38 protein-coding genes and 1 pseudogene (1 of these 39 only partly in view) are annotated in these 47,003 nt (G+C 58.8%); 14 read left to right on the forward strand and 25 right to left on the reverse strand.

Features of this window, described 5'->3' with window-relative positions; translation table 11 throughout:
• The 3 genes in view from rsmG to QP908_RS07685 are tightly spaced (at most 10 nt apart) and all read left to right on the forward strand, a layout consistent with a single transcriptional unit that may run on beyond the window.
• On the forward strand, positions 1-294 hold the 3' portion of the coding sequence (gene rsmG, locus QP908_RS07675; protein ID WP_239269625.1) for a 16S rRNA (guanine(527)-N(7))-methyltransferase RsmG. Its footprint begins 306 nt before the window's first position; 294 of the gene's 600 nt are visible here — the last part of the coding sequence; its start codon lies beyond the left edge, outside the window; its stop codon occupies positions 292-294.
• A 10-nt stretch (positions 295-304) separates the two neighbouring features.
• Positions 305-1,153 carry a ParA family protein gene (locus tag QP908_RS07680; protein ID WP_239269566.1) on the forward strand — a complete coding sequence of 283 codons (849 nt, stop codon included), beginning with the start codon at positions 305-307 and terminating at the stop codon, positions 1,151-1,153.
• Between the two features lie 6 nt (positions 1,154-1,159).
• Positions 1,160-2,200 carry a ParB/RepB/Spo0J family partition protein gene (locus QP908_RS07685; RefSeq protein ID WP_239269567.1) on the forward strand — a complete coding sequence of 347 codons (1,041 nt, stop codon included), beginning with the start codon at positions 1,160-1,162 and terminating at the stop codon, positions 2,198-2,200.
• A gap of 75 nt (positions 2,201-2,275) precedes the next feature.
• On the opposite strand, the gene QP908_RS07690 is transcribed toward QP908_RS07685, so the two are convergent.
• From QP908_RS07690 to QP908_RS07740, 11 genes and pseudogenes are all read right to left on the reverse strand, one after another.
• The gene (locus tag QP908_RS07690; RefSeq protein WP_284772018.1) at positions 2,276-3,637 is read right to left on the reverse strand and encodes an MFS transporter; all 1,362 of its coding nucleotides are present in this window, start codon (positions 3,635-3,637) and stop codon (positions 2,276-2,278) included.
• 101 nt (positions 3,638-3,738) lie between these two features.
• A complete protein-coding gene (locus tag QP908_RS07695; protein ID WP_034653713.1) occupies positions 3,739-4,920 on the reverse strand; it encodes an N-acetylmuramoyl-L-alanine amidase in 1,182 nt (393 codons plus the stop codon).
• An 83-nt stretch (positions 4,921-5,003) separates the two neighbouring features.
• A complete protein-coding gene (gene trxA / locus QP908_RS07700) occupies positions 5,004-5,327 on the reverse strand; it encodes a thioredoxin (RefSeq protein ID WP_023029766.1) in 324 nt (107 codons plus the stop codon).
• A 7-nt stretch (positions 5,328-5,334) separates the two neighbouring features.
• On the reverse strand, positions 5,335-6,261 hold the full coding sequence (trxB, locus tag QP908_RS07705; RefSeq protein ID WP_005275966.1) for a thioredoxin-disulfide reductase: 927 nt from the start codon (positions 6,259-6,261) through the stop codon (positions 5,335-5,337).
• A gap of 129 nt (positions 6,262-6,390) precedes the next feature.
• A complete protein-coding gene (locus QP908_RS07710; protein ID WP_005275963.1) occupies positions 6,391-6,939 on the reverse strand; it encodes an RNA polymerase sigma factor in 549 nt (182 codons plus the stop codon).
• 94 nt (positions 6,940-7,033) lie between these two features.
• On the reverse strand, positions 7,034-9,553 hold the full coding sequence (pepN, locus tag QP908_RS07715) for an aminopeptidase N (RefSeq protein WP_284772019.1): 2,520 nt from the start codon (positions 9,551-9,553) through the stop codon (positions 7,034-7,036).
• 69 nt (positions 9,554-9,622) lie between these two features.
• Positions 9,623-11,338: an RNA/DNA-binding domain-containing protein gene (locus QP908_RS07720; RefSeq protein ID WP_239269570.1), complete on the reverse strand. Its 1,716-nt coding sequence runs from the start codon at positions 11,336-11,338 to the stop codon at positions 9,623-9,625.
• A 533-nt stretch (positions 11,339-11,871) separates the two neighbouring features.
• Positions 11,872-12,405 carry a YceI family protein gene (locus tag QP908_RS07725; RefSeq protein ID WP_239269571.1) on the reverse strand — a complete coding sequence of 178 codons (534 nt, stop codon included), beginning with the start codon at positions 12,403-12,405 and terminating at the stop codon, positions 11,872-11,874.
• A gap of 111 nt (positions 12,406-12,516) precedes the next feature.
• Positions 12,517-15,954: a murein biosynthesis integral membrane protein MurJ gene (gene murJ, locus QP908_RS07730; RefSeq protein WP_284772020.1), complete on the reverse strand. Its 3,438-nt coding sequence runs from the start codon at positions 15,952-15,954 to the stop codon at positions 12,517-12,519.
• Between the two features lie 20 nt (positions 15,955-15,974).
• Complete coding sequence (locus QP908_RS07735) at positions 15,975-18,206, reverse strand: DUF6049 family protein (protein WP_239269573.1); 2,232 nt, start codon at positions 18,204-18,206, stop codon at positions 15,975-15,977.
• Positions 18,206-18,706 (reverse strand): annotated as a pseudogene (locus tag QP908_RS07740) (NUDIX hydrolase); the annotation flags it as partial. The pseudogene QP908_RS07740 and the gene QP908_RS07735, both read right to left, overlap by 1 nt.
• A gap of 193 nt (positions 18,707-18,899) precedes the next feature.
• Here QP908_RS07740 and QP908_RS07745 point away from each other — a divergent pair.
• The 4 genes from QP908_RS07745 to QP908_RS07760 are packed head-to-tail and all read left to right on the forward strand — an operon-like array spanning position 18,900 to position 22,036.
• A complete protein-coding gene (locus tag QP908_RS07745) occupies positions 18,900-20,336 on the forward strand; it encodes a CCA tRNA nucleotidyltransferase (RefSeq protein WP_023029759.1) in 1,437 nt (478 codons plus the stop codon).
• Positions 20,336-20,932 carry a YqgE/AlgH family protein gene (locus tag QP908_RS07750; RefSeq protein WP_005275922.1) on the forward strand — a complete coding sequence of 199 codons (597 nt, stop codon included), beginning with the start codon at positions 20,336-20,338 and terminating at the stop codon, positions 20,930-20,932. The genes QP908_RS07745 and QP908_RS07750 overlap by 1 nt, the downstream gene beginning before the upstream one ends.
• Before the next feature lie 39 nt (positions 20,933-20,971).
• Positions 20,972-21,703, forward strand: coding sequence for an AzlC family ABC transporter permease (locus QP908_RS07755; RefSeq protein ID WP_284772021.1), 732 nt, complete (start codon positions 20,972-20,974; stop codon positions 21,701-21,703).
• A complete protein-coding gene (locus QP908_RS07760; RefSeq protein ID WP_239269576.1) occupies positions 21,704-22,036 on the forward strand; it encodes a branched-chain amino acid transporter permease in 333 nt (110 codons plus the stop codon).
• A gap of 7 nt (positions 22,037-22,043) precedes the next feature.
• On the opposite strand, the gene QP908_RS07765 is transcribed toward QP908_RS07760, so the two are convergent.
• The 5 genes from QP908_RS07765 to QP908_RS07785 all read right to left on the reverse strand — a co-directional run bounded on the left by QP908_RS07765 (position 22,044) and on the right by QP908_RS07785 (position 24,954).
• A complete protein-coding gene (locus tag QP908_RS07765) occupies positions 22,044-22,355 on the reverse strand; it encodes a hypothetical protein (protein ID WP_239269577.1) in 312 nt (103 codons plus the stop codon).
• A gap of 6 nt (positions 22,356-22,361) precedes the next feature.
• A complete protein-coding gene (locus QP908_RS07770; protein WP_239269578.1) occupies positions 22,362-23,336 on the reverse strand; it encodes a bile acid:sodium symporter family protein in 975 nt (324 codons plus the stop codon).
• Between the two features lie 131 nt (positions 23,337-23,467).
• Entirely contained in the window at positions 23,468-23,833 is a 366-nt protein-coding gene (locus QP908_RS07775; protein WP_239269579.1) for a Rieske (2Fe-2S) protein, read from the reverse strand.
• A 117-nt stretch (positions 23,834-23,950) separates the two neighbouring features.
• Positions 23,951-24,166, reverse strand: a complete 216-nt coding sequence (locus QP908_RS07780; protein ID WP_239269580.1) for a catechol 1,2-dioxygenase — start codon at positions 24,164-24,166, stop codon at positions 23,951-23,953.
• Positions 24,167-24,474: 308 nt separating this feature from the next.
• A complete protein-coding gene (locus QP908_RS07785) occupies positions 24,475-24,954 on the reverse strand; it encodes an SdpI family protein (RefSeq protein ID WP_370658460.1) in 480 nt (159 codons plus the stop codon).
• Between the two features lie 200 nt (positions 24,955-25,154).
• Between QP908_RS07785 and QP908_RS07790 the strand changes: the two genes are divergently transcribed.
• Positions 25,155-26,366, forward strand: a complete 1,212-nt coding sequence (locus QP908_RS07790) for a dicarboxylate/amino acid:cation symporter (protein WP_239269581.1) — start codon at positions 25,155-25,157, stop codon at positions 26,364-26,366.
• A 92-nt stretch (positions 26,367-26,458) separates the two neighbouring features.
• On the opposite strand, the gene trpA is transcribed toward QP908_RS07790, so the two are convergent.
• Genes trpA through QP908_RS07820 form a run of 6 tightly spaced genes read right to left on the reverse strand, consistent with a single transcriptional unit; the run spans position 26,459 to position 33,149 of the window.
• Entirely contained in the window at positions 26,459-27,301 is an 843-nt protein-coding gene (gene trpA, locus QP908_RS07795; protein WP_239269582.1) for a tryptophan synthase subunit alpha, read from the reverse strand.
• Between the two features lie 2 nt (positions 27,302-27,303).
• Positions 27,304-28,506: a tryptophan synthase subunit beta gene (gene trpB / locus QP908_RS07800; RefSeq protein ID WP_239269583.1), complete on the reverse strand. Its 1,203-nt coding sequence runs from the start codon at positions 28,504-28,506 to the stop codon at positions 27,304-27,306.
• 2 nt (positions 28,507-28,508) lie between these two features.
• Entirely contained in the window at positions 28,509-29,936 is a 1,428-nt protein-coding gene (gene trpCF, locus QP908_RS07805; RefSeq protein ID WP_239269584.1) for a bifunctional indole-3-glycerol-phosphate synthase TrpC/phosphoribosylanthranilate isomerase TrpF, read from the reverse strand.
• Between the two features lie 23 nt (positions 29,937-29,959).
• Positions 29,960-30,979 (reverse strand): anthranilate phosphoribosyltransferase, encoded by a 1,020-nt coding sequence (trpD, locus tag QP908_RS07810; protein WP_239269585.1) that lies wholly within the window; start codon positions 30,977-30,979, stop codon positions 29,960-29,962.
• A complete protein-coding gene (locus QP908_RS07815) occupies positions 30,979-31,626 on the reverse strand; it encodes an anthranilate synthase component II (RefSeq protein ID WP_239269586.1) in 648 nt (215 codons plus the stop codon). Before QP908_RS07815 ends, trpD begins: the two co-directional genes overlap by 1 nt.
• Entirely contained in the window at positions 31,623-33,149 is a 1,527-nt protein-coding gene (locus QP908_RS07820) for an anthranilate synthase component 1 (protein ID WP_239269587.1), read from the reverse strand. The genes QP908_RS07815 and QP908_RS07820 overlap by 4 nt, the downstream gene beginning before the upstream one ends.
• Positions 33,150-33,459: 310 nt before the next feature.
• On the opposite strand from QP908_RS07820, the gene QP908_RS07825 reads away from it, so the two are divergent.
• Both QP908_RS07825 and QP908_RS07830 read left to right on the forward strand, forming a co-directional pair.
• Positions 33,460-34,935, forward strand: coding sequence for an NAD-dependent succinate-semialdehyde dehydrogenase (locus QP908_RS07825; RefSeq protein ID WP_239269588.1), 1,476 nt, complete (start codon positions 33,460-33,462; stop codon positions 34,933-34,935).
• A gap of 220 nt (positions 34,936-35,155) precedes the next feature.
• Positions 35,156-36,340 carry an MFS transporter gene (locus tag QP908_RS07830; RefSeq protein WP_370657797.1) on the forward strand — a complete coding sequence of 395 codons (1,185 nt, stop codon included), beginning with the start codon at positions 35,156-35,158 and terminating at the stop codon, positions 36,338-36,340.
• 26 nt (positions 36,341-36,366) lie between these two features.
• Here QP908_RS07830 and QP908_RS07835 read toward each other — a convergent pair whose 3' ends face one another.
• The 3 genes from QP908_RS07835 to QP908_RS07845 form a co-directional block, all read right to left on the reverse strand.
• Complete coding sequence (locus tag QP908_RS07835; protein ID WP_239269628.1) at positions 36,367-36,999, reverse strand: MOSC domain-containing protein; 633 nt, start codon at positions 36,997-36,999, stop codon at positions 36,367-36,369.
• Position 37,000: 1 nt separating this feature from the next.
• Positions 37,001-39,586: a hypothetical protein gene (locus tag QP908_RS07840; RefSeq protein ID WP_239269590.1), complete on the reverse strand. Its 2,586-nt coding sequence runs from the start codon at positions 39,584-39,586 to the stop codon at positions 37,001-37,003.
• 111 nt (positions 39,587-39,697) lie between these two features.
• The gene (locus QP908_RS07845; protein ID WP_239269591.1) at positions 39,698-41,281 is read right to left on the reverse strand and encodes an alkaline phosphatase; all 1,584 of its coding nucleotides are present in this window, start codon (positions 41,279-41,281) and stop codon (positions 39,698-39,700) included.
• 297 nt (positions 41,282-41,578) lie between these two features.
• Between QP908_RS07845 and leuS the strand changes: the two genes are divergently transcribed.
• The 4 genes from leuS to nrdF all read left to right on the forward strand — a co-directional run bounded on the left by leuS (position 41,579) and on the right by nrdF (position 46,826).
• Positions 41,579-44,425 carry a leucine--tRNA ligase gene (leuS, locus tag QP908_RS07850; RefSeq protein ID WP_284772022.1) on the forward strand — a complete coding sequence of 949 codons (2,847 nt, stop codon included), beginning with the start codon at positions 41,579-41,581 and terminating at the stop codon, positions 44,423-44,425.
• A gap of 3 nt (positions 44,426-44,428) precedes the next feature.
• Positions 44,429-45,163, forward strand: a complete 735-nt coding sequence (locus QP908_RS07855) for a metal-dependent transcriptional regulator (protein ID WP_284772023.1) — start codon at positions 44,429-44,431, stop codon at positions 45,161-45,163.
• Between the two features lie 136 nt (positions 45,164-45,299).
• Positions 45,300-45,773, forward strand: a complete 474-nt coding sequence (nrdI, locus tag QP908_RS07860; RefSeq protein ID WP_023016373.1) for a class Ib ribonucleoside-diphosphate reductase assembly flavoprotein NrdI — start codon at positions 45,300-45,302, stop codon at positions 45,771-45,773.
• A gap of 39 nt (positions 45,774-45,812) precedes the next feature.
• Complete coding sequence (gene nrdF, locus QP908_RS07865; RefSeq protein ID WP_284772024.1) at positions 45,813-46,826, forward strand: class 1b ribonucleoside-diphosphate reductase subunit beta; 1,014 nt, start codon at positions 45,813-45,815, stop codon at positions 46,824-46,826.
• Positions 46,827-47,003: the final 177 nt, after the last annotated feature.

The raw sequence follows: 47,003 nt of genomic DNA on the forward strand, positions 1-47,003 counted from the left end.
CTGGGGCTAGATAATGTCACCGTGTTGCGAGGGCGCGCGGAAGAAGGCCCCATTAAAAAGGCAGTGGTCGGCGCGGATGTGGTGACCTCCCGCGCAGTAGCACCCCTGGGAAGGCTGGCAAAGTGGTCTCTTCCCTTGGTGCGTAAGGGCGGGGAAATGATCGCGCTGAAGGGTTCTTCTGTACACGAAGAACTAGAGCGCGATGCCGCGGATATTCAGAAAGCCGGCGGCGGAAAAGCCGAGGTCACGACCGTTCACGGAACCACGATTATCCGTGTCCCGCGCGTGAACTAAAGTAGACGGCATGACTAATCCGCGCCTTATCACCATTGCCAACCAGAAGGGCGGCGTAGGTAAAACCACCTCCGCCGCTAACTTGGCCGCAGCCCTTGCTACTGAAGGCAAGAAGGTATTGGTCATTGACCTTGACCCCCAGGGAAACGCATCGACCGCCATGGGCGCGGAACATAGCTCAGGGACTGATTCCAGCTATGAATTGCTCTTGGGTGATTGCACTGCGGAAAAGGCCATGCAGGCTTCCCCGCACAATTCCAACCTTTATTGCATCCCCGCGACTATCGATCTCGCCGGCGCGGAAATTGAGATGGTCTCTCTCGTGCGCCGCGAGTTTCGGCTTTACGATGCCCTGCATAAAGGGTTCCTAGAAGATCACGGCTTTGAATACGTCTTTATCGATTGCCCGCCATCTTTGGGCTTGCTGACGATCAATGCCATGACGTGTGCGGAAGAAGTCATCATTCCTATCCAGTGCGAGTACTACGCACTGGAGGGCGTGGGCCAGTTACTGGGCAATATCACGATGATTCGCGAGCACCTCAATGAAGATCTCCATATCTCTGCGGTGCTCCTTACCATGTATGATGCACGTACGCGTTTGGCTGAGGATGTGGCCGATAACGTTCGTGAGCAATTTGGCGCCGTTGTCATGGGCAATGTCATCCCGCGTTCCGTGCGCGTCTCAGAGGCACCTGGTTACGGGACCACGGTGATTGATTACGCCCCTTCATCCACGGGTGCACGGGCGTATCTCGCCGCGGCTCGCGAGCTCAACAGGCGCGGTGATTATCGCCCGCATCCCACTACGGGGGCGATTGGCGTGAGCCCCGAAATTTATGCGGAATTGGAAGGATAGGATTTCATGGCAGAACAAAAGCAAGGTGGCCTAGGCAAAGGCTTGGCCGCTCTCATCCCGTCCGGCCCCGACGCGCCCACCCGCAAGCCACGGCTGGGTGATTCCGCCGCAGATATTATCTTGGGAAATTCCACGGGCAATAGCGAGCGTAAGGCACGCGGTGAGAAGCGCGTGAAGGGCGCTCCCACCATCCAACAAGGCTCTGGGTCCAAGTCCTCCAAGAAGCGGCAAGCTACGCCGGCAGCAATCGGGGCGACCTACCGCGAGATTTCCGTGGGGGAAATCGTCCCGAACCCCAAGCAGCCGCGTACCGTTTTTGATGAGGATGAGCTCAGCGAACTGGTTCATTCCATCCGCGAATTCGGCCTCCTGCAGCCGGTCGTCGTCCGCCCCTCCGAGGAGGGCGGATTTGAGCTCATCATGGGTGAGCGTCGTTGGCGCGCCTCCTCCAAGGCTGGTTTGGCCACCATCCCTGCCATCGTGCGCGATACCAAAGATGACAACCTGCTGCGCGATGCCCTGCTGGAAAACATTCACCGCGTCCAGCTCAACCCTTTGGAAGAGGCACACGCCTATCAGCAGCTTTTGGAAGAGTTCGGCGTTACCCAGAACGAACTAGCGGACCGCATTGGCCGCTCCCGCCCGCAGGTGACCAACATGCTCCGCCTGTTGCGGTTGCCTGTGGAAGTGCAAAAGCGAGTCGCCGCAGGCACCCTCTCGGCTGGTCACGCCCGCGCTATCTTGGGCCTCGATGACAAGGAAGCGATGGACTACATCGCGGACCGGGTTATTTCGGAAGGCCTGTCCGTGCGCGCCACCGAGGAAGCCGTGACGCTGTATAAGCGCGACGGGAAGCCTGCGGAGAATAAGAAGAAGTCTCAGGTACCGCAGCCGCAATTTTTCACCGACTCGGCTGAGCGCCTCTCAGATCGCTTCGATACTAAGGTCACCGTGACCATGGGTAAGCGCAAGGGCAAGATGGTCGTAGAATTTGGCGACCAAGAAGACTTCGAGCGCATCATGGCGCTGATGGAGCGGGATAAATAACTGGCTCCTGCGGCAGGTTCCCCAGGTACCTGCCGAGTTCCCATCGTTAGTGCCCTCCTCTTCAGAGCGAGGGCACTATTTTTTAGAAAAGATGAAGTGGCCCTTGGCTTGTTCTTCCTCGTGTTCGGCGCCAAGCGGGATGCCCTTGCGCTCGCGCAGGAGTAGGGCTGCAATAAATCCGACGATGCTTGCGGAGACAAGATAGACGGATACCGCAAAGGTCGTGCCCGTTGCTTCTACCAACGCTGCGGCGATCATCGGGGCGAAGGCGCCGCCGAGGACGGAACCAATGGCATAAGTAATCGATACGCCCGAGGCACGGATGGATGCGGGGAAAAGCTCGGTATACATGGCAGATTGCGCACCGTAGGTTAACCCGAGTCCTACCGTCAGGAAGATGAGGGCGGCATAAAGCAATCCCAGGGACGCCGTATTTACCAGCGGGAAAAGGGCCGCTGCGCCGATTGCTTGAATGACAAATCCGATGAGATATGTCGCGCGGCGCCCGATGTAGTCCGATAACCAGCCGGCGAAAAGGGTAAAGATGAGCCACGTGAAGGCGGATAGGGTGACGGCATTGAGGACATCGCCACGCGCGAGCGAGACCGGGCCCTCGGGGTTGGTGGCGTAATTTTGGATATAGCCACCGGTGGTCATATAGCCCACGGTGCCATTGCCGGCAAAGACTAGGGCCGCGACGAGGACAAGCGGGAAATACCGCTTGAAAAGGATCCCAATGGGGTTTGCCGCCTCGCGTTTCTTATTATCCGAGATCTCTTGAAAGACCGGTGATTCATCTACGCCGACGCGGACGGCGTAACCGATGATCACGAGGACAAAGGAAAGCAAGAACGGCACGCGCCAACCCCACTCAAGGAAGGCATCCCCTGGCGCGATGATGTTCATGATGGACAGCACGCCAGAGGACATCAGCAGGCCGATGGGGACTCCGATCTGTGGCCCAGCGCCGAAGAGGCCGCGCTTATCGTTGGGAGCGTGCTCAACTGCAAGCAGTACCGCTGACCCCCACTCTCCCCCGGCAGAGATGCCTTGGATGATGCGGAGGAAAATCAACAGGACGGGAGCCCATACTCGCGCCGTATCGTAGGTAGGCAGGAGGCCAATCAGTGTGGTGGCCCCGCCCATGGCAAAAAGGGTGACCATGAGAACGAGGCGGCGGCCAAGGCGGTCACCAAAATGGCCCGCTAGGAACGCGCCAAGCGGGCGAAACAGGAAGGACAGGCCCACGGAGGCGAAGGAGACGATGCTGGCTACCCCGCCTTCTAGGGGGCCGAACATCACCTGGTTGAATACCAGGCCGGCAACTGCGGCATAGAGAAAGTAGTCATACCATTCAATCGCTGTTCCGATTGTGGTGGCAGCTACCACGCGGCGAGTTTCTTTTCTGGAAATTGGGGCGGAGGTTGTGCTGCCCATAATGAGAATCCATTCACTGTGTAGTAGTCAATAACTGGACTGATATTACACGGTGGCTACGCCACAAAAGAATGCCTGCGCCCCAAACCTAGCGTGGAGGGCTAAGCCTGCTCCGCCTGAAGAAGCTCGGAGAATTTGTAGGTGCCGGTAATGGCGGTGTCTTGCTCCATGAGGTACATGCGCTTGACGGCGATGACGATTGCTTCTGCAATATCGTCACGGCGCTTTGGGTTGGTCAGGATTTTGACGTCCTCAGGGTTGGTGAGATAACCTAAAAAGATCTGTACCACCGGCATTTGCGTCAGGCGCAAGAGATCCCAAGTGCGGCCATGGTTGGAACAGTCCTGGAGATCGGTGCGTGCCACTATTTCACGCTGGATGAAGCCGGAAAGGGTTTCACCAATGAGTGAGGAGTTTCCGGATTCGGACCCAAAGTAGAACGTGGCGACGCCATGGGCCTTTTCGTTGGGATAAGAATCGCACGCCAAAGAGATGACCATATCGGCATCAAAGGCATTGGCCAGCTCGGCACGTGATTGCACGTCCGCATCATCGGTGCGGGGGCGCGAAATAATGGTTTCCATGCCGGCGGCGATCATGCGGCCTTCGATGCGTTGGGTGAGATCCCAGAGGATTTCTTGCTCAGAAATATCACCAAAACGGCCCTTGACGGTGAAGCCGGAGTCCCGGCCGCTCAGTGCAGGGTCAATGACCACGCGCTTGCCAGCCAGTTTCGGCCCGGCATTGCGCACGCGCTCGCGTTCTACAATATTGTGCGCTGAACCGCCGGTGATGCGGCGGCCGAGCAAGCTGAGCGCGCGAATGGTCGCGGGCCCACACACGCCGTCTTCCTGTAGCCCGCAGTTGTGCTGGTATTCGGTGAGTGCAGCGTGGGTAGTGCGGCCAAAATGGCCATCGACGCGATCTTGATAAAACCCAAGCTCTTGTAGCTGTTGCTGCAATTGAGAGATGTCATCGCCCACCAACGCATTGGTGGGTTCGTAGCTCAATACGCGGCTGCCCAGGGTATAAGAGGCTTGGCGCAATTCGCGCAGGGTGAGATCGTCGATCTCTCCCGTTGGGAGGATGCCGCGAGACTGCTGGAATGCCTTGAGCACTTCAGCGAGATCGGCATCAAAGGTCTTATCAGTCTCGGAGTACTTCTGCTTTTTCCAGGCAGACAGTTCCCCCGTGAAATCTGATAAGAGGCCAAGGCGAGCCAAGGTGGCGCGAGCTTCAGCTACGCGCACACTTGAATCACCAACCCGAAGAACGCGATTCACGCCTTTCACCCCTTCCACGGCCCTAGGACTTTGGGCCGCATGGCAGATTTCCTACTCGTTAACTTTAGTAACAAGATTAACAGCTATAGCTGTTTTTTCACTTGCGCCACGATGTCATCTTTAGAACGCAGGCCGACGAACTCATCGACCTTCTCGCCATTGTTGAAAATCAATACATTTGGGATGGACATGATTTGGAACATGGCACCGAGGTTTCGTTCTTCATCGACGTTGACCTGGGCGATGGTGACCTCACCGTCGAGCTCATCTGCGACCTCTTCCAAGATCGGAGACAGCTTCTTGCATGGCCCGCACCATTCCGCCCAGAAGTCCACGACGACGGGTTTATCCGACTCGATAACATCAGAACGGAATGTTTCAGTGGTTACCTTTTTGACGTTACTCATACTGGATCTAACGGTTTGCAGCCAAGAATTGTTCCGCATCCATGGCAGCGCGGCAGCCAGATCCCGCGGCCGTGATGGCCTGCTGATAGTGATCATCTACCAAGTCACCGCAAGCGAAAACGCCAGGCAGCGAGGTCTTAGTGGAGGGCTGATCAACCTCAACGTAGCCGTTGTCGTTCAGCTTTACCTGGCCGTTGAGGAAGGACGAGCGCGGATCGTGGCCAATGGCAACGAACATGGCGGTCACATCCAAGGTGGAGGTTTCCCCAGTCTCAACGTCCTTGAGCTCTAGGCCGCCGACCTTGCCGTCATCTTCAAGCACGCGCTCGACAACCTTGTTGGTTTCCCACTTAATCTGCTCGTTCTCCTGGGCGCGGTCCAACATGATCTTGGAGGCGCGGAAGTTTTCGGAGCGGTTCACAATGGTGACAGACTCCGCGAACTTGGTCAGGAAGGTAGCTTCCTCCATGGCGGAATCGCCGCCGCCGATGACGGCGATATTGTGTCCCTTGAAGAAGAAACCATCGCACGTAGCGCAGGTGGAAACACCGCGGCCGGAGAGCTCTTCCTCGCCGGGAATGCCAAGGTGGCGCGGTGCGGCGCCGGTGGCGAGGATTACCGTGCGGGCTTCAAATACCTCATCGCCTACGTGGAGCTTTTTAATATCGCCCTCCAACTCGACGGAGTCGACGACTTCCATGCGCAGATCCGCGCCAAAGCGGATTGACTGTGCGCGCATTTCTTCCATGAGCTCTGGGCCCATGATGCCCTTTTGGAAGCCCGGGTAGTTCTCTACCTCGGTGGTGTTCATTAATTCGCCACCGTATTCAAATCCCTCAAATACAATGGGGCTGAGTTCAGCACGAGCGGCATAAAGCGCGGCGGTATAACCGGCAGGTCCGGAACCTACGATGGCAACATCGTGGACGGTCATTGCTAACTCCCTAAAATCACAGTGTCATTTTGCGTAACGTCAAGAGTCTACCCGCCAGATTGCGAATCGTTCATATTGCAAAGGCTCGCCGCAGCGAAATTGATGCAAGAATGATGCGATATCGAGATGTTAACCGATGGCTTCGCGCAAGACCTCCCGCGCGCGTGCCCGGCGAGATTTAACGGTGCCTGGCTTTACGCCCTGGGCGGTGGCAACTTCGTTGACGCGGAAGCCGGCGACATCGGTAAGCATGAGGGCTTCGCGCTGATCTTGCCTTAATAGCTCCATGGCCTCGCGGACGACGAGCTGCTCGGCAAGATTTTCAGATGGGTTATGCGCCAGCAGTGGATTGCGATCATCGGCAAAATCATCGCTATCGAGCGAGGCGTTTTCCCTATTAGCCCGGTGATTTAAATAGTCGTAGCCGGTGTTTTTCACCAGGCGGTGCAGCCACGTGCTTAAGGCCGATTCCCGCCGGTAATTATGGAGATTGCAGCTAGCGCGCAGAAAGGCTTCTTGCACGACATCCTGCGCGTCATATTCATTCCTTGTATAACGCCGCGCCACGGTGGTCAGCCGCTTGCGGTGGCGTTCCACGATGGCGGAAAAGGCTTTATTATCCCCCTCGATGAAAGCATCAACTAATTCTTCGTCGCTGTGGTCAGGACTTAATGGCATCTGTAGATTCCCCCCGGATCAACAAGTGTTAAAGCAATTGTGACCCGAGGGGAACTCCGGCGCGAGCCGGCGGCGGTACAGTCTATTGACCCGCCTACTGCTGAGCGCGCACGCGCAGGGTGCGGCGCAGGTGATCGCGGCACTCTAGGAGTACGCGGCGCAGCGCACCCGGTAGATCCTTGTGCAGGAGATCCGTGGTGGCGGACTCCGCCATGGAAGATTCCGGGTAGAGGCCGCGGATCAGCCGGTTGGCTATCTCAATGGGGTGGTTATCCCAGATTTCTTCGACGCGGCGGAAGAACTCTTCGGCGAATTCTTCCTGCAGCTCCGCCGAGCGCGGGGCATTAAAGCCGGCCAGCAGGGCATCGACCTCCGCATTGGAGTACTCCCCTGGCGTTAGCGCGCTATTGAAGGCGGCCCGCTTGGTCTGCGGCGTGGGGAAGGCGTGGCTAGCGCCCAAGAATTCGGCGGCGCCGGTCAGCGTATTATCGCGCTGCTTTTCTGCCTCCAACTCATCCAGTTTGACGGCGTCGCGGGCGGCTAGGGCGCGCAGGATGGACCAGCGGATCTGCGGATCGAGGCGCAGGCCCGCCACCGCGCCGGCGAGCAGGTCACGCAGGCGATCGGTGCCGGAGTCCTTAGGCGTTGCGGCCAGTGCGGCAATGGAGGTGCGGGCCAGAATGAGCTGCGCATCGGAGCCCGGATCCGCGGCGTCGAGCTGTTCCCACAGTGCATCGGCGAATTCGGCGCGCACCTGCTCGCGGCGGTCTTCGGCCACATAGTGCTGGATGGCAAAGTGCGCATTGCCGTAAGCGGTGGTCAGCAGCGTGGCATTGGTCTCTGCGGGCGCGTGCTTGGCGACGACCCCCACGTACTCCTCCGCATTCCATTCCCCGTCCCTAGTGAGGTTCCACAACGAGGTCCAGATGACCGCGCGGCTAAGCCCATCCTGGACCTCGGAGAGGTGATCGCTGATGGTGGCAAGCGAAACGTCGTCGAAGCGGACCTTGGTGTAGGTGTGGTCGGCATCGTTAAGCAGCAGCAATGCCGGGGCCTTCTCCCCCGCCGCCTCATCCACGATGGTGCGGTGGCCACCGGCGGGAAGGTCGATGTCGAATTCGCGGTACTTGTGCAAGGAGGCATCAAAAAGCGCCACGCTCAGGCGGTGTGGCCGGGTCGTATCCTCGGCCTCGGCGCTCACCGCGAGCTCGGTGATCTTGTCGCCCTCCTTGTGCAGCTCCGGGGTAAGTGTATCCGGCCCCCAGGTGCGCAGCCACGCCTTTGACCAGGAATCGAGGTCGCGGTCGGTGTGCTTTTTCAGGGCAGTGAGCAGGTCATCGAAGGTGGCCGCGGCGAAGGCATGCTCCTGGAAGTAATTCCTTGCGCCCGCGTAAAAATTATCGCGGCCTACGTAGTGCACGAGCTGCTTGAGCACGGCCGCGCCCTTGGCATAGGTAATGCCATCGAAGTTCTGGCGCGCGGCATCCACGTCTGGGATCTCGGCCTTGATGGGGTGCGTGGTGGGAAGCTGATCCTGCAGGTAGGCCCAGTTCTTGCGCTCGCCAGCGAAGTTGACCCACGCCTCTTCGTAGGCGGTGGCGTGCACGGAGGCATCGGCGCCCATGAACTCGGCAAAGGACTCCTTGAGCCAGAGATCGTCCCACCACTGCGGGGTGACAAGATCGCCGAACCACATGTGGGACATCTCGTGCAGGATGGTATTTGCGCGAGCGGCCTTCTGGCTGTGCGTGGCCTTAGAGCGGAAGATATAGCTTTCCGTAAAGGTCACCAGGCCCGGGTTCTCCATCGCGCCGAGGTTATATTCCGGTACGAAGATGGAATCGTACTTACCCCAAGGGTAAGCAAAGCCGAAATTCTCGTGGAAATAGTCCATGCCCTGTGCGGTAAGCTCCAAGATCTCCTCGTCCAAGTACTCAAACATGGAGGCGCGGGCAAAGGCGCGCAGCTGCGCGGAGTGCTCGCCATCCGGCGAGGTCCAGACGCGTTCTTGATACTGATAAGGCCCCGCGGCAAAAGAGGTGAGGTACGTCGAGAGCGGCGGGGTGGGCGCAAAGCGAACCGTGGCATTGTCCCCCTGCTCCTCGCGCTCGGTCTCCGGCTGGTTGGAGAGGATCTGCCAGTCCTTCGGCGCGGTCATGGCGACGTGGAACGGCGCCTTGAGGTCGGGCTGCTCAAAGCAAGGGAAGATGCGGCGGGCATCGGAAGGCTCGAGGTGCGAGTACAGATAGGTCGCGTCATCGGCCTGGTCGTGCATGCGGTGCAAACCCTGGCCCGTACGCGAGTAGCGCGAGGTGCCGCTGATCTCAATGGTTAGCTCCTCCCCCACCGGTAGCCCGTGGAGGCGGATAAGGCTGCCATCAAAGTCGATGTCCTGCGCCTGACCGTTAACTGTTACCTGCTCTACCGATTCTCCCAGGTAGTCCAGGAAAAGCTCGGGCTCGGTGGTGGTGAGCTCGATGCAGCTCGTCGCGCCAAACGTGGGGCTTTCCTTCACCTGAGATAAGTCCAAATGCAGGTGGTATGCCCGCAGGTCTACTGCTGCGGCGCGCTCTTGGAGTAGCTCGTGCTGGGATTTATAGCATTGTGTCGTCATAGTTAGAAACTATAGTTACCGCAGAAGCTGGGCTCAGGAAGATGTGCTCCTGAATCTGCGAAGAGCATTTCAACCGGCGACAATCCACCGAGTATTACTGCCTCTTTGTGGGCCCGATGGATCGATCGTGGCTTGTCCCATTTTTTTCAAATGGCGCAGGATATCAGTTATCACCTTTCTGTCGACACCTAGTTCCTCGGCCGTCTCCCGTGCGGAGAGTACTTCGCCTGCTTCAAGCTGTGCCAAAATCCAATCTTGCACTGAGGCCGATGAAATTGCTCCTTGTTTATTCAATCCCATGAGTTTCCTCGCGTCACCAGACAGGATCCATTCCCCGGCGTTCCGAAGCCTTTCCAGGTATCCAATAGACGAATACCACTGGAGAATATCTTGGGCTTCTTGCTCGGTGACCTGCATTAGAGCGGCTGTGGATCGGTTGAGCAAAATCTTGTGATCCATGAGTTGGCGTGCGATAAGTAACCCATTGATACTTTCGAACGCCTTGTCCGGGTAATGGTCGTTTAATTTAGCTAACGCATAGACAAAGTCCTTGTCTACCTCACCAGAAGATAGGCTTACTTCGACAAAATTCTCCGCTGTATGCAAAGCCGGGGTATGGCGTCCACTAGCTAACATCGCTGCCCACATGCGGTCGAAACCCCGTGAAGATTCCTCTGCAAGGTCCAGCATTCTTAAGGCAGCCATGAGTCGCGGATTGCGGGGAATCGATTGAGTAGTTAAGATTCGCTTTTCTGTGACTCCCACTGGCAACGGTCCTGGTGACCACACAGTAAGCGCTGTCGGTGATTGGTCAATGACTACTGCACTACTAGCATCCCAATCCCTGTGTGCGAGAGCGTTAGAAATGACCTCGTCCACTGCGGTCTCAGGAAAGGCTGGGATAGAAATCTCTTGCCCGTTTGGGAAGGTCACGCGTGCAACTTCTGTTCGTGCTGCGGTTGCTACGAGCTCTTTTAGCCTCAGGTAGGCGGTGATCAAAGGTGCAGATATTTCCGTGGCCTGGGGATCTCCTCCAGGTACCTCACGGGCCAAGTGCCTGATGGTAGTTCGACTGTTGGCTGGAGTAATGAACAGGATTTCTGCGGCGTAGGTTAACTGACCATCGCGGGTGAGAAGACCGAGCTCGGAAAGTAGTTCATTGGTCGTGTGGGGTACTCGATCTAAGGAACCTGAAGCCGATCGTGCTTTTTTGAGGAGCCGGCGCGCTTGATCGATGGCTGTAGCATCCAAATCTTCGAAAGAATATCGGGACTCAGCTGCAGAAAAGTCCGGATTTGCGCGCTGAAAGGCGATGGAGCGCCGCTCTTCTTCAGAAAGTGGCACGCACGAGGTGCCTCTGCGAATGCTGGCCTGCCCTTTCGGGCGTTGGTAAAGTGTCAACCCCTTGGGAATTCGCAGACAAATAAGCCGCTGACCGCAATAGTTAAGTTCAGTTCCTTCTACTCTGATTCCAGGTTGAGTACCATTAAATATTTTCTGCTCAATCCATTCGATGCTGCGTGAGGTTCCGGTAAAAGCTGCGGCACCTGCCCTTTTATCTGAAACGCCCAAGACGATATGGCAAACCCCGGCGTTCGCGTTGGAAAAGCATATGGTTTCATCAATGAGGAATTCAGTAAGTGAAGCATCTGGGTTTCGATTCTGTGGATGTGTTGTGGGATCTTCTTTGAAGTCCAAAACCTGACTCTCTTGGCTATCGGCGGTAGCACCTTCCTCGATAGCTTTGAGAGCTGCGTAAACGGCCTGCAATTCTGCCTCAGACATAAATGAATGCTAGCACAAGTTGTTTCAAACAACTTGTGCACAACTCCTCGAAGCTTAATTACTCGATTACAACAGATGTGCTGGTCAGAAGAGTAGCAAGTTGTTTGAAGTTGTTTACCTTAAAATCGCGCGGCGATTCCAGGGTTTTAAACGAGGGACCTAGGAATTTCTTTAAAAACCCAGCCTAACTTCGATATTTTGGGCAAACTGCTACTTCCGGCGGGGGTGCTAACTCGCGAATACTTGGGGCTTCACGGAACCCAGAAGTTGTTTGAAATAACTATACACAACTCTCAACTAATATAATTCGGTCGCTTCTTCATACCTGCAGCTCAAGGTATAAATTCAAGTTGTTTGAAGTTGTTGTGGAGTTGTTTTGTGCTGGCCGAGTAATTGCCCAGACAAGGCACCAAACCTGAAAGATTTGCCTGGGGAATACGACTAAAGCCCGCGGCCGGGCGGATACGCGGCGCGGGCTTTAGTTATTGGTAACCAGGAGGCTGTGAGAGCCCAAGGTTTTCAAAGAAGTGCGATTACTGCTTGATGGCAGAAACCTCGAGCTCGATCTTGATGTCTTCAGAAACGAGGACGCCGCCGGTCTTGAGCGGAGCGTTGAAGTCGATGCCGAAGTCCTTGCGGTTGATCTTGGTCTGCGCCTCGAAGCCCAGGCGGAAGTTGCCGAATGGGTCTTCAGCGGTAGCGACCTCTTCAACCTTGAGGTCGACGGACTTGGTGGTGCCCTTGATGGTCAGGTCACCGGTGACGGTGCCGTTGCCGTCCTCATCAACGTTGACGTTGGTGGTGGTGAAGGAAAGCTCTGGGTACTCCTCCACGTTGAAGAAGTCTTCGTTCTTTACGTGGCCATCGCGGTCCTCGTTGCCGGTGGAGATGGAAGCAGCCTTGATGGTGGCCTCTGCGGTGGAGTCAGCGATGTTCTCGGCGACGTTGATGGTGCCGTCGAACTCACCGAAGTTGCCGCGCACCTTGGTAACCATGGCGTGCTTGGTAACGAATCCGATGACGGTGTGCTCTTTGTCGATGGTGTAGGTACCTGCTGCGAGGGACATGGTTGTTTCTCCTAACGTTGTTGTTGATGTAACACCAACTACGATACCCGATTGGGCGTTTTAGTCAAGCCTTGAAGTAAAAATTCTTTTTCCAACCCGCTGACCTCGGCATTAAGGATGGCCTACAAGCTGGACCTCCCCCAGTGTAACCTCTTTTGCCTTAGGCAGTTCCGTGATGACTATGAGCGCGGCATCGAATTGTTGGGGCGCTTCTTTTAGCTCCAGCTCCTCGTTTAAGTGCTTGAACTTTCCTTCCGCCAATTTGGGAAGAGAGCTCAGCTGCGGGTGCTTCGGATCGAAATCGTCTTTATTAACGCCATAGATTTCGTAGTGCGCGCCATTGGACCTGGTGTGGGTCACGGTCATGACAGAAAGGTGGGCCGGGTTATCCAGGGTGACCAAGGCGCCGGAACCGGATTCCTTCGTGGACCAGGTGGTGATCGTCTTGCCATCGATAAGCTGCTCATTATCCTCGCCATCTGGCACCGTGATGGCGGATGATTCCTTGAGGTGCACTGGCGGGGTATCCGGGATCATCGTGGAGCCCTGCACGGTTTCGGTAACCGAACTGGTCTTTTCTACATCGCTGAGCAGGGACATCACCCACGTCGTCAGCGCCGCCATGCCCACGACGAAGATGGTGGCGAAAATGCCGATGACCACGACGCCAGAGCCCGAGTAACCGCGGCCGCCAAAGCCGGGTTCTTGCTTCGGATCCTCTTCCTGCGTGGGCTCATCTTCAACGACCACGGGGAGGGCCTCCGTCTTTTCTTCCTGCTCTTCCGGGGCAAATTCGCGCAGGCGCTTGGCGATGCCCGCCGAGGTCAGCCCCTCCGCCTCCTGCAGCTCTTCCAGCTTCTCTTCGCGGGTCTCTGCATCCGCAGCATCAAAGGCCAGCCGTGCCTCTTCGAGGCGCTCTGCGGCCTCATCGGCGGTGAGATTGGCGTCATCGGAAATATCGCGCAGCTTCTTCGGCGATGGTTCGGTCGATTCAACCAGCATGCTTAGCGCGGAGCTGAGGGCCTCGCGGTCGCTTTCTGCAGACGTCCCATCCAGCACCGCGGGGAAGGCAACCTTGACGATGCCGGAGGTGGATACGCGGAAGCGGTCGCGGTGCTCCACGCCGAGGATGAGGCCGGCGTCGTGGGCCGTGGCGGCATCGGCAAACAGCGGCGCGGTAGCGCGGGCAACGGAATTGGGATCGAGGTTATCTGCCTCTGCCACCTGCTTGAGGGAGGTGCCCTCAAACCAATCCGCCACCACCAGGCAGCCGGTGCGGTAGGACAAAATCTCGATATTATCCGCCATGGTCTCTAGGTTGAGCTCGGCCAAACGCCGCGTATTGCGGGAGATTTCGGCGGAGCGGCGGGCAGAGACCGTGGGCGTCGACGGCGCGATGGGTGCCTGGGTATTGGTATCGACGAACGTCAGCGCCACGAGGCGGCCGGTGGCTTGTTCGCGGGCTTGCCAGAACCGGGCGCCGGATACAGCGCCGTGATCCTGCAGGAGGCGGAAGCGACCGTCCGATACGGGGGCGCCGGGGACCAAGCGCGGGCCGCGGACGATACCGGCGGACATTGGTGGCGGGACCAAGGTGGCATTGAAGGAATCCTGTGTATAGACCGGCTGGATTTCCTGCAGGTCTGGTTCCTCGACCTCGATGGCCTTGGAATTGTCCACCGTGATGAACCGGGACATTCCCGGGATGCGCTGGAGGGCGCGCGCCAGGTTCTGCACCTCGGGCAGGGAGGACTTGGACAGAACCAACCCAGTGATAATCACAAAGACGATGCCCAGCACGACGACATTGACCAGCGAGACGCTCGAAGGCAGCTGCTCCGGCAAGAACAATTGCACGAGCCAGTACAGCGCCCACGAGACAACCAGGCCTACCGCGCCGGCACCGGAGGACCACAGGACCGTCTGGGTCACGGCCTTGCCGCCCAGGCTGCCCAGCTTGCGCTTGAGCAGGAAGCCGCCGATGACCGCACCGGAGACAAAGCCAAAGCCGTTGGCGGTACCGAGGAGGATGACCACCCGGTCTGGGTTGCTGGTCATCAGCGGTGCCAGCAAGGTCAGCACGATCTTGGTCAGCGTGATGCCGGCAATGATGAAGGTGGGCGTCCACGCCTCTTCCCTGGCGTAGAAAACGCGCAGGTGCAGCAGCACCAACGCATATGGGATCAAGGTAAAGGCGGAAAAACTGATGGTGAGGCCGAGCTGCTCTGCGCTATCCGCGCCGTAGGCGCCGTACTGGAATAGCGCGCGGGCGATGGGCACGCCGAAGCCCGTCATGAAAATGACGATGGGGATTAGCGCGATGAAGGTCAGCTTGGTACCCAAGGTGAGGTCGCGCACCACGGCATCGACATCGCCATCGGCGGCATTGCGCGAAAGCCGCGGCATGATGGCGGTCAACAAGGTCACGCCGATAACGCCGTACGGCACCTGCAGCATCAGCCATGCGTTCTGGTACACCAGCGGCGCACCGGCATCGGCATACGCCGCCACACGGGAGGTGATGACGTAACCCAGCTGGGAGATGGCCACGTAGGTAATAATGGCCAGCGCCATGCCGCCGAATTGCTTGATGCGGGCATCGAGGCCCCACTTCGGGCGCAGGTTGATGCCGGCCTTTTTCAGGTACGGCACAAGGATAAAGCACTGCACGATCACCGCCGTGGTGGTGCCCAGGCCCAGCAGCATGATGTGTGGATCCGCCACCGGCGTAGGTTCGTGCGGGTCGAGGCGGCCTGGCAAAAAGCGATACGCCAGCAGGACGCTGATGGAGATGATGTTATTGACCACCGGCGCCCAGGCGCCAGGGCCAAAGATATTCTTGGTATTTAAGACCGCTTGGAAGAGGGCGAAAAGGCCGTAAAACAGGATCTGCGGCAAGAGCAAGAAGGCCAATGATGTTGCCTGCACGGCATTGGCCTTGGAATCTTCAGGCAGCATCATCCTTGTTAAGAATGGTGCGAAGATAACGGAGAGGATGGTAACGATGCCCAGGATCGAAAACGCCAGGGTAAAAAGTCTTCGGACGAAGGTTTCGCCGCGGTCCGAGTCCTCCTTCTCCGCGCGCACCAAGACCGGAACCACCAGTGAGGTCAGCACCGCGCCCAGCACGATTTCGGTGACCAGGTTGGGGATCTGGTTGGCGCTGCTAAAGGCCGTACCCACAGTGGCACCAAGGGTGGCGCCGATCAGCATCTGCCGCAGGAAGCCGGTGATGCGCGAGAGCAGCGTGGCGATGGCCATCGTTCCCGTCGCGCGGATGACGTCCTGATTGGAGGCCTCGATCTCCGCATTGCGGCCAGTCAGCGCGGACTTATCTTCCTCAGGGGGAACGGTCGTGTTCTGCACTGAGGGGGTGGGCCGCTTTTCTGGTACCGGTGCGGGCGGAGAGGCGCGCACGATGCGGCCGCGCGCGCCGGCGGTAACCGGGACACGGTTTTCTTCCGCATTGGGGGCGGTATCCGTGGGGTCTACCGCGCCTGCAGGTGCCTTCTCCGCGTGGTGGGCCTGGCGGCCATCTTTTTCGGTCATAGAGGATACAACTTCAACTTTTACTTTTCAGCCTTGTGATTTTTGCGTCGGTGACGGCCAAGCCGAAAGAGCGTAGCCAAAACCAGCGCGAGAGCGCCGGCTATGCCGGCAGCGTATAAGGTTACGATACCGGCACGTGTCTGCACCGAGATAGTGATGGGCTGCGAAATGGTCTGATCTTTAGGAGTGGCCAGCCACAGCCCAATGTCCGTGCGATCCGCATCCTTCGGCATATCAGCGGTCATGGATACAGTAATAGAGCCCTTAGCGGGAATACGGACGCTTTTGGGCGTGTTGAGCCGCGCGCCATCGGGGGCATCGTATTGCAGCTTCGCCTCCACCGGCAATGGCAGGCCATTTTCGGCCACGATGAGCAGCGGCGATGACTCAGATACGCGGGTATAAACATTGCCCGGCGGGATGAGGGAGACGGAATCGCGCAGATCCCGCAGCGTATTGGAGTGCATCTCCATGGTGCGGGAAAAGGACTGGCGCGCTGCGGCGTGGGTGCTCAAGCTATCGCGATTATTCAGCGATAAGGAATTGAGGAGATCGCGGCGCAGTGGCAGCACGAATTCAGAGCGCGTCATGGTGATATCAGGGTCATCCACCACGATATTCATTAGCTCATCGGTATAGCGCGCCTGTTGCTCAACGCGGGCCAATTCGGGCTCCGAAAAGACCGCCGGATCGATAAAGGGGCTGCCGGTGGGAGCGTTCGGATCGCCCTGCTGCAATTCCACCGCGCTGATCCCGCGGGGACGGGAGTGGCCGGAGTCGAGCAAGTCTTCCGCGGCGGCGAGTGCATGCTCGGCCGCGCTAGGGTCTAAGTAGTTGGGAAGCTTGGCCACGGTATCTTCCCCGCCCGCGAGGCTGAGGGCCGCCCCGCCCGTGATGGCGCGGGACAGAGCAGAATCTTTGGCGTAGTCATAGCGCAGCTCCGGGTTGGAATAGCCAACCGTCTGCGGCTTGGAGCCGGTTTGGGATAGCAGGGCGCCGAGGGAGGCATCGAAAGTCGCGGCCTCGCCGGACCAGTTCGAGTTATCCGCAACAAGGGATGGCACCGGCAATTTTTGGTCAATATAGCCGGAACCTACCGCCAAGATATTGCTGGCCGGGGCCTTGCCCAGGACGCGTTCGATGGTCTGGTTGCCGCGCTGCAAACCCTCAAAGACAAGGGCGGGATTATTAGCCCTTGCTACCGCAGAGGCATTCGCATTGGCCCAGGGCATGGCGATGAAGCAATCCAACTCGCGCAGGCGTTCCAGCCACCGCTCGGCATCATTTTTCGCATCGCCTGGCTCCCCCTTGTCATCGTCACTGCCCCGCGACCAGGAATCGCGCAGGCGCTTGGGGCGATCGCCTTGGGCGGGGCGGGTGGAATTGACCGTATAGCCTTGCGACATGCGGTTGACGGTATCGAGCAGCGCGGGGTCGATGGCCACACAGCCCGCCCCCTGCAGGTCATGATCCTCGTAGGTAGAAACCAACCTATCGAGGCGGCCGCCTTCGCGCAGTTCGTGCCCTAACTCATCGGAGGACAAGATGAGCTCTTCTCCCCCAAGCCCGCCGGGGACGATGTCTAGGTTGGCGCTGATGGGATAGACCACCGTGAGATCGTGGGGTTGGGAATCCTCGACTTCGTCGTGTCCTTCTTCTAGTGCCGTTTCTTCCGGTGCCTCGGTATCTTTGGCATCCGTGGGGCCCTCGTCAGAGAATTGGGCCACAAAGCGCTCCTCCGCCAGGCTCACCGCATCGCCCTCGAGAGTGCCGGTCAGGGTAAAGAGCAGCGGATAAGCGCCCGGTTCATTGATGGCCAAGGTGCGCTCGGCATCTAAGCCACTGGGCACGGTGAAGCTTATTTCCCGGGTTTCACCTGGTTGCAGCGGTGCGGTGGTCATGCCCGAGCCATAATAAGGAAAATTACCGGTGGCCATTTCCGTCCGCGCTTCTGCCGCATCAGCAACGCTATCGCCGCGGCGGCTAGTTACCTGCAGATCTTCCAAGGGCTGATCGGTGGGGTTATGCACGCGGAACCGCAGCCGCATGTCAGTGCCTACGGTAAAGGGCTGGGCATCGATAAGATCCAGATCGGCGCGCTCCGGCCCGCGCGCTCCCAACCAGGCTTGGATATCCATCTGCTCGTCCGGAACAGAGTCCATTTGGGCCGCCGCGTTTGGTAGGAACAATCCCCAACCGGTAAGTACCGCGCAACCGCCGGCCGCAGCGAGTGATTTCAGGCGCTGGTGCATTAGCGTGGGGTCGCTTTCCCTGCGTCGGCTTCCTTTCGTGCAAGATCGGGGAGGAGATCGTGCGCGATGCGCGCGAGCTTGCGTTCGTCCGCGTACGCCAAGTGCTCGATGAGTTCAGAAACGGGGATCCAGGACACCTCGGTAACCTCTGGATCCTCATCGTTCATGATGCCGTCCACAAAGCGCAGTAGGTGGTGGTGCACCGTCTTGTGGATGCGGACGCCATCAGAAACGAACCAATAATCGATCACGCCGAGGTCAGCGAAAACCTCGCCGGAAATACCGGTTTCTTCCCATACCTCGCGCTCCGCGGTGACCTCCTTGGCCTCGCCATTTTCCACGTGCCCCTTGGGCATGGACCACAATAAACGCCCGCGACGGTCTAGGCGCCCGATAAGAGCCACGTAGACGCGGGACAGGTCCGCTTTACCGTTGCCGTCGACGCACTCGGCCAGCCCAGAGATTACGAGCCCGCCCGCAGAGGTCTCATCGCGGGTCTCCATGACGGTGGAGGCGCCGTGATTATTGCCGCCGCGTTGCTGCCTGCGCTGCTGGGTGTTGCGGCGCGTGCGGTTATCCGGCCGCCGCCGGCGCCGGCGCCGGTTACGGCTACGGCCGCCTCCTTTGGAGGGGCCTTGCGCGGAGCCTTGTTCTTGGTTAGTCATCCCTGCCAATCGTAGTAGACTCTCACCCGTGAATTTTCAGGACACTCAGTTAATCGGCGTTCTTGCGCGCGCGGAGTCTACCGTGAACTCGCTCAGTGGCTTATTGAGCGGGCTGGTAGACAAATTCAGCGCGCGCGGGCATGCCCTCTACCTCGTGGGCGGCTCGGTGCGCGATGCCCTCCTCGGCCGCTTGGGCAATGATCTGGACTTCACCACCCCAGCGCGCCCGGAGGTGGTCAAGGAAATCCTGGATGAGTGGGCCGAAACGGTGTGGGATACCGGCATCGCCTATGGCACTGTGTCCGCCGTGTACAAGGGCCAGCAGATTGAAATCACCACCTTCCGCTCCGATTCCTATGATGGGCAGTCCCGCAACCCCGAGGTCATCTACGGCGATAGCCTGGAGGGCGATCTGGTGCGGCGCGATTTCAAGGTCAACGCGATGGCCATTGAGCTGCTTGCCGATGCCACCTTTGAGTTCCACGATCCCCTTGGCGGCCTCCACGATGTGGCCAATAAGGTGCTCGATACCCCGGATAAACCGGAAATCTCCTTCCACGATGATCCGCTGCGGATGCTGCGCGCTGCGCGCTTTGCGTCCCAATTGGAGTTTCACGTGGCAGACCGCGTGGTAGCCGCCATGCGCGATATGGCGGCAGAGATTCAGCGCATCACGGTAGAGCGCGTCCAAGTGGAGCTGGATAAGCTCATGTGCGGCAAAGCCCCGTGGGATGGCATCGATCTGCTGGTCAATACCGGGATTGCGGATTACATCTTCCCGGAGATCCCCGCCCTGCGCATGACCACGGACGAGCACGCCCAGCACAAGGATGTTTACGCGCACTCGCTGAAGGTGCTGCGCCAAGCCATGGATCAAGAAGAGGACGGTCCCGACTTGGTATTGCGGTGGGCCGCATTGCTGCATGACATCGGCAAGCCCGATACCTTCGATAACACCGACGGCAAGGTTTCTTTCCACCACCACGAGGTGGTGGGCGCCAAGTTGACGCGCAAGCGCCTGCGGAAGCTGAAATACCCCAAGGCCACGACGGAAGATATTGGCCAGTTGGTCTACTTGCACATGCGTTTCCACGGTTTTGGGGAAAATCAATGGACCGATTCTGCCGTGCGGCGCTACGTCAACGATGCCGGTGACCTCCTCCCCCGCCTGCACAAGCTGGTGCGCGCCGATTGCACTACCCGCAATGCCAAGAAGGCGCGGCGTTTGCAGCGCACCTATGACCAATTGGAGGAGCGAATCGAGGAGATTGGCCGTAAGGAAGACCTCGCGCGGGTGCGTCCGGATCTCGATGGCAACGAGATCATGGAGATCCTAGGCCTCTCCCCTGGCCCCGAAGTGGGACAGGCGTGGTCCTATTTGAAGGAAATGCGCCTGGAGTACGGCCCCCTCGAGCGGGAAGAAGCTATTGCGAAGTTGCGCCAGTGGTGGGAGTCTAAACAGTGATGTTTGCCGATAGATTATTTAATGCCCTCGAGCGCAACGATCCCGCCCCTGGGCAATTACTCGTGTCCGCACCAGGGATGTTGTCCCCGGAATTCGCCCGCTCCGTCATCTTATTGGTCGAGCACAATGACATGATGACCTTTGGCGTGGACCTTACCAAGCGCTCAGAGGTGGCCATTTTTAATGTGCTCCCAGAATGGATGCCCGTCGTTGCTAAACCGCAGGCGCTGTATATCGGTGGTCCGCTCAACCAGCAATCCGTCGTGGGCCTGGCGCAGACCAAGCAAGGCGTGGACCCAGATAAAGAAGAACAGCTCAACCGCCTCGCACCGCGCCTAGCGCACGTGGATCTGCGCTCCAACCCAGAAGATATCGAGCCGCTGGTGACCGGCATGCGAATGTTTGCCGGTTACGCCGAGTGGGGTCCCGGGCAGCTGGAGGAAGAAATCGAGGCCGGCGAATGGTTCGTGGCGCCCGCCCTAGCGCAGGACGTGGTGGCCCCAGGCCCGGCCGATTTGTGGGCCGATGTCATGAAACGCCAGCCTATGCCCCTGCCGCTGTATTCCACCTATCCCGTGAATGTGGATGATAATTAATTCCTAGCGGCCGGTATGTGATCGGTTACACTGACCCGTATGCGCGAGGAAATCCACAAGGGCATTAAAGACACGTGGGCGGTGGCTCTCGGGCTAATTCCATTGGGCTTGGCTTTTGGCCTCCTGATGGTGCAATCCGGCTTTAGCTGGTGGTGGACGCCCATATTTTCCATCGTTATCTACGCCGGCTCTATGGAGTTTCTCGCCATCTCCATGGTTACCGGCGGTGTTTCCGCGCTGTCCTCGCTCCTTACCGGGTTTATGGTGAATTTCCGCCATATCTTCTATGGGCTAACATTCCCCCGCAAACGGATTAATTCCCCCGTGGGCAAGGCCTATTCCACCTATGCCCTCACGGATGAAACGTATGCCATCGTCTCGGCGCTCCCGCGCGAGGAGCGGCCTACCGGCACCCGCATTTTGAGCATACAAATCTTTTGCCAAATTCTGTGGGTAGGCGGCGGCATCGTTGGCGCGCTCGCCGGCCAGGTAATCCCCTCTTCCGTCGAGGGAATGGAATTCGCCCTCGTCGCCCTATTCGTTGTCTTGGCGATGGACTCCTTCCGCAACAATCAGGATCTGTCCCTACCGCTATCGGCCGCGGCCTTGGGCATCCTCGCCGCTTTCATCACCCCGGGGCAGCTGCTGATGGTCTCCCTGAGCGCCTATTTCTTGTTGCTCATCATTCGCTACCTGTCACCGCGCGCGGATAACGCGCTTACCTGGCGGCTGCAGCCCCTTCCCTCCACGACCGTGAAGGAGGATAACTAAATGCCGGACGGAGTCAGTTTAGGGGCGATTGCTGCAGTGCTCATCCCTGTAGGCATCGTGACCGTCTTATTGCGGGAGCTTCCCTTCTCCGCGAAGAAGTGGATGAAGGATAGCGAGTTCTTTTCGCTGCTGGGCTTGATGATGCCCGTAGGCGTCATGACCATCTTGGTGGTCTATGCCGTTGCCGGACAGGCGGATGGCACCGGCGGGCTGTGGCCGGTGCTCTTGGGCGTGCTAGTTACCGTCGGACTACACAAGTGGAAGCGCGATTCCGGATTATCCATATTCGGCGGTACCGCGTTCTACATGATCCTGGTGAACCTGGTGCTGTAGGCCGCGGCTAGCTAAGCCCAAACTTTGTGGTGGCTTCCGTCCACAGCGCTTCAAATTGTTCTTGGTCCATGTACTGGGCGCTAATATCCGGGAACTCATCGTAGGTATCGGGGTGCGGAACTACTTCTTGCGGCGTGTCCACGTTTCCCGTGGAACTATCCGGGGTCGCTACCCCGACCACGGAATCCGCGGGATCCAAAGCGATCATGCGGTGCATGCGGCAGCGTTGGGCGTCGTGTTCTTCTAATTCTGCGAGGTGGACCGCTGAGCCCACTCCTGGGACGGAAAGCTCGGTGCGCACATAAAGGTAATTAGCCATGGGCACTTAGTGTAGTTGCTCCTCGTCCTCCTGTGCGTACCGGGAGGCCAACACAGAACAGATCATCAGCTGCACCTGGTGGTAAATCATGAGCGGGAGGATCAATAGCCCGAGCGATGTCGACCCTGAGGCAAAGATGACCGAGGCCATGGGAAGGCCGGTAGCCAAAGACTTCTTAGAGCCACAGAACTGGATCGCGATGATATCGGCACGAGAAAATCCTAGCTTCCCGGAGATAAACCGCGTCAGCCACAACATGAAAATGACGAAGGCTGCGGCGAAAACCACGAGGAACACGATCTCCCAGATAGAGATGGAGGACCAGATTCCATCGACCACGCCCTTAGAAAATGCGGAATAGACCACCATGGCAATGGAGCCGCGGTCGACCACCTTTGTGGCCTTGCTCTGAGCGAAGTCCGCAATCCAGCGCCGGGTTAATTGGCCCAATATGAATGGCGCGAGAAGCAAGAGGGAGATTTCCCCAAAGACGGAGGTATCGATATGTAGGCCGGAACCGGTACCCATGAGCACCATGACCAGGACAGGCGTGATGAAGACGCCGGCCAAGTTAGAGGTTGAGGCGGAGACAATTGCTCCAGATACGTTGCCCTTGGCAATGGAAGTAAAAGCCACGGAAGACTGCACGGTGGACGGGACCAGCGTAAGGAATAGGATCCCCATGTACATATCGTCAGTGATGAACTCGGTAAGGGGCCGCAGGGCCAGACCGATGAGGGGATAAATCACGAACGTGAAAGCAAGAATCGTGATGTGGAGCCGCCAGTGCTTAAGCCCGTTTAGAGCTTCTTGGGTGGATAGCCGCGCGCCGTAGAGAAAAAACAACAGCGCGATCGCCACATTCGTCAGGCTGCCAAAGACGTCAGCGAAGGTGCCGCGGGCCGGTGCAATGATCGCGATTGCGACGGCCGTAAGGATGAGGACGATGAGCGGATCCGGCTTTTTAAGTCTGTGCAGCATGACCCAAAGTGTAAACCGTCTCGCTTGGTTCCACGAAAGGTAGTGCGGATAATTTTCTTCTGCGTACTCCCATTGAGTCTCATGGTTTCACGTGAAACGATGGGCGTAGAGGGTGAAGCGTCCGCGGGGATTTACGCTGTAGTGACCTTTGTACCCTCTTGGCTTACCCCAAATTCTTTGAGTGGGTCTCGGCCAGGTCCTTCAATGACCGAACCATCTTTCAGGTTATAGGACGTATGATGCGCCGTGCAGGTAGCAGTCATACCGTCGATTTCTGTAATGGGGTTTTGTTGGTGCGGGCAGGTTTGGGAGTAGGCCTTAAACTCCCCTTCTTTCGGCTGCGTGAAGATAACCCTGTCGACGATGATCCCGGAGCCTACTGGAATGTCCGTTGCCGCGATTTCCGCGGACGGTTCTGAGCCGCAGGCCGCGAGGTATGCACCTGCGAAAGTCGTAGCGGATCCGAGCAAGAACATGCGGCGCGAACAGATAGTCATAGCCTCTACTCTATCCTGAATGGTTCACGGCCGGAACATGATTTCGGCAACGGTTAATCATATTTCGGGGCAGCTAAAGTGAAATGGCTCAGTGTAGGTTTCACGTGAAACACGAAATTAGGACAGATTGCCGTTCCAGGTTGCGACCGGCCCAGCCTCGGTGGGTGTGAGTTCATAGGTGCCGGAATCTAGACCTATGTCATTAACGATGGGATGTGGCCCGTCCCCTCCTGCGGCGTGCGATTCAGGTTCGACGCGGTGGGAGTCGGCGACATAGGTACCGATGCTGAAGGTGGAAACGGCGATTGCGGCGAGGGCTGTGGTTTTCTTCATGTCTCCCATTGTCAACCCTTCCCCGCGTTAGGTGTAGTGGCGGAGCCGAGCTCTGCGGAACCTCTATGCGAGTTCTAGGAATGCCCACAGGAATCCCCGTAGGTTGAGACGCGCAACTATAGATGGAGTCCAACATAGGTACGAGTCGTTAAATACCCCCAACTTAATTTAGTTGTGACGAAAAGTGTGGGATTCCGTGGTTGGAATAATAACGTCACAGTGTCATAAAAACTCTCCCTGACCCGTCCCTGTGTGGCGCGATTGCCGGACAGGAAAGGGAGGGAGAAAGAAACTCAAAAGATAGTTATTTAATTATCAGAGTGGCGAGCGGCCTGGCGGAGGGCACCCAGATCAACCTCGGGTTGAGCGGCGGAGTCTGTGGCCTCCTCCCCACCGCAGCCTCCGGAGCCGCAGTTGCAGCTATCGCCACAACCATCGTCATCGGCATGCGCTTGCTCATAAAGAAACGCCGCGCGCGAGCCAAGGTTTGAGCCGACGGAAAGCGCGAGGATAGCGATTACGAAAGTGGTGACCGGAATAAGCCACATCCAACCTTCCGCGCGGAAGGCTACGACGCCGCCGAAAAGCAGCGAAACTCCGCCAAGGGCCCAGAAGGGGCCCGCAACGGCGTGGGCGTTATCCCACGCTTCACGTGACTTTCGGATCTCTTGTAAGCGCAAGCCGATGTATTTATTGCCGGGCAACCGCTTGGTGGCGGCGAGTGCGCCCACCGCGATAAGGAAAACGGCAAGGATTAAAAATATGATTCCCACTGCGACCATATCCATAGTTTAATCCTGCAACGCGATATTGGAAATTAAGCTACGGGGCTTGTGTCTTAAATATAAGGCGGCTCGGGTAATATTCAATTTGGATCGATCGATAGATATTCGCTCGATTTTGCACCTGCACCACGTTGTCTCTCCTTCCGTCGAACCACACACAAGTGAGTCCCCGGACTGGGAACACCTAACCTGATTGTGATTGCATGAATCTCAAGAAAATAGCGGACTCTCTCCTTTTCCGCATCGTTCTCGCCATCGTGCTTGGCATTGTCGTCAGCTTCTTTGCGCCCGAATGGTTCGGTCGAGCCTTTGCCACCTTTAACGGGCTCTTTGGTAACTTCCTCAACTTCTTCATTCCTGTGCTGATTTTCGCCCTTGTCGCCCCGGCGATCGCCGGTCTTGGCAAGGGCGCAGGAAAATGGTTGGGGGTTACGGCGGGCATCGCCTACGGTTCCACCATTCTCTCGGGATTGATTGCCTATGGCCTGGCACAGTGGCTCTATCCTTCGATGCTGGCGGGCCAAACCCTAGTGACCAACGTATCGGACGTGGACGAAGGCTCCCTCTCACCTTATTTCGAGGTGGAGATGGCACCACCGTTTGAGGTGATGACGGCGCTATTGCTTTCCTTCTGCATTGGTGTCGCCATGACGTCGGTGAAGTCCGATACGCTCTATACCGTCACCAAGGAACTGGAAAATGTGGTGGTTAAGGTCATTTGGGGATTCGTTATTCCCATCTTGCCGTTCTACATTTTCGGCATGTTCCTTGGCCTGGGTATGAATGGCAATATTGGCGACGTCCTTTCTGCCTTTGCGAAGGTACTGATCCTGGCAGTGGTCATGACGCTGGTGTACCTCGTGCTCCAGTATGTGGTTGCCGGTGCAATCGCAGGAAAGAATCCTTTTAAGGCCCTGCGGAATATGCTGCCGGCATACTTCACTGCATTGGGTACGTCATCTTCTGCTGCGACCATTCCGGTGTCTTTGGAATCCAGCTTGCGTAACGGCATTTCGAAGCCGGTCGCGAGCTTTGTGATCCCGCTGTGCGCGACAATTCACCTGTCCGGGTCCATGATGAAGCTGACGCTTTATGCCTTCGCCATCGTCTTTATGGCGAATATGGATATCAGTACTGGCACCGGCCTTGGCTTTATCTTCCTGCTGGGAATCATGATGATCGCCGCACCAGGCGTGCCGGGTGGTGCCGTTATGGTGGCCGTTGGCCTTTTGGCGGATATGATGGGCTTCGATGACGGAATGGTGGCGCTGATGATCGCCGCTTATATAGCGATTGACTCCGTCGGCACCGCAGCGAACGTGACCGGCGATGGTGCCATTGCGATGGTCGTCGATAAGTTCGCCCGCGATAAGGTCGATACTCTCAATGAAGAAGAGGCGGAGACTGCGGCCTAGTTTCCCGTGAAACATTTGCGCCCCCTGGCTTCCCCACCCAACAAATGTGGGAGGAAGCCAGGGGGCTTTTTGGCGCTACCGTCCGGAAGGCTCTAACGCTTGGTCGCTTCCTTCATCGCGGAGATGAAGTCGGTCAGCTCAGCGTGCAAGGCATCGGCATCCTCGATCGTCCCAGCGGCACCGGTTTCACGTGAAACATGGCGGTCGATGATCTTGGTGATCGCGGACCCAGTAATGGCGCCCGCGGCGTTTGCGGCGATGGCATCGGCGACGTGCTGCGGTGAGGAGATACCGAAACCGAGCAGCACCGGTGGACCATCAAAGCGCTGAATGCTGGCGACGACCTCGTCGAGGCCGGTGGTCTCGGATTCCTTCTCGGTTCCCGTGACGCCATCACGGGAGATGGCGTAAATATATCCCTGTGAATGCTCGGCAACGCCGGCGAGCGTGCGCTCCGCGGCGCGCGCGGGGGCGATGAAGATGGGGTCGATACCGGCTTCTTTTGCCGCGGCGATGAATGGGGCGCCTTCGCGTACGGGGACATCGGGAAGCAAAATGCTATCGGCGCCAGCGTCCGCGAACTCCGCATAGAATTGCTCCACTCCGCGGGCGAAGGCAACGTTCCCATAGATCAACATGCCGATGGGCAAATCAGGGAACTCGGAACGAATCGTCCGCACCTGATCCAAAGCACTATCAAGAGTTGCTCCCCCATCGAGGGCGCGGATATGCGAAGCCTGGATGGTGGGACCATCCGCCACTGGGTCAGAGAAGGGGACGCCGAGCTCCAAGGCGTCGGCCCCGGCGGCGACTGCGGTCCGGATGATCTCCAGGCTGGCCTCAGGGGTCGGATCGCCCAGCATGATGAAAGGGACAAACGCGCCCTCATTCTTCTCACGCAACGCGGCAAAAAGCTTATCATAACGGCTGCCCATGATTAGTTCTCCTTGAGTTGCAGTTCGGGGTGGGATTCCAGCGTGTGGCGGACATGGTCGATGTCCTTATCGCCGCGGCCAGATAGTGAGACCAAGATGGTGATGTCCTCGTTTTTGCGTTTGAGGGCATAGGCCAGCGCGTGGGAGGATTCGAGGGCGGGAATGATGCCTTCCTTCTTGGACAAGAGTTGGAATGCCTCTAGGGCCTCGGCGTCCGTGATTCCCACGTATTTTGCTCGGCCGGTTGCGTGAAGGTGCGCGTGCTGTGGGCCCACGCCGGGGTAGTCCAAACCCGCAGAGATGGAATAGGATTCTTCAACCTGACCGTCAGAATTGCGCATGAGGTAACTGCGCGCGCCGTGGAGGATGCCCACGGTGCCGTTGTTGATGGTGGCTCCGTGTTCGCCGGAGTCGAGGCCCGCACCGCCTGGTTCGGCGCCGACCAATTCCACCGCGTCCTCGTCAATGAAGTCCGCGAACATGCCGATGGCGTTGGAGCCGCCGCCCACGCAGGCGACGACGAGATCGGGAAGGCCGCCCGTCTTCTCGATCAGCTGCGCCTTGGCTTCGGTAGAAATGACGCGGTGGAATTCGCGCACGATGGTGGGAAATGGGTGCGGCCCCGCCGCGGTGCCGAGCAGGTAATGCGATTCATGGAAGGTAGCGGTCCAATCGCGCAGGGCCTCGTTGACGGCATCCTTCAGGGTTCCGGATCCGGTATCAACGGGGATGACCTTCGCGCCCATGAGTTCCATGCGGAAGACGTTCGGTTGCTGGCGCTGGACATCCTTGGCGCCCATGTAGACCACGCATTCGAGATCGAGCAGCGCACACGCTAATGCCGTTGCCGTGCCGTGCTGGCCCGCGCCGGTCTCGGAAATGATTCGCTTTTTGCCCATACGCTTTGCCAGGAGGGCCTGTCCGAGCACTTGGTTGGTCTTGTGTGCCCCGCCGTGGACGAGGTCTTCGCGCTTTAGGAAGATCCGCGCCTTCCCGCCGAGCTTTTTTACCTCGGTAACGGGGGTTGGACGACCCAGGTAGTCGCGCAGCAATCCGGCGAGCTCTTCGCGGAACCTGGGATCATTTTGGGCATCAACAAACGCCTGCTCCAATTGATCCAATGCGGGGATGAGGGATTCCGGGACGTATTGACCGCCGAATTCCCCGAAGTACGCGGGAAGGAGTGTTTCACGTGAATCGGGCATGGTTAATCTTTCTTGTCTGGTTGGTTGAATAATTGGATGGTGCGGAAGGTTTGAGAAATCAGGGCGGCGTCTTTGTTCCCGGGGCGCGTTTCTAATCCTGAATTCAGGTCGAGCCCAGCGGTACCCACGCGGAGCGCGCCTTCCAGGTTGTCTAGACTGAGGCCCCCTGCCAGGAGGCTGTGAGCTTTGATGTCTTCCGGGATCGACGCCCAATCAAATCTTTGGCCGGTGCCTCCCCTACCCGAGTCGAGCACGAGGCGGTCCACACGCGCGGCGAGTTCCGGCGCCATCTCTATCCACTGGGGGTTGGTCATGTCGATGGCCCGCCAGACAAACTCGGCATCGGTGTCCGCGAGCACCGCGCGGGCACGCTCGATCAGCGCCAGCTCGCCATCCAAGTTGCCCTGGAACGGGGCGTGCAACTGGATTCCGGATAGCCCGCGGGTCGCCGCCGCGGCCCGCAACTCTGCGGGGTCGTCGCTGCGGCTGACTGCTACGAAATCCAAGCCGTGCTCGGCGGCGATGATTTTCTCGGCGGTTTCACGTGAAACATTGCGCGGGGAATCCGGGGCGAAGATGAGCCCTCCGTAGCGGGCACCGGCGGCACGGGCGGCTTGGGCCGTGGAGGTGGCGGTGAGCCCGCACACCTTATTCGCGCCGAAGAGCAGATCCCGGGCGGCGCGGTCGATGTCCTCGTGAGAGGTGAGTTGGGAGCCGACGAGGAAGGCATTGGCGTGGGCACCTAAACGCCGGACGGTGTGGTTATCGCGGATACCGGATTCGGAGACGACGACCTTATCGTCAGGCACGTACCCGGCGAGTTGCTCGGTGCGGGAGAGGTCGATGCTCAAGTCATGGAGGTTGCGGTTATTAATGCCGATGATCTCCACCCCGAAGGATAGCGCCCGGTCCACCTCCTCCTTGGTGATGGCTTCAGTCAGTACATCTAGTCCTAATTTATCCGCCAAGGACTTCAGCTGTGCAAAAGTTTCATCATCCACGATGGACATCATGAGCAAAATCGCATCCGCGCCGTAGTAGCGCGCGGCATAGACCTGAACCGGATCGACGATGAAGTCCTTGCACAAAACCGGCAGGTGCGTGGACTGGGCTACGGTCTGGAGGTGATCGTAATCCCCGCCGAACCGCTCCGGCTCACACAGCACGGAAATGGCATTCGCGTAGCGGGAATAGACGCGCGCGATTTCGCCGGGGCGGTAATCCTCGCGAATCATTCCGAGTGATGGCGATGCAGACTTGCACTCCATGATGAAGCGATTGGTGCCATTGAGCGCCGCAAAAAGCGAACGCCGAGACGGCTCAAGCTTGTCCACATCTACGTGGGCGATGCGCTCGCGAATGCCGGCAAGGTGAGTGCGGCGCTGAGCCACAATCCCCTCGAGCACCGTCGGCAGTTTCTGTTTTGTCATTTCTTTTCCCTCGTGTGGCCTTCTTAGTATTCCGCTTGCTCGTGGGTGCGCAGCCAGCGGTCCACGTCCCCGCTATCGATGAGCCCCTTGGCGTGCGCGACGCCCTCTGCAATGGAGGCCGTGGTGCCACCCAGATAAAACATTGCCCCAGCCGATGCCACGACAGCGTCATAGTGCGCCGGCTTACCCGAGCCATTAAATATGGCGCGCACGTGCGCGGCATTATCTTGGCCGTCGCCGCCGGCAAGCTCACTGAGCTCATGCTTGGCGATGCCCAACTCCTCCGGCGTTAGCTCATAGTGTGAAATCTCGCCGTCCTTTAGCTCCCAAACCTGGGTGGTGCCGTGGGTGGCAATCTCATCGGTACCAGCGCCGTGGACGACGAGCGCCCGCGTGCGCCCCAGCTCCCGGAAGACTTCCGCGATCATGGGACCCTGGGCGGGGTTGGCGATGCCCATGATCTGTAGTTTGGGGCGGCCCGGGGAGAGCAGGGGTCCCAAGGTATTGAAGATGGTGGAGACCCCGAGCGCCTTGCGCACCGGTTGCACGTGAGCCACTGCGGGGTTGTAGGCCGGAGCGAAGAGGAAGGTGAAATTGGAGGCCTCGAATTGCCGGACGGCGCGGTCCACGTCCAGGTCCAGGGGAATATTCAGTGCCTCGAGCACATCGGCGGAACCGGACTTGGAGGAAACGGACCGGTTGCCGTGCTTGACCATCCTCACTCCCCCAGCGGCGGCAACCAAGGAGGCCGCCGTAGTGATATTGATGGTATTTGCGCCATCGCCGCCCGTGCCCGCGGAGTCCATGAGTCCCTCGCCGGTAATGGGAAAGGGGTGTCCAACTTTCAGGAATGCCTTGGCGGCACCCGTGATATCCGCGAGGGTTTCGCCGCGGGTGCGGATATGTGTGAGCAACGCGGAGATCTGAATATCGTCATAATCACCCACGGCAACCGGGGTGAAGACCTTGGTGGCCTCCTCCACGGTGGGTGCGGGATTATCCAAGAAGGCTTGCAGCGTTTTCAATGGGCTTTGGTTCGTCATTAATGCTTTGGCTCCATAGTGGGATGGGTCGATAGTCGGTGGATGCAACGGTCTAGCATGTCTGGGCCACGGGGCGAGAGGATTGACTCGGGGTGGAATTGCATCCCTAGTGCCATCCCATCGTCCGTTTCTGCCGCCATGGCGATGGTCCCGATCTCTGCCTCCGTCTCCGCGAGCACCCGCATGCCGGCTGGCACGCGCGTGCACCCCAAGGAGTGATACCGGGCCACGGGGACCTGGGTGCCGGGGACGCAGGGCTGGGCGGGATCGGCATCGGTGGCTAGGCCGGCGAAGACTGGGTGGGCGGTGCCGGCATCGGTAAGCGTCATAGGTATGGACTTGCCGTGCACGGGGCCGCACGGCCCTACCCCGCCACCGTGGTATTCCAGTAGCGCCTGGAAGCCCAAGCAGACGCCGAGGATGGGGATGGTGCCCAAGGTGGCACCGATAAGCTCCATTATGCAACCAGCATCGCGCGGGTGGCCGGGGCCTGGGGAAAGGACAATAATATCGGGCTCGGCCGCCAGCACCTCCGCGACGGAGACGCTGTTGCGGTAGACGGTGGTGCGGTAACCGGCGAGGGCATCGACGAGGTTATAGACAAAGGAATCGTGGTTATCGAGCAAGACCACGTGCGGTGAATTCATCGCTGTACCTCCAGGGTGGCGTTGTGCGCGAGGGCAATGGCGTGGAGAACGGCATAGGCCTTGTGCAGGGTTTCATCGGCTTCGGATTGCGGGATGGAATCGTGCACCACCCCGGCACCAGCTTGGACGGCGGCCGTACCGCGGTGGACGAAGGCGGAGCGAATGACAATGCAGGTATCCATGGCGCCGTCGCCGCGCAGGTACCCCACTGCGCCGCCGTAGGAGCCACGGCGCTTGTGTTCGGCCTGGCGGATGAGCTCGCTGGCGCGCAACTTGGGTGCGCCGGTCAACGTTCCCATGTTCATGCAGGCGCGGTAGGCATCGAGGGCATCGAAGTCCTCGTGCAACGTGGCGGTCACGCGGGAGACCAGGTGCATGACTCGTGAATAGCGGTCTACTTGGAGCAGGTCTGCCACCCGCCGGGTGCCGGGTTCTGCTACGCGGGCGAGGTCATTGCGCGCCAGATCTACCAGCATGGTGTGCTCGGCTAACTCCTTGGTATCCGTGCGCATTTCTAGCTCATTGCGGATATCCAATTCATCGTTGATCGTGCCGTCCGGGTTGAGCCCGCGGGGCCTAGTTCCGGCAATGGGATAGAGCTCCACCTGCCGCGTCTCTGGGTCAAACTTCAAATTGGATTCCGGTGATGCGCCGAAAAGCTCATAACCTTCTCCCCGGAGATAGAACATATACGGCGAAGGATTAGTCTCCCGGAGCTGGCGATAGGCCGCGAAGGCATCGGGGCAGTCCACCGTGAAGGTGCGAGCGGGGACGACCTGGTAAATATCGCCAGAGTCAATATTGCCCTTGAGCCGCGTCACCTGCTCGCAAAACGCGGCATCGTCAATATCCGCGGTCGCCCTCAAGGTCTCCACGGGCTGGTCAAGCGCCGGATTCTCTATCGCGTCGATGGGCGTGGCGGCCAAGGCGTCGAGCCTGTCTTCCAAGCGGGCTCGGTCGATATCCCAGCCCTCTACCCGCGCCGTCTTCGTTAGGTGGTCCACCGCAAGGACAGTTTGGGCGACGAGGAATTCATAATCGGGAAACGTATTGGGCCCCTCGCCTACCTCAGGCAGGTTTTCAAAAGTGGCCAAATAGTCATAGGCAAAGCCGCCGGCGACGAATGGCAACAAGGGCGAGGAATAGGAATGATCGCGCTGCAGCGCGCGGAGGATATCGGCCGTCGATTCATCTAGGAGCCGTTGCCGTTCATCAGACTCGCTGGAGGGCGAGAACTCAAAGACAATTTCCGTGGTTTCACGTGAAACAATCCGGTTTGTAAAACGCGAGTACAGCATGGTGATGAGCTGCTCCCCCGCTGGGCTGAGTGCGAGGACGCGAACTCGCTGGCCGGTGCAGGTCACTCTCGCCGCGGCATCGAGCACGGCCAGGCACGTGAGGTTTTTCTTGGTTTCAATATCCGCGCTTTCCAATAACAAGGAATCGCTCGATCGCGCCAAGCTATGAAATAGCGCTGAGGCATCCCGGCAATAGGCAATATCGCGGGTGGCGGTGTATGTCATTGCAGTGCCCTTTCAGGAGTAACTGAGGAACAGAGTGCGAGGGACCCGGGGTATCCGCGAGCAAAGGCACTGAAAACGCCGAAAGGCCCGCAGAATGCGAGCCTAAAAATGGGGTGCGAAGAAAGGCCCGCGAGTTACGCGCGCCACCACCAACGAGTAGTCATTTTCTTCATGGGCACTAGCCTAGCCTAAATTTCTATAGCGTGGAAGAAACAAGTGAAAAATATTCAATCGGTATCTAATGAGTGGTCTTCGCGCCCGTTAAGGGTAATGTGGTGCAGGTCAATATCTTCAAGAAAGGTGACGATAAGTGAGTATTAATATCGACGAGGTAATTGCAAAGGTCCCCACCCAATTGCTTATTGGTGGTGAGTGGCGCGATTCCACCTCCGGCGAGACTTTTGACGTTGAAAACCCAGCGACGGGCGAAACGCTGGCGACGCTATCTTCCGCAAACTCGGACGATGCGATTGCTGCCCTCGACGCTGCCTGTGCCGTGCAGGATGACTGGGCGCGCACCACGCCGCGCGAGCGCGCGGAGATTCTGCGCCGAGCATTCGATCTAGTACAGGAGCGGGCAGATGAATTCGCCGCCCTGATGACGCTAGAGATGGGCAAGCCCTTCGCGGAAGCTAAGGGCGAGGTCACTTATGGCGGCGAGTTCCTGCGTTGGTTCAGTGAGGAAGCGGTGCGCGATTACGGTCGCGCCGCAACCGTTCCCGAAGGCACGCTGCGGATGATCACTCGCCGCAAGCCGGTGGGCCCCTGCCTTCTGATCACCCCGTGGAACTTTCCGTTGGCCATGGCTACTCGCAAGGTGGCTCCTGCGGTGGCAGCGGGTTGCACGATGGTGCTCAAGCCGGCCAAGCTGACTCCCCTGACTGCGCAGTACTTTGCGCAAACCATGATCGATGCTGGGCTTCCAAAGGGCGTTCTCAACGTCGTTGCCGGCAAGTCTGCATCTGCAATTTCGGAGCCATTGCTTGCCGATGACCGCTTGCGCAAGCTTTCCTTCACCGGTTCTACCCCAGTGGGCCGGACCCTTTTGAAGGGCGCGGCCGATAACGTGCTGCGTACCTCCATGGAACTGGGCGGCAATGCCCCATTCATTGTCTTTGAGGACGCAGATATTGACCAAGCGGTCCAGGGTGCGATGGGCGCCAAGATGCGCAATATCGGCGAGGCCTGCACCGCAGCTAACCGCTTCTTGGTCCACGAGTCTGTTGCTGAGGAGTTCTCTGAGAAACTCGTTGCGGAGTTTGAGAAGCTCAATCTGGGCAATGGTATGGACGAAGGTATTACCTGCGGACCTCTCGTCGAGTCCAAGGCTTTGGAGAGCATTGCGGCATTGGTGGACGATGCTGCAGAAAAGGGCGCTACCATCGCCACCGGCGGTAAGCGCGGGGACGGTGCCGGATACTTCTACGAGCCTACGGTGATTACCAATGTTTCACGTGAAACACGCGTCGCCCAGGAAGAGATCTTCGGTCCAGTCGCCCCGATTATCACCTTCAGTACCGAGGAAGAGGCGCTCGAGATCGCCAATGATACCGAGTACGGTTTGGCATCTTACGTCTTTACCGAGAACTCGGACCGCCTGTGGCGCATCGCTGATGGCCTAGAGTTTGGCCTGATGGGCTTCAACGCCGGCGTTATCTCTAATGCCGCTGCCCCCTTCGGCGGAGTGAAGCAATCCGGAATGGGCCGCGAGGGTGGCGCGGAAGGTATCGAGGAATACACCTCCGTGCAATACCTAGGCATCCGCGACCCTTATGCCAACGCTTAGGCCTTTAGCCGGCAACGCAATCACTGTTTAGCGCGCTTATAACCGTGTTTGATTAAACATTTAAGTGCGTGCGGCGTATACTCACTCCCCGCATAATTGTGATTGCTTTCCTTCTCCCCGCACGCGGCCCTTCTGGGGCCGTGCGCGGTTGGGAGGATTTTTTATTTTTTATTTGGAGTGAGTCTTGTCAACAACGAATTCAGCGGCAGCTCAGCCGCCATTGATTACACCCACGTTCCTATTGGCGTGGGTGGCTAATTTTGGCCAGTTCCTTGTCTTCTACCTAACGGTGACGACCATGGCCCTGTATGCCGTCGAAAGCTTCGGGGCGTCCGATACCGTCAGTGGTTTTGCCTCCAGCGCCTTCGTTTTGGGCGCGACCTTCATGCGCATCGTCTCCGGCTGGTTGGTGGACCGCGTGGGGCAAAAGCACGCCGCCCTGACCTCGCTGGCCTTCGTCAGCATCGTGACGGTGGGCTATTTCGTGGCGCATAACGTGGCCGTCCTGATCCTGGTGCGCCTGCTTCACGGCGCAGGCTATGCGCTGACCTCTACGGCGCTGATGGCCGTCGCGCAATCCGTCATCCCCCAGCAGCGCCGCGCGGAAGGCACCGGCTACTTCGCCTTGGGCACCACCCTTGCCACCGCCTTCGGCCCGGCAGTGGGCTTGTTCTTGGCCAATAATATTGGCTATAACACCCTCTTTGCGGTCGCCCTAGGTTCCAATATCGTCTCCCTCGTGCTGGCGCTCGTATTGCGCTACCCGGCGGAGCTCGATGAGGAAAAGCCGGCCTTCAAGCTGCGCAACGCGGTGCACCCCAACGTGTTGCCGATCGGCTTTTTCATGCTGCTTGTGGGCATCGCCTACTCCGGTGTGGTCACCTATCTCAATGCCTATGCGCGCGAAGAGGACCTGGCCGCCGGCGCCGGCCTCTTTTTCATCGGCTACGCCGTAGTCATGCTCATCATGCGCTTCTTCTTGGGCCGCATCCAGGACCACAAAGGCGATAACTCGGTCATGTACCTGGGCCTGGTGTCCTTCGCCATCGCCCTTATTATCATGGGCTTTCCCAGCAATGACGTGATGCTCGTGGTCGCGGGTGCGTTTACGGGCATGGGATACGGCACGCTAAGCCCCGCCTGCCAGGCCATTTCTGTACGCTCTGTATCGGCCGCCCAGATAGGCGCGGGTATTTCCACGATGTTCCTCTTGATGGACTTCGGCATCGGCCTCGCCCCCTTCGGGCTTGGCCCCATCGTGAGCGCCACCGGCTTCGATACGATGTACCTCATCCTGGCCGGCCTCATCGCCGTAGCGGCGGTGTACTACTACATGGTCCACGGGCGCTACCCCAAGGCGAAGGCGCCCGTCGTCAGCGCCACAGAGGGCACGCAGCCGGCTTAAAGGCGCAATGAATTTTGGCTCCGGGTTTATACCCGGAGCTTTTTTGCGTGCTGGGGCGGCAAGCACTTGGCATCGACCACGCGCCGGGCCAGCGCTCGGTCCCCCATCTTGGCCGCAAATGCCATGCGCATGGTGATATCGTGCGCGGGAGCGGGGCCGCGGGTGATGGCATCCCCCGCAGAAATGCGCCCGGGCGAGATGACGCGGAAGTACACGCCGCAATCACCGCGCGCGGTCCACCGCTTGAGCCAGCCCTTTTCCTGCACCCAGCCGGAAAAGGTAGCGCACGGCTGGCGGGGTATGGAGACCTCGAGCGTGGTCGTACCGATGTGGAGGCGTTGATTGATAAGCAGCGCGGAGAGATCAATACCGCGCGTGGTGAGGTTCTCCCCAAAAGACCCTGAAGCCAGCGTGCGGCCCAGCGAATCCTCCCAATAATCCAATTCCTCGCGGGCATAGGCATAAACCGCCTTGTCACTTCCACCGTGGTGATCGCTATCGCCGATAGAATCACCGCGCACGCCAGAACCATCGCCGTAATTTGGTCCGGGAGCGGAGATATCGATGAAGTCTTGCGGGCGCTTGTCGATGCCCGAAAACTCATGCCTCCCGCTCGGATCCGGCCTGCGCACGGCGACGTTGGTGGAAATAACCTGCATATCAGTCACTGTAGTCGCGGGTAAGTGCCTCCGCAGTGAGAATATCCCGGTAAAACAGCTCCGGGGCCAGCGAAACCGCCTCCGCGAGCTGCGGGAGGGCGTTATCCAGCGCGGAGGCCACGGCTGGATCGGTGAGCTTCCCATTGGCCACCCCTCGCGCGGTAATGGCAAAAACATAGGAAATAAACGGGATCCAGGCAGAGCCGCCAAGATCCGTGTTTCCATCCCCGAAGGCGTCCAGGGCGAGCAGGGTGTGCAATACCGACTTATCTACGCCCAATTGCTGCAGCGTCACCCGCAATTGCAGCGCGGTAGAGCGCAGGTTGGACATGGTCCCCAGGCGGGTCAGCGCCAAGTCGTTATCGAAGCACTCGCGCAGCGCGGCGATGCGGTGGGCGTCATCGCACAGCTGCGCGCTGTCAGTAGCGGGCGTTGGGGCCTCGCCGGTGGCGCTCATGAGCAGCATGGGGCGGGTGACATCGTCTACGCCCGTAGTGGCCGTCCGCCACAGCGAGGGGGAGCCGGAGTGCTCCACGTGGGCCTGGTTGGCATCGGCAAGCGCGGCGAGCACGGAAGACGGATCCGTGGCCTCTTCCCCATCGCTGTTAAAGGAACTGGTAATCAGGCCCGTGCGCACCAACGCGCGCATGCGCTGGCCGCGCGCGAAGTCCACCTGCATGAGCGCATCGAGGCTGGCGCGCGGATCAGCCTCGATGTCCTTGATAACGCCCTCGAAGGTCTCCTTGGCCTTGGGGGCAAGGCGGCGCAGGGCGGCATAGGTCTCCCACGTGCCGGCGGTATTCTCGCTCTCGCCATCGTGGAAGATGATAAGCGAGCTCGCCGGCGGGTACTGCGGGGCGGCGAGATCGCTGGCCGGTTCATCCTCGCGGAAGTCCACGATGAGATCGCCCGCCTCGTGCAATTCCTCCGGCAGCTCGAAGCCCTCCTCAACCGGCTCCAAGGGCAGCGGCTCGCTGGCGGGGTTGCCAAGCGGCCACGCCCAAGCCAAAAGCTCCACCTCTTCCTCGTGGGTTTGCTCGGGCATAAGAATGCCGTCTTCGATAGTGGCGCGGGCGACCAGCGGCGTCTTGCGCACCGTGGCGATGGCGGCATAGATAAGGTCGCTTGCCGCGGTTGCCTCGTATTCCATCACGCGGCGGTCCATGCTGCGCTTCAAGTGCGCCGCGCGCTCCTTATCCGGCAGGCCCTCCAGGTACTCCTCGTAGGACAGCGTGGACCACAGGAGGTAGAGCTCCAGCGAGGACTTCTTGGTCAGCGCGGCCTTAAGCGCGCGATTCGGCACGGAGAGAGTATTGGTCGCCTCCGTCGAGCCATTGGCAGTAACGAGATCCCGGATCTTCTGGTTCTTATCAATGACCACGAATTTCGCCAGCGGCAGCGGCTCCGGTGAGTGCACCGTAAAGAGTGCATCCGCATCCAGCTGATCCGCCAGGATGACTTGCTTGTCCATATAATCCACGGGCTCGGCCGCGGTACGCTTCACGCGCGTGCGGATGGTCGCCGGAATGACCTCAAAGGTCAGCTCGTAGCCGGCCTCGCTGCTGATGGTCTCCTCGCGCACCGATTCGTCTTCGCCAAATACGCGTTGGCCCTTTTCCATGTGAATGGGCTTATCGGAAGACGAGGCCAGGGCATAGCTAAACGGCGAGAGGTTACCCAGCGCGTCGATGAAGCGGAAGTTGGTGCCGCGGGGCCCCTCGTTCTTGGAGCGCATGTGGAGCGTTTCGGCAAAGTTGAGATAGTGGACATCGACAAGCTCCTCGCCCTTAAACAGGCTAAAGCGATACCGGCCCACCCAGGGGTCTTCGAAGACGTCGCCGGGTAGAACCTCATGGATTCCCTCCGGCAGCTCATCTTCTAAGATTTCTTCCTCTTCCCCACCGATGGGGACATAGGTCAGCTGCAGGTGAAGTGGGGTATTGACCAAGAGGCGCGGGGATTTCGTGTACACCAGCTCGCCGTCCAGCCCGCGCGCGTTGGGCAGGGACTTGACCGCCATATCCCAGGAAAAATCCGCGCTATCCGCAACGGTGATGGTGGCCTTGTCCTGGCGCGGCACAGCAATGGAGAAGGAATCTTCTGCCGCTAGCTCAAAGATGGACCAGCCTTCCCACGCGCCATGCGGGCGCGGCTGGCTATCCGGGGTAGGTGTTAGCTGCGTGCCGTTCGGCGCGATGAAGGTGTACGCGCCCTGCGGGATGGGCTGCGTGCTATCGACGGGGCGGTGCGCGGAATCGAGCAGCAGGCCGCCATTGGCAATACCCGCAAACTCCAGGGTCTGCTCCGCAAACGTTACGGCAAGGTGGGTAAAGGGCTGTGGCATGGAAACCCACAGGCCAGGTTCTTCACCGGCGACGTAATAAAACTTGCGGGTGACCTCCGTACCATCCAATAGCTGCGTGGCCACGGTCCATTGCGGGTCTTCTGGTTCATAGGCCGCGCCCACGGCTGGCAGGTAAAGCTCTAAAGTATCGGTATCCGGCGCGAGGCGAAGATGCGGGACCCCCTGAAAAACCGCCGCGTCTAGAAAAGATGATAGCTGGCTACGAAACTTCTCCTGGCTCATTTACACCAGCCTAGATCATTTTTGAAAAGATGTGGATTCTGCAGGCAGAGGCCAAAAAGGCTTTCACCACCGCCGGTGATGAAAGCCTTCGCGCGCGATTAATCGCGTGGATTAGTGGAAGAAGTTACGCCACGCATTCGGGTTGATGGTGATGATGCCCAGCTTTTGCGCCAAGAAGGCAATGGCCCCGATGGCCAGCGAGGCGATACCGGCGCCCGCGATGCCGGCGAGGAGCCCGCTCTTGGAAGAGCCGTCATCGCCGTTGTCATTGTTGCCGGGCTGATCGGATGCAGAATCGTCTGCCTGGTCGTTGCCGCCCTGGTCATCGTGCTTGATCCACCATTCATTCAAGGTGAGCTTGGCCAAGGTGGTGTTATCGATGTAGTCACCGCGCACAGGATCGGTGTGGGTGGCCTTCGCGCGAAGGGCCTCCGAGCCAGCACCCTGGAAGAAGAATGGGACGACCTGGTTGGTGTGCTGCGTGGAGTACCACTGGTGGCCAGAGGGCAAGGTGTTGTTACCGCCACCGTTCATGGAGTTGAACTTGCCCTCAGAGCGCTCATTGGCACCGGAGAGGTATCCCGTTTCGTGGTCAGCGGTAACCACCAACAGGGTCTCGTCCCAGGAGGAGTTTTCTTCTACCCAGTCGATGGCGGCATCGACGGACTTATTGAAGTCCTGTACCTCTTCGATATCGCGGGCAGATTGGTTGCCGTGGCCGCTCCAGTCGATGGCACCGCCTTCGATCATGACGTGGAAGCCCTCGTCATTTTGGCCCAGCGCGTTGAGGGCGCCGGTGGTCATGGTGGGAAGATCCACGACATCGTTAAACGGAATGTCAAAAGGCTCCGCTGACTCGCCGGTGCGCCCCTGCTGCAAGGTCGAGGCCACAGGCGCCAGGCCGAAGTACTTCTCCCCCGCCGCGACCTCGCCTTGGGCCAAGGCCTCAAATTGCTCCTTGGTTTCGGCGTAGTTCCAGTCGGACTCGCCGGAAGACAGCTTGTTGTAGACCTCTTCAGATAGGTACTTGTACTTGGCCTCATCCTTCTTCTTATTGTCATCGTCGTAGAACGAGTGGCCGGCACCCATGATGACATCAAGATCAGAGTTGAACATCTCATCCGCAATCTCCAGGTAGTTATTGCGGGAAATGTTGTGCGCGGCCCAGGCAGCTGGGGTGGCGTGGCTAAACGGCACGGAGGAGACCACGCCGGCGGATTTTCCGGCCTTCTTGGCGCGCTCGGAGGTGTTTTCCTGCTCGTGGCCGTAATCGTTCACGCCCAGCTTGCCGTTATCGGTCTTCACGCCGGTGGACATGGCGGTGCCGGCAGCAGAGGAATCGGTGTATCCCTTATCCACGTACTCATGGCTAGCCCACGCTTTTTGTGGGTCATAGGAAGAGTTATTTGGGTAGGTGGTCATGGACAGGCGGTTGAAGTCTTCGAAGCGCTGCACGGATTCGCCGTCGAGTTCTTCTGGACCTTCGGCGCTAAATGCGCCATCGACCAGGTACTTGGATTGGCCGGTTTCGTAGAGGTTATTAAATGCCACGTGGCCGTAGCCCATCCCATCACCAATCATGTAGATGATGTTCTTTGGGCCCTGGGATTCGGCGGCGGTGGCTGGGGCAATTGCGCCAGCGGTAGCCACGGTTGCGGCTACGGCAGCGGCGCCAATGCGGAGAGAGGTGCGCATGAATTGTCCTTTGTGGAAGTGAGAGATGAAGAGATGGTGGCTTTGCGAGCAAGAGAGAAGTAACCCAGACATAGCTGGGTGCAAAGCCTTGAATTGAAGATAAAGGCGTGGTTTAACCATGAAAGGAACTGGGCGTTAATAGCTCCTAAACACCGCCGGAACATCTCGTGGCGGGCCTTAGTCCTTGCCCCACTCCCCCTTCGTCACCGCCAGAGTGCCAGCCCGGTGCCGGATTAGTGAAGCAAAACCCACCTCTGCCTACCCCGCGCCGGGCTGGGGCTATTACACTGTGTGTTTATGACTAAACCGAGCGATTCCACGTCGTACCGCTACACCCCTGAGCTGGCGAACCAGATCGAAAAGACTTGGCAGCAGTATTGGAAGGACCACGAGACCTTTAACGCGCCGAACCCGGTCGGTTCGCTAGCCACGGGTGCGGGCGAGCTGCCCAAGGAAAAGCTCAATGTGCAGGACATGTTCCCCTACCCTTCCGGTGCGGGCCTGCATGTGGGGCACCCGTTTGGTTATATCGCCACCGATACCTACGCCCGCTATAACCGCATGCTGGGCAAGAACGTGTTGCACACCATGGGCTACGATGCCTTCGGTTTGCCGGCCGAACAGTACGCCATTCAGACCGGTACGCACCCGCGGACCACCACGATGGCCAATATCGACAACATGCGCCGCCAGCTGGGCATGCTGGGCTTGGGCCACGATCCGCGCCGCTCGGTGGAATCCACGGATCCTGAGTTCTTTAAATGGACACAGTGGATCTTCCTGCAGATTTATAATTCTTGGTTCGATGAAGAGCAGCAAAAGGCCCGCCCCATTGCTGAGCTCATCAAGGAATTGGAGGCCAATAAGCGCACCACCAAGGACGGGCGCTACTACGAGGACTTGTCCGCGCAGGAAAAGGCCCAGGCCGTCGATGAGTTCCGCCTGGTGTACCTGTCCAACTCCACGGTGAACTGGTGCCCGGGCCTGGGTACCGTCTTGGCCAACGAGGAGGTCACCGCGGAAGGCAAGTCTGAGCGCGGCAACTTCCCGGTCTTCCGTAAAAATCTGTCCCAGTGGATGATGCGCATTACCGCGTATTCGGATCGCCTGCTCGATGATCTGGAGCTGCTGGATTGGCCGGAGAAGGTCAAGTCCATGCAGCGCAACTGGATCGGTCGCTCCCGCGGTGCGGAGGTAACCTTCCCCGCGGAAGGCTACGGCATCGACGTGTTTACCACGCGCCCAGATACGCTCTTTGGCGCGGAATACGTGGTCTTGGCACCGGAGCATGAGCTTGTCGATGCCCTCTTGTCCCCCATTCCTTACGACGATGACGTGGACGAGCGCTGGACCTACGGCAACGATGACCCGAAGGAAGCCGTCGAGTCTTACCGCGCGGATATCGCGGCAAAGTCGGACCTGGAGCGCCAGGAAAACAAGGAAAAGACCGGCGTATTCTTGGGCACCTATGCCATCAACCCGGTCTCCGGCAAGCGCATCCCGATCTTCATCGCGGACTACGTGCTGACCGGCTACGGTACCGGCGCCATCATGGCCGTTCCCGCGCACGATACGCGCGACTATGAGTTTGCCCAGGCCTTTGGCCTGCCGATTACGGAGGTCGTCTCCGGCGGCAATATCGAGGAAGAAGCCTGGACCGAGGACGGCGCGTTGGTAAACTCCGCCAACGATAATGGTCTGGACCTCAATGGCCTGAATAAGGCGGAGGCCATCGCCCAGGCCATCGAATGGCTGGAAAAGGACGGCTCCGGTCGCGGCAAGATTCAGTACAAGCTGCGCGACTGGCTCTTCGCCCGCCAGCGCTACTGGGGCGAGCCCTTCCCCATCGTCTACGACAAGGACGGCATGGCTCATCCGCTGCCAGAGTCGATGCTGCCGGTGGAGCTGCCCGAGGTGGAAGACTACAAGCCGGCCTCCTTCGACCCAGAAGATAAGGACTCGGAGCCGCAGCCGCCCTTGGCCAAGGTCCGCGACTGGGTAGAAGTAGAGCTGGACTTGGGCGATGGCCCGCAGACCTACTACCGCGATACCAACGTTATGCCCCAGTGGGCGGGTTCTTCCTGGTACCAGCTGCGCTATATCGATCCCCGCAATAGCGAGGCCTTCTGCGATATCGAAAACGAGCGCTACTGGACCGGCCCGCGCCCCGATGAGCACGGTGAAAACGATCCGGGCGGCGTGGATCTGTACGTCGGCGGCGTCGAGCACGCCGTGCTGCACCTGCTCTACGCCCGCTTCTGGCACAAGGTGCTCTTTGACCTGGGCTTTGTCAGCTCTCAGGAGCCATATCGCCGCCTGTACAACCAGGGCTATATTCAGGCCTACGCCTATACCGATTCCCGTGGCGTGTACGTCCCTGCGGCCGAGGTAGAGGAAAAGGACGGCAAGTTCTACTACAACGGTGAAGAGGTCAACCAGGAGTACGGCAAGATGGGCAAGTCCCTGAAAAACGCCGTGGCCCCGGACGATATCTGCCGCGACTTTGGCGCCGATACCCTGCGCGTGTACGAGATGTCCATGGGCCCGCTGGATACCTCCCGCCCGTGGGCGACCAAGGACGTCGTCGGTTCGCAGCGCTTCCTGCAGCGCCTGTGGCGCCTGGCCATCAATGAGGACACCGGTGAAGTGGCTACTACCGATGCCGAGCTCACCCAGGATGATCTGAAGCAGTTGCACCGCACCATCGCGGGCGTGCGCGATGATTATGAGAACCTGCGCCTGAACACGGTGGTGGCCAAGCTCATCGAATACGTCAACTACCTGACCAAGACCTACCGCACCGAGGCACCGCGCGCGGCGGTGGAGCCCATCGCCCAGCTGGTCTCCCCCATCGCCCCGCACATTGCGGAGGAACTGTGGCAGCGCTTTGGCCACGATGAGACCATCACCTACGAGCCACTCCCCTCATTTGAGGAGAAATACCTGGTAGATGATGAGATTCAGGTGCCAGTCCAGATCAACGGCAAGGTTAAGTCCCGCATCAACGTCGCGGCCGATGCTGACCAAGACGCCGTATTCGAGGCTGCTTTTGCCGATGCCAAGGTGGCTGACCTTACCTCCGGCAAGAACGTGGTGAAGAAGATCTACGTTCCCGGCCGGATGGTGAACCTGGTGGTTAAGTAACCAATGAGCGTGGACGTCTCGGGCCTCTCGCCGTCCAATCAGGACTACCTCAAGGCCCTGTTTAAGCTGGGCGAATGGCACGACGAGCCCGTGACGGTGAAGATGCTCGCCCAGCACATAGGCGTTCGGCTCTCCAGCGCGTCGGATGCGGTGCGGCGACTAGAGAAAAAGGGCCTCGTCACCCATACGCCGTATGGTGCCATCGGGCTGAGTGCCGAGGGGCGTGCCTTTGCCCTTGCCATGGTGCGGCGGCACCGCCTCATCGAGACCTTCCTGGTGGAATCCCTGCACTACCGCTGGGACCAGGTCCACGCGGAAGCCGAGCAATTAGAGCACTGCGTCTCCGATTTCTTTCTGGAGCGCATAGACGCTGAACTGGGGTTCCCGCGCCGCGATCCGCATGGAGACCCCATCCCCAGCGCCGCGGGTGACTACCCCGCAGACTATGCCGCGACCCCCGCGTCCGAGCCAGGAGATCTGCGCAAACTCAGCGATTTGGAGCCTGGCGAGGCCGGCGTAGTCGACCGCATCAGTGATGCGGATGCCGATCTGCTGCGCTTTTTCAGCGAGAATAACCTGACCATCGGCGCTGCCGTGAGCGTGCGCGAAAGCCAGCCCTATTCCGGCGGGATGGTAGTGCGCGTAGAGGGCAACCAGAACGAGAATGCCCAGAATGAGTATTCCGTGGCGTTTTCTTTGAGCTCCCATGCAGCCCGCGCCGTGTGGGTGCGCATGTAACTTTCCTACCCCTCCTCTTTTTGGAAGTTGGGTTATTTGCGCATGTCAACGGTGGTTAGTTGCGACGTAGTTAAAAGTACGTTAGATCTGTAGTTGAAGCAGAAAGTGCGCTTCGGCGCAGCCACTAAGGAGCGAGATGACTACAGCCTCGACGCCACCCTGCGGCACTAAGACCGCCGCTAATCTTGTGTATTTTTCCTCGGTCAGTGAAAATACCCACCGTTTTGTCCACAAGCTGGGCTTTCCGGCGGCACGCATTCCTTTGCGGCCGAAGCGCGAAGGAATGCTCTATGTCACCGAGCCCTTTGTGCTCATCGTCCCGACCTACGGTGGCGGCAATATCAAGGCGGCGATTCCGGTGCAGGTGCGCCAATTCCTCAACGTTCCGGAAAATCGCGCACTCCTGCGCGGCGTCATCACCTCTGGAAATACCAATTTTGGTGAAGCGTATTGCTGCGCCGGGCCACAGATAGCCCGAAAGTGCGGCGTGCCTGAGCTCTACCGTTTTGAGCTGCTCGGTACCGACCGCGATGTTGCCCGCGTACGGGAGGGGTTGCAGGACTTCTTTGCGCACCACCTCTACCCCACCGCCCACGCGTCCATTGCCTGATGGCTAGGGCCTCGAAGACAAAGAAAAGAGAAAATACCGATGAAATATCAAGAGCTCATTGAGCGATCCCAAACCCCGCCGCATTTTCGCCACGATGCCTCCACCCCGTTGCGCCCAGTGAACTGGAATCGCATCTGGGATGATAAGGATTTAGAGGTGTGGAACCGCCTGACCTCGAATTTCTGGCTGCCGGAGAAGGTCCCGCTTTCCAATGACCGCAATGACTGGTCCCGCATGGACCCAGCCGAACGAGACCTCACCATCCGCGTATTTACCGGGTTGACCCTACTGGATACCGTGCAGGCGACCGTCGGTGAAATCAGCCAGATTCAAGATGCCCGGACTGAGCATGAGGAGGCTGTTTATACCAATATCGCCTTCATGCAGGCGGTGCACGCGCGGAGTTATTCCTCCATCTTTTCCACCCTGGCCAGCACCGAAGAGATCGAAAAATCCTATGCGTGGGCCGTGGATAACCCAGTGCTGCAGCAGCGCGCTACCAGTGTGATGGTGCATTACTACGGCGACGACCCACTAAAACGCAAGGTTGCCTCTACCCTCTTATCCTCGTTGCTGCTGTACGCCGGCTTCTATCTTCCACTGCACTTTAGCGTGCACGGGAAGCTCACCAATACCGCTGACATGATCAGGCTCATCCTGCGGGATAAGGCGGTCCACGGTTACTACTCCGGATACAAGTTTCAGCGGGGACTGGACCATGCTACGGAAGCTCGCCGCGAAGAAATGCACGAATTCACCTTTGACCTGGTGCGCAAGCTCTATGATCTGGAGATGCGCTATTCCGGCGAGCTCTATGAACCGTACGGGCTTATGGATGATGTCGCTACATTCGTGCGCTACAACGCTAATAAAGCCCTGATGAATCTGGGCTATCCCAACCTCTTCCCGTACGAGGAATGCCAGGTCAACCCGAAAATCCTCGCGGCACTCACGCCAGGATCGGATGAAAACCACGACTTCTTTTCGGGGTCGGGGTCCTCTTATATCATCGGCAAAGCCGTAGAGACCTCCGATGCCGACTGGGATTTCTAAAATCAACAAGCCTCCACGCGAAAGGACACACATCATGAAACTTCTTGTACTCGTTGGCAGCCTGCGGCGGGAAAGCATTGCGAAGAAGATCGCCAACCATTGACGCGCGACGCTATTTAGTACCGGTAGGGCGGTATCGAGTACCGACCGGTGCGGATATCGGGTACCGGGGGTAGT

Source organism: Corynebacterium sp. MSK204, from assembly GCF_030229885.1.
Classification (GTDB): domain Bacteria; phylum Actinomycetota; class Actinomycetes; order Mycobacteriales; family Mycobacteriaceae; genus Corynebacterium.

Bases quoted from the DNA above. Each gene is read 5' to 3' on its own strand.
- QP908_RS07680 (WP_239269566.1), top strand. From the start codon at position 305: ATGACTAATCCGCGCCTTATCACCATTGCCAACCAGAAGGGCGGCGTA.
- QP908_RS07685 (WP_239269567.1), top strand. From the start codon at position 1,160: ATGGCAGAACAAAAGCAAGGTGGCCTAGGCAAAGGCTTGGCCGCTCTC.
- QP908_RS07690 (WP_284772018.1), bottom strand. From the start codon at position 3,637: ATGGGCAGCACAACCTCCGCCCCAATTTCCAGAAAAGAAACTCGCCGC.
- trxA (WP_023029766.1), bottom strand. From the start codon at position 5,327: ATGAGTAACGTCAAAAAGGTAACCACTGAAACATTCCGTTCTGATGTT.
- trxB (WP_005275966.1), bottom strand. From the start codon at position 6,261: ATGACCGTCCACGATGTTGCCATCGTAGGTTCCGGACCTGCCGGTTAT.
- QP908_RS07710 (WP_005275963.1), bottom strand. From the start codon at position 6,939: ATGCCATTAAGTCCTGACCACAGCGACGAAGAATTAGTTGATGCTTTC.
- pepN (WP_284772019.1), bottom strand. From the start codon at position 9,553: ATGACGACACAATGCTATAAATCCCAGCACGAGCTACTCCAAGAGCGC.
- QP908_RS07720 (WP_239269570.1), bottom strand. From the start codon at position 11,338: ATGTCTGAGGCAGAATTGCAGGCCGTTTACGCAGCTCTCAAAGCTATC.
- QP908_RS07725 (WP_239269571.1), bottom strand. From the start codon at position 12,405: ATGTCCCTCGCAGCAGGTACCTACACCATCGACAAAGAGCACACCGTC.
- murJ (WP_284772020.1), bottom strand. From the start codon at position 15,954: ATGACCGAAAAAGATGGCCGCCAGGCCCACCACGCGGAGAAGGCACCT.
- QP908_RS07735 (WP_239269573.1), bottom strand. From the start codon at position 18,206: ATGCACCAGCGCCTGAAATCACTCGCTGCGGCCGGCGGTTGCGCGGTA.
- QP908_RS07750 (WP_005275922.1), top strand. From the start codon at position 20,336: ATGTTTGCCGATAGATTATTTAATGCCCTCGAGCGCAACGATCCCGCC.
- QP908_RS07755 (WP_284772021.1), top strand. From the start codon at position 20,972: ATGCGCGAGGAAATCCACAAGGGCATTAAAGACACGTGGGCGGTGGCT.
- QP908_RS07760 (WP_239269576.1), top strand. From the start codon at position 21,704: ATGCCGGACGGAGTCAGTTTAGGGGCGATTGCTGCAGTGCTCATCCCT.
- QP908_RS07765 (WP_239269577.1), bottom strand. From the start codon at position 22,355: ATGGCTAATTACCTTTATGTGCGCACCGAGCTTTCCGTCCCAGGAGTG.
- QP908_RS07770 (WP_239269578.1), bottom strand. From the start codon at position 23,336: ATGCTGCACAGACTTAAAAAGCCGGATCCGCTCATCGTCCTCATCCTT.
- QP908_RS07775 (WP_239269579.1), bottom strand. From the start codon at position 23,833: ATGACTATCTGTTCGCGCCGCATGTTCTTGCTCGGATCCGCTACGACT.
- QP908_RS07780 (WP_239269580.1), bottom strand. From the start codon at position 24,166: ATGAAGAAAACCACAGCCCTCGCCGCAATCGCCGTTTCCACCTTCAGC.
- QP908_RS07785 (WP_370658460.1), bottom strand. From the start codon at position 24,954: ATGGATATGGTCGCAGTGGGAATCATATTTTTAATCCTTGCCGTTTTC.
- QP908_RS07790 (WP_239269581.1), top strand. From the start codon at position 25,155: ATGAATCTCAAGAAAATAGCGGACTCTCTCCTTTTCCGCATCGTTCTC.
- trpA (WP_239269582.1), bottom strand. From the start codon at position 27,301: ATGGGCAGCCGTTATGATAAGCTTTTTGCCGCGTTGCGTGAGAAGAAT.
- trpB (WP_239269583.1), bottom strand. From the start codon at position 28,506: ATGCCCGATTCACGTGAAACACTCCTTCCCGCGTACTTCGGGGAATTC.
- trpCF (WP_239269584.1), bottom strand. From the start codon at position 29,936: ATGACAAAACAGAAACTGCCGACGGTGCTCGAGGGGATTGTGGCTCAG.
- trpD (WP_239269585.1), bottom strand. From the start codon at position 30,979: ATGACGAACCAAAGCCCATTGAAAACGCTGCAAGCCTTCTTGGATAAT.
- QP908_RS07815 (WP_239269586.1), bottom strand. From the start codon at position 31,626: ATGAATTCACCGCACGTGGTCTTGCTCGATAACCACGATTCCTTTGTC.
- QP908_RS07820 (WP_239269587.1), bottom strand. From the start codon at position 33,149: ATGACATACACCGCCACCCGCGATATTGCCTATTGCCGGGATGCCTCA.
- QP908_RS07835 (WP_239269628.1), bottom strand. From the start codon at position 36,999: ATGCAGGTTATTTCCACCAACGTCGCCGTGCGCAGGCCGGATCCGAGC.
- QP908_RS07840 (WP_239269590.1), bottom strand. From the start codon at position 39,586: ATGAGCCAGGAGAAGTTTCGTAGCCAGCTATCATCTTTTCTAGACGCG.
- QP908_RS07845 (WP_239269591.1), bottom strand. From the start codon at position 41,281: ATGCGCACCTCTCTCCGCATTGGCGCCGCTGCCGTAGCCGCAACCGTG.
- leuS (WP_284772022.1), top strand. From the start codon at position 41,579: ATGACTAAACCGAGCGATTCCACGTCGTACCGCTACACCCCTGAGCTG.
- QP908_RS07855 (WP_284772023.1), top strand. From the start codon at position 44,429: ATGAGCGTGGACGTCTCGGGCCTCTCGCCGTCCAATCAGGACTACCTC.
- nrdI (WP_023016373.1), top strand. From the start codon at position 45,300: ATGACTACAGCCTCGACGCCACCCTGCGGCACTAAGACCGCCGCTAAT.
- nrdF (WP_284772024.1), top strand. From the start codon at position 45,813: ATGAAATATCAAGAGCTCATTGAGCGATCCCAAACCCCGCCGCATTTT.